At 72.9% G+C, this 55,404-nt stretch carries 52 protein-coding genes (1 of these 52 cut by a window edge); 27 read left to right on the top strand and 25 right to left on the bottom strand.

Features of this window, described 5'->3' with window-relative positions; genetic code table 11:
* The 5 genes from ACPPVO_RS38210 to ACPPVO_RS38190 all read right to left on the bottom strand — a co-directional run.
* Window positions 1–757 carry the 5' portion of a ribokinase gene (locus ACPPVO_RS38210; protein WP_426503436.1) on the bottom strand. The gene continues 68 nt to the left of window position 1, outside the view, so 757 of the gene's 825 nt are visible here — the first part of the coding sequence; it begins with the start codon at window positions 755–757; its stop codon lies off the left edge, out of view.
* The gene (locus tag ACPPVO_RS38205) at window positions 754–1,500 is read right to left on the bottom strand and encodes an inositol monophosphatase family protein (RefSeq protein WP_426503435.1); all 747 of its coding nucleotides are present in this window, start codon (window positions 1,498–1,500) and stop codon (window positions 754–756) included. The genes ACPPVO_RS38210 and ACPPVO_RS38205 overlap by 4 nt, the downstream gene beginning before the upstream one ends.
* Complete coding sequence (locus ACPPVO_RS38200) at window positions 1,484–1,660, bottom strand: hypothetical protein (protein ID WP_426503434.1); 177 nt, start codon at window positions 1,658–1,660, stop codon at window positions 1,484–1,486. The genes ACPPVO_RS38205 and ACPPVO_RS38200 overlap by 17 nt, the downstream gene beginning before the upstream one ends.
* Window positions 1,657–2,100 (bottom strand): VOC family protein, encoded by a 444-nt coding sequence (locus ACPPVO_RS38195; RefSeq protein ID WP_426503433.1) that lies wholly within the window; start codon window positions 2,098–2,100, stop codon window positions 1,657–1,659. Before ACPPVO_RS38195 ends, ACPPVO_RS38200 begins: the two co-directional genes overlap by 4 nt.
* 64 nt (window positions 2,101–2,164) lie before the next feature.
* A complete protein-coding gene (locus ACPPVO_RS38190) occupies window positions 2,165–2,485 on the bottom strand; it encodes a hypothetical protein (RefSeq protein WP_426503432.1) in 321 nt (106 codons plus the stop codon).
* 37 nt (window positions 2,486–2,522) lie between these two features.
* Between ACPPVO_RS38190 and ACPPVO_RS38185 the strand changes: the two genes are divergently transcribed.
* On the top strand, window positions 2,523–2,894 hold the full coding sequence (locus ACPPVO_RS38185; protein WP_426503431.1) for a VOC family protein: 372 nt from the start codon (window positions 2,523–2,525) through the stop codon (window positions 2,892–2,894).
* A gap of 168 nt (window positions 2,895–3,062) precedes the next feature.
* Here the strand turns inward: ACPPVO_RS38185 and ACPPVO_RS38180 are convergent, their stop codons facing one another.
* Window positions 3,063–4,436 carry a dihydrolipoyl dehydrogenase family protein gene (locus ACPPVO_RS38180; protein ID WP_426503430.1) on the bottom strand — a complete coding sequence of 458 codons (1,374 nt, stop codon included), beginning with the start codon at window positions 4,434–4,436 and terminating at the stop codon, window positions 3,063–3,065.
* Between the two features lie 113 nt (window positions 4,437–4,549).
* Here ACPPVO_RS38180 and ACPPVO_RS38175 point away from each other — a divergent pair, with 113 nt between their 5' ends.
* Window positions 4,550–4,891, top strand: coding sequence for a GlsB/YeaQ/YmgE family stress response membrane protein (locus ACPPVO_RS38175; protein WP_360390065.1), 342 nt, complete (start codon window positions 4,550–4,552; stop codon window positions 4,889–4,891).
* Here the strand turns inward: ACPPVO_RS38175 and ACPPVO_RS38170 are convergent.
* Both ACPPVO_RS38170 and ACPPVO_RS38165 read right to left on the bottom strand, forming a co-directional pair.
* The gene (locus ACPPVO_RS38170) at window positions 4,888–5,106 is read right to left on the bottom strand and encodes a hypothetical protein (protein ID WP_426503429.1); all 219 of its coding nucleotides are present in this window, start codon (window positions 5,104–5,106) and stop codon (window positions 4,888–4,890) included. The two genes, ACPPVO_RS38175 and ACPPVO_RS38170, sit on opposite strands and share 4 nt — an antisense overlap.
* A complete protein-coding gene (locus tag ACPPVO_RS38165) occupies window positions 5,088–5,489 on the bottom strand; it encodes a hypothetical protein (RefSeq protein ID WP_426503428.1) in 402 nt (133 codons plus the stop codon). Before ACPPVO_RS38165 ends, ACPPVO_RS38170 begins: the two co-directional genes overlap by 19 nt.
* A 194-nt stretch (window positions 5,490–5,683) precedes the next feature.
* Here ACPPVO_RS38165 and ACPPVO_RS38160 point away from each other — a divergent pair, with 194 nt between their 5' ends.
* From ACPPVO_RS38160 to ACPPVO_RS38150, 3 genes are all read left to right on the top strand, one after another.
* A complete protein-coding gene (locus ACPPVO_RS38160) occupies window positions 5,684–6,691 on the top strand; it encodes a LacI family DNA-binding transcriptional regulator (RefSeq protein ID WP_360390073.1) in 1,008 nt (335 codons plus the stop codon).
* A 316-nt stretch (window positions 6,692–7,007) separates the two neighbouring features.
* Window positions 7,008–8,861 carry a hypothetical protein gene (locus tag ACPPVO_RS38155; protein ID WP_426503427.1) on the top strand — a complete coding sequence of 618 codons (1,854 nt, stop codon included), beginning with the start codon at window positions 7,008–7,010 and terminating at the stop codon, window positions 8,859–8,861.
* A gap of 79 nt (window positions 8,862–8,940) precedes the next feature.
* Complete coding sequence (locus ACPPVO_RS38150) at window positions 8,941–9,333, top strand: hypothetical protein (RefSeq protein ID WP_426503426.1); 393 nt, start codon at window positions 8,941–8,943, stop codon at window positions 9,331–9,333.
* Between the two features lie 282 nt (window positions 9,334–9,615).
* On the opposite strand, the gene ACPPVO_RS38145 is transcribed toward ACPPVO_RS38150, so the two are convergent.
* A complete protein-coding gene (locus ACPPVO_RS38145) occupies window positions 9,616–11,946 on the bottom strand; it encodes a putative bifunctional diguanylate cyclase/phosphodiesterase (protein WP_426503425.1) in 2,331 nt (776 codons plus the stop codon).
* A 137-nt stretch (window positions 11,947–12,083) separates the two neighbouring features.
* Here ACPPVO_RS38145 and ACPPVO_RS38140 point away from each other — a divergent pair, with 137 nt between their 5' ends.
* Window positions 12,084–12,383 (top strand): PASTA domain-containing protein, encoded by a 300-nt coding sequence (locus tag ACPPVO_RS38140; RefSeq protein ID WP_426503424.1) that lies wholly within the window; start codon window positions 12,084–12,086, stop codon window positions 12,381–12,383.
* On the opposite strand, the gene ACPPVO_RS38135 is transcribed toward ACPPVO_RS38140, so the two are convergent.
* The 5 genes from ACPPVO_RS38135 to ACPPVO_RS38115 are packed head-to-tail and all read right to left on the bottom strand — an operon-like array spanning window position 12,346 to window position 17,253.
* The gene (locus tag ACPPVO_RS38135; protein WP_426503423.1) at window positions 12,346–13,449 is read right to left on the bottom strand and encodes a VWA domain-containing protein; all 1,104 of its coding nucleotides are present in this window, start codon (window positions 13,447–13,449) and stop codon (window positions 12,346–12,348) included. The two genes, ACPPVO_RS38140 and ACPPVO_RS38135, sit on opposite strands and share 38 nt — an antisense overlap.
* Window positions 13,449–14,396, bottom strand: a complete 948-nt coding sequence (locus ACPPVO_RS38130) for a vWA domain-containing protein (RefSeq protein ID WP_426503422.1) — start codon at window positions 14,394–14,396, stop codon at window positions 13,449–13,451. The genes ACPPVO_RS38135 and ACPPVO_RS38130 overlap by 1 nt, the downstream gene beginning before the upstream one ends.
* Window positions 14,393–15,277 carry a DUF58 domain-containing protein gene (locus tag ACPPVO_RS38125; RefSeq protein WP_426503421.1) on the bottom strand — a complete coding sequence of 295 codons (885 nt, stop codon included), beginning with the start codon at window positions 15,275–15,277 and terminating at the stop codon, window positions 14,393–14,395. Before ACPPVO_RS38125 ends, ACPPVO_RS38130 begins: the two co-directional genes overlap by 4 nt.
* A gap of 46 nt (window positions 15,278–15,323) precedes the next feature.
* Window positions 15,324–16,313: an AAA family ATPase gene (locus ACPPVO_RS38120; RefSeq protein WP_426503420.1), complete on the bottom strand. Its 990-nt coding sequence runs from the start codon at window positions 16,311–16,313 to the stop codon at window positions 15,324–15,326.
* A 40-nt stretch (window positions 16,314–16,353) separates the two neighbouring features.
* Window positions 16,354–17,253, bottom strand: a complete 900-nt coding sequence (locus ACPPVO_RS38115; RefSeq protein ID WP_426503419.1) for a S1C family serine protease — start codon at window positions 17,251–17,253, stop codon at window positions 16,354–16,356.
* 61 nt (window positions 17,254–17,314) lie between these two features.
* Here ACPPVO_RS38115 and ACPPVO_RS38110 point away from each other — a divergent pair, with 61 nt between their 5' ends.
* From ACPPVO_RS38110 to ACPPVO_RS38080, 7 genes are all read left to right on the top strand, one after another.
* Window positions 17,315–18,163 (top strand): hypothetical protein, encoded by an 849-nt coding sequence (locus ACPPVO_RS38110; protein WP_426503418.1) that lies wholly within the window; start codon window positions 17,315–17,317, stop codon window positions 18,161–18,163.
* Window positions 18,164–18,194: 31 nt separating this feature from the next.
* Entirely contained in the window at window positions 18,195–18,821 is a 627-nt protein-coding gene (gene lipB / locus ACPPVO_RS38105) for a lipoyl(octanoyl) transferase LipB (RefSeq protein ID WP_426514774.1), read from the top strand.
* A 219-nt stretch (window positions 18,822–19,040) separates the two neighbouring features.
* Window positions 19,041–20,348 carry an extracellular solute-binding protein gene (locus ACPPVO_RS38100; protein WP_426503417.1) on the top strand — a complete coding sequence of 436 codons (1,308 nt, stop codon included), beginning with the start codon at window positions 19,041–19,043 and terminating at the stop codon, window positions 20,346–20,348.
* Window positions 20,348–21,220: a carbohydrate ABC transporter permease gene (locus tag ACPPVO_RS38095; protein ID WP_360390108.1), complete on the top strand. Its 873-nt coding sequence runs from the start codon at window positions 20,348–20,350 to the stop codon at window positions 21,218–21,220. The genes ACPPVO_RS38100 and ACPPVO_RS38095 overlap by 1 nt, the downstream gene beginning before the upstream one ends.
* Window positions 21,217–22,029: a carbohydrate ABC transporter permease gene (locus ACPPVO_RS38090; protein WP_360390111.1), complete on the top strand. Its 813-nt coding sequence runs from the start codon at window positions 21,217–21,219 to the stop codon at window positions 22,027–22,029. The genes ACPPVO_RS38095 and ACPPVO_RS38090 overlap by 4 nt, the downstream gene beginning before the upstream one ends.
* Before the next feature lie 19 nt (window positions 22,030–22,048).
* Window positions 22,049–24,379 carry an alpha-xylosidase gene (gene yicI / locus ACPPVO_RS38085; protein ID WP_426503416.1) on the top strand — a complete coding sequence of 777 codons (2,331 nt, stop codon included), beginning with the start codon at window positions 22,049–22,051 and terminating at the stop codon, window positions 24,377–24,379.
* 14 nt (window positions 24,380–24,393) lie between these two features.
* Window positions 24,394–27,312, top strand: a complete 2,919-nt coding sequence (locus ACPPVO_RS38080; protein ID WP_426503415.1) for a glycoside hydrolase family 3 C-terminal domain-containing protein — start codon at window positions 24,394–24,396, stop codon at window positions 27,310–27,312.
* Between the two features lie 183 nt (window positions 27,313–27,495).
* Here the strand turns inward: ACPPVO_RS38080 and ACPPVO_RS38075 are convergent, their stop codons facing one another.
* On the bottom strand, window positions 27,496–27,948 hold the full coding sequence (locus tag ACPPVO_RS38075) for an RrF2 family transcriptional regulator (RefSeq protein WP_426514773.1): 453 nt from the start codon (window positions 27,946–27,948) through the stop codon (window positions 27,496–27,498).
* A gap of 95 nt (window positions 27,949–28,043) precedes the next feature.
* Here ACPPVO_RS38075 and ACPPVO_RS38070 point away from each other — a divergent pair, with 95 nt between their 5' ends.
* From ACPPVO_RS38070 to tnpB, 3 genes are all read left to right on the top strand, one after another.
* On the top strand, window positions 28,044–28,781 hold the full coding sequence (locus ACPPVO_RS38070) for an SDR family oxidoreductase (RefSeq protein ID WP_426503414.1): 738 nt from the start codon (window positions 28,044–28,046) through the stop codon (window positions 28,779–28,781).
* A gap of 364 nt (window positions 28,782–29,145) precedes the next feature.
* Window positions 29,146–29,724: an IS607 family transposase gene (locus tag ACPPVO_RS38065; protein WP_426502595.1), complete on the top strand. Its 579-nt coding sequence runs from the start codon at window positions 29,146–29,148 to the stop codon at window positions 29,722–29,724.
* A complete protein-coding gene (gene tnpB / locus ACPPVO_RS38060) occupies window positions 29,721–31,100 on the top strand; it encodes an IS607 family element RNA-guided endonuclease TnpB (RefSeq protein WP_426502596.1) in 1,380 nt (459 codons plus the stop codon). The genes ACPPVO_RS38065 and tnpB overlap by 4 nt, the downstream gene beginning before the upstream one ends.
* A 197-nt stretch (window positions 31,101–31,297) precedes the next feature.
* Here the strand turns inward: tnpB and ACPPVO_RS38055 are convergent, their stop codons facing one another.
* Complete coding sequence (locus ACPPVO_RS38055; protein WP_426503413.1) at window positions 31,298–32,707, bottom strand: IS1380 family transposase; 1,410 nt, start codon at window positions 32,705–32,707, stop codon at window positions 31,298–31,300.
* Between the two features lie 910 nt (window positions 32,708–33,617).
* Between ACPPVO_RS38055 and ACPPVO_RS38050 the strand changes: the two genes are divergently transcribed.
* Both ACPPVO_RS38050 and ACPPVO_RS38045 read left to right on the top strand, forming a co-directional pair.
* Window positions 33,618–34,115, top strand: a complete 498-nt coding sequence (locus ACPPVO_RS38050; protein ID WP_426503412.1) for a protein-tyrosine phosphatase family protein — start codon at window positions 33,618–33,620, stop codon at window positions 34,113–34,115.
* 32 nt (window positions 34,116–34,147) lie between these two features.
* Window positions 34,148–34,381: a PHP domain-containing protein gene (locus ACPPVO_RS38045; RefSeq protein ID WP_426503411.1), complete on the top strand. Its 234-nt coding sequence runs from the start codon at window positions 34,148–34,150 to the stop codon at window positions 34,379–34,381.
* Window positions 34,382–34,571: 190 nt separating this feature from the next.
* On the opposite strand, the gene ACPPVO_RS38040 is transcribed toward ACPPVO_RS38045, so the two are convergent.
* Together ACPPVO_RS38040 and ACPPVO_RS38035 are read right to left on the bottom strand one after the other, a co-directional pair.
* Window positions 34,572–35,633 (bottom strand): hypothetical protein, encoded by a 1,062-nt coding sequence (locus ACPPVO_RS38040; protein WP_426503410.1) that lies wholly within the window; start codon window positions 35,631–35,633, stop codon window positions 34,572–34,574.
* A gap of 11 nt (window positions 35,634–35,644) precedes the next feature.
* Window positions 35,645–37,129, bottom strand: a complete 1,485-nt coding sequence (locus ACPPVO_RS38035) for a hypothetical protein (RefSeq protein ID WP_426503409.1) — start codon at window positions 37,127–37,129, stop codon at window positions 35,645–35,647.
* Between the two features lie 67 nt (window positions 37,130–37,196).
* On the opposite strand from ACPPVO_RS38035, the gene ACPPVO_RS38030 reads away from it, so the two are divergent.
* On the top strand, window positions 37,197–39,068 hold the full coding sequence (locus tag ACPPVO_RS38030) for a glycoside hydrolase family 5 protein (RefSeq protein WP_426503408.1): 1,872 nt from the start codon (window positions 37,197–37,199) through the stop codon (window positions 39,066–39,068).
* A 3-nt stretch (window positions 39,069–39,071) separates the two neighbouring features.
* Here ACPPVO_RS38030 and ACPPVO_RS38025 read toward each other — a convergent pair whose 3' ends face one another.
* The gene (locus ACPPVO_RS38025) at window positions 39,072–40,310 is read right to left on the bottom strand and encodes a hypothetical protein (RefSeq protein ID WP_426503407.1); all 1,239 of its coding nucleotides are present in this window, start codon (window positions 40,308–40,310) and stop codon (window positions 39,072–39,074) included.
* Window positions 40,311–40,405: 95 nt separating this feature from the next.
* On the opposite strand from ACPPVO_RS38025, the gene ACPPVO_RS38020 reads away from it, so the two are divergent.
* The gene (locus ACPPVO_RS38020; RefSeq protein WP_426503406.1) at window positions 40,406–41,284 is read left to right on the top strand and encodes a GNAT family N-acetyltransferase; all 879 of its coding nucleotides are present in this window, start codon (window positions 40,406–40,408) and stop codon (window positions 41,282–41,284) included.
* Here ACPPVO_RS38020 and ACPPVO_RS38015 read toward each other — a convergent pair.
* Together ACPPVO_RS38015 and ACPPVO_RS38010 are read right to left on the bottom strand one after the other, a co-directional pair.
* Window positions 41,277–41,624, bottom strand: a complete 348-nt coding sequence (locus ACPPVO_RS38015; protein WP_426503405.1) for a multicopper oxidase domain-containing protein — start codon at window positions 41,622–41,624, stop codon at window positions 41,277–41,279. The two genes, ACPPVO_RS38020 and ACPPVO_RS38015, sit on opposite strands and share 8 nt — an antisense overlap.
* An 11-nt stretch (window positions 41,625–41,635) precedes the next feature.
* Window positions 41,636–42,814 (bottom strand): multicopper oxidase family protein, encoded by a 1,179-nt coding sequence (locus tag ACPPVO_RS38010; RefSeq protein ID WP_426503404.1) that lies wholly within the window; start codon window positions 42,812–42,814, stop codon window positions 41,636–41,638.
* Window positions 42,815–42,969: 155 nt separating this feature from the next.
* Here ACPPVO_RS38010 and ACPPVO_RS38005 point away from each other — a divergent pair, with 155 nt between their 5' ends.
* The 3 genes from ACPPVO_RS38005 to ACPPVO_RS37995 are packed head-to-tail and all read left to right on the top strand — an operon-like array spanning window position 42,970 to window position 44,878.
* Window positions 42,970–43,305, top strand: coding sequence for a hypothetical protein (locus ACPPVO_RS38005; RefSeq protein ID WP_426503403.1), 336 nt, complete (start codon window positions 42,970–42,972; stop codon window positions 43,303–43,305).
* Window positions 43,302–44,195, top strand: a complete 894-nt coding sequence (locus tag ACPPVO_RS38000; RefSeq protein ID WP_426503402.1) for a sensor histidine kinase — start codon at window positions 43,302–43,304, stop codon at window positions 44,193–44,195. Before ACPPVO_RS38005 ends, ACPPVO_RS38000 begins: the two co-directional genes overlap by 4 nt.
* On the top strand, window positions 44,192–44,878 hold the full coding sequence (locus ACPPVO_RS37995; protein WP_426503401.1) for a response regulator: 687 nt from the start codon (window positions 44,192–44,194) through the stop codon (window positions 44,876–44,878). Before ACPPVO_RS38000 ends, ACPPVO_RS37995 begins: the two co-directional genes overlap by 4 nt.
* 283 nt (window positions 44,879–45,161) lie before the next feature.
* On the opposite strand, the gene ACPPVO_RS37990 is transcribed toward ACPPVO_RS37995, so the two are convergent.
* The 3 genes from ACPPVO_RS37990 to ACPPVO_RS37980 form a co-directional block, all read right to left on the bottom strand.
* The gene (locus tag ACPPVO_RS37990) at window positions 45,162–45,902 is read right to left on the bottom strand and encodes a hypothetical protein (RefSeq protein ID WP_426503400.1); all 741 of its coding nucleotides are present in this window, start codon (window positions 45,900–45,902) and stop codon (window positions 45,162–45,164) included.
* Window positions 45,903–46,824: 922 nt separating this feature from the next.
* On the bottom strand, window positions 46,825–47,916 hold the full coding sequence (locus tag ACPPVO_RS37985) for a sensor histidine kinase (RefSeq protein WP_426503399.1): 1,092 nt from the start codon (window positions 47,914–47,916) through the stop codon (window positions 46,825–46,827).
* On the bottom strand, window positions 47,913–48,575 hold the full coding sequence (locus ACPPVO_RS37980) for a response regulator transcription factor (protein WP_426503398.1): 663 nt from the start codon (window positions 48,573–48,575) through the stop codon (window positions 47,913–47,915). Before ACPPVO_RS37980 ends, ACPPVO_RS37985 begins: the two co-directional genes overlap by 4 nt.
* Before the next feature lie 87 nt (window positions 48,576–48,662).
* On the opposite strand from ACPPVO_RS37980, the gene ACPPVO_RS37975 reads away from it, so the two are divergent.
* The 4 genes from ACPPVO_RS37975 to ACPPVO_RS37960 all read left to right on the top strand — a co-directional run bounded on the left by ACPPVO_RS37975 (window position 48,663) and on the right by ACPPVO_RS37960 (window position 54,561).
* On the top strand, window positions 48,663–49,583 hold the full coding sequence (locus tag ACPPVO_RS37975; RefSeq protein ID WP_426503397.1) for an ABC transporter ATP-binding protein: 921 nt from the start codon (window positions 48,663–48,665) through the stop codon (window positions 49,581–49,583).
* A complete protein-coding gene (locus tag ACPPVO_RS37970; protein ID WP_426503395.1) occupies window positions 49,580–51,001 on the top strand; it encodes an ABC transporter permease subunit in 1,422 nt (473 codons plus the stop codon). Before ACPPVO_RS37975 ends, ACPPVO_RS37970 begins: the two co-directional genes overlap by 4 nt.
* A gap of 652 nt (window positions 51,002–51,653) precedes the next feature.
* Window positions 51,654–52,265 (top strand): ABC transporter permease, encoded by a 612-nt coding sequence (locus tag ACPPVO_RS37965; protein ID WP_426503394.1) that lies wholly within the window; start codon window positions 51,654–51,656, stop codon window positions 52,263–52,265.
* Window positions 52,266–52,389: 124 nt separating this feature from the next.
* Complete coding sequence (locus tag ACPPVO_RS37960) at window positions 52,390–54,561, top strand: DEAD/DEAH box helicase (RefSeq protein ID WP_426503393.1); 2,172 nt, start codon at window positions 52,390–52,392, stop codon at window positions 54,559–54,561.
* A gap of 71 nt (window positions 54,562–54,632) precedes the next feature.
* On the opposite strand, the gene ACPPVO_RS37955 is transcribed toward ACPPVO_RS37960, so the two are convergent.
* Complete coding sequence (locus tag ACPPVO_RS37955; protein ID WP_426503392.1) at window positions 54,633–55,400, bottom strand: class I SAM-dependent methyltransferase; 768 nt, start codon at window positions 55,398–55,400, stop codon at window positions 54,633–54,635.
* Between the last annotated feature and the right edge of the window lie 4 nt (window positions 55,401–55,404).

Genomic DNA, 55,404 nt, shown 5'->3' with positions numbered 1-55,404 from the left:
GCGCGCCCGCGGCGCAGGCCAGGCGTGCGGCCTCGTCCAGGTCGCGGCCGGTGTCCAGGGCCCACGCCAGCGTCGCGCAGAAGGCGTCGCCCGCGCCCGTGGTGTCCACCGTGGCCACGCGGTGGCCCGGGACGTCGACGGTTCCGGACGCGCGGTGGATGCGGCAGCCCGCGGCGCCCAGGGTCACCACCACGGCGCCGGCGCCCGCGGCCAGGAGGTCGGCCGGGGCGCCCAGCACGGCCAGCTCGTGCTCGTTCGGCACCAGAACGTCCACCCGGGACAGCAGTTCCGGCGGCAGCGGTACCGCCGGAGCCGGGTTGAGCACGAAACGCCAGCCGGACCGGGCGGCCGCCAGCACGGCGTCGAGCGGCACTTCCAGGCTCGCCAGCAGCACGCCCGAGCCGGTCAGGGCCGGGATGTCGGCGGGGGAGAGGCGGGCGTTCGCGCCCGGTACCACCGTGATGGCGTTCTCGCCGGCCTCGTCGACCAGCACCACGGCCAGGCCCGTCGGGGCGCTGTCCCGGGCCAGGCCCGACAGGTCCACAGAGGACAGTGAGGCCGGGTCGAAGTCGGGGCCCACGCGGGCGATGAGGGTGCACGCGCCGCCCAGGCGGGCGACCGCGGCGGCCTGGTTGCCGCCCTTGCCGCCCGGGCCGGTCGAGGAGGCGGTCGCGACGACTGTCGAGCCGGGCGCGGCGATGCGGGGCACGCGCACGACCAGGTCGTTGTTGACCGCTCCCACGACCACCACGCTCATGGCACCGGATGGTACGTGAGCGCGAGCAGCGCCGCGTGCGTCCGCGCGTCCGCGGCCGCGATCAGGCCGTTCGCGCCCGACTCGACCGGGGCGCCGCGCAGGTCGGTCACCACGCAGCCGGCGGCCTCGCACAGGGCGATCCCGGCCGCGAAGTGCACGCTGGCGCGTACGTCGCCGTCGGTGAGGTACGCCGCGCGCTGGCCGGTCGCGACCCACGCCAGGGCGAGCGTGGTGGACAGGACCCGCGGGCGGAACCGGGCCTCGAACGCCGGGTTCGTGAGCAGGCGCGCGATCCGCTGGTTCGGGAACGGCGGGTCCAGGTTCAGGTCCACGAGGGCCGTGTGCGCGGACGGGGCCAGGGGGCCCTGCGTGGAGTACACCCGATGGGAGAACGGATCGGCGACCGCCGCGGCGACGGTGCGGCCCGCCGCGCGCAGGGCCACGTTGACCGCCACGTTCATCGCGCCCGAGGCGAAGTTCAGCGTGCCGCAGAGGGGGTCGACGAGCCAGGCGCGCGCCGCGTCCGCGGGGCCGGTGCGGCCGCTCTCCTCGCCGGTGACCGCGTCGCCGGGGCGGGCCGCGCGCAGCACACCGAGGATCGCCGCCTCGGCCTCCAGATCGGCGGCGGTCGCGAAGTCGCCGGCGCCCTTGTCGAACCGGGCGAGCTCGGCGCCGAAGCGGGCCCGCACCACGGCGGCGCCCGCCTCGGCGGCGGTCACGGCGAGTTCATGATCGTTCGGCATCCGGTGAGTGTACGGTCACGGGATCGCGCAGCATGAAGGCCGCGTACCAGTCCGGCCACCCCTCGTCGTAGTGCCCGAGCTCCTGCTCGTGCACGCCGTGCGCCTCGGCCGCGCGGCGCAGGGCCGCGGCGAGGTCCTCGGCGGTGTCGAAGCGGATCACCGGCCCGGCGCCCGGACCTTGATCTCCTGCAGCACCCAGCCGTTGCCGTCCGGGTCGCGGAAGGACGCGAACGAGCCGTAGTCGCCGCGGTCCGGGTCCGGGCCCGGCACCCGCGCCTCGTCGCCGGCGTGGTGGAAGACCCCGCCGGCGTCGTGGAACGGCTCGCTGATGTCGACCCCGCGCTCGGCGAGTTCGGCCCGGGCCTTCTCGATGTCCTTGACCACGAGGTGCAGCCCCTGCACGGAGCCGGGCGCGGCGGTGGTGAGCCGGTCGCCGAAGATGACCGAGCACTCGGATCCGGGCGGCGTCAGCTGTACCACGCGCAGCCCGTCGGATCCCGGGAAGTCCGCGTCCAGGCGCCAGCCCAGCCCGGCGTAGAAGTTCTTGGCCCGGTCGACGTCGGCGACGGGGATCACCACTACCTCGAGTTTGAAGTCCACCCCGCAACGATCCCGCGCCCGGCCGGCCGGGGCCCCCGGATCACCCCGGATCCGGCCCCGCGGCTCACTCGGCGTAGCCGTAGCCGAAGTCGACCGGCGGCTCCGGCGGCCGCAGGTGGGCGATGTCGACCGTGACGCCCTGGACGACCGGCCGGGTCCGGCGCCCGAGGCCGGCCCGTTCGACCTTGTCGAGGGCGAGGTACAGGCAGCGCCAGGTGCGGTCCCGCCACTCCTCGCCGCAGCGGTCCAGGCGCACGGCCCTCACCCCGGGGCCGGCCCACACCGGCCGGTACGCCACGAGCGCCGGCCCCTCGCCGTCGCGCAGGACGAGGGCGTCGTCGGGGGTGATGCGGTGCTCGCCGTCGCCGAGCGGGCGCAGGAACATGGCCCCGATCCTATCGACGGCTGGCTACAGTGGCCCGATGGCGAGCATCCAGCCGGAGCTGTGGGTCGACGGCGCGGCCACGGCGGTCGAGTTCTACGCCGCCGCGTTCGGTGCGCGGGTACTGCACCGCGTCGGCGATGGCGAGGACGTCGTCGCCCAGCTCGATGTCGGCGGCGCGGTCTTCTGGGTGGTGCAGGCCGACGCGGGCCGGCGCCGGCTCAGCCCGCCCGCGGCCGGCGGCACCACCGGGCGCGTCCTGCTCGTCGTCGACGACCCCGAGGCCGTGCACGCGCGCGCCGTGGCCGCGGGCGCGACCGCCACGTCGGCGGTCGCGCCCGAGCACGGCTGGCTGGTCGGGCGGATCGTGGACCCGTTCGGCCACGAGTGGGAGATCGGCCGGCCCGGGTAGGGGCTGTATCGAAGTGGATGGCCGGGCTGCGGCGGTCTCAGACGCCGCCGGGAACCGTAGCGGTCACACCCCGATACAACCCCGGTATCGGGGCGCGCCCGGCGCGGCCCCAGCCGACGCCTGAGCCTCGCCTCGCTCCGACCCCCACTTCGATACAGCCCCTAAAGCCTAGAGACCGAGGGCGTTGAAGAGGTACAGCCAGATCTCGCTGCGGGTCGGGAACGCCGGGATCGCGTGCCGCAGGCGGCTCAGCGGCACCTCGCCCACCACCGCGATCGTCGCCGCGTGCAGGAAGTCGGCGACCTCCGAGCCGGTGATCGTCGCCCCGACGATGACCTGGCGCTCCTCGTCGATGACGAACCGGCTCGTGCCGCGGGCGCCGTTGCCGTAGTACGAGCCGCCGGCGTTGCCCGAGGTCGGCAGGTCCACGACGCGCACGCTGATGCCCGCCGCCCGGGCCGACTCGGCGGTGTGCCCGACCGCGGCGACCTGCGGGTCGGTGAAGATGACGCGCGGGGCGCCGGGGCCGTCGCCGAGGTGGGTCGCGGCCATCGGCCGGCCCAGGATGTGCCCGGTGGCGAGCGCGGCCTGGTACTTGGCCATGTGCGTGAACAGGGCCCGGCCGTTGAGGTCGCCGATGACGTACAGCCAGTCCTTGTCCGGCACCCTGGTGTCCTCGTCGACCGTCACGTACCTGCCCGTCGTGAGCCCCACCGACTCCAGCCCGAGCCCCGCCGTCTCCGGCACCCGCCCGGTCGCCACGAGCAGCTCGTCGCCGGTCGCGGTGCCGCCGTCGCCGAGGTTCACGACGACCGTGTCGCCGTCCCGGCGTACCGACGTCGCCTTCTGCGCGGTGCGGATGTCGACCCCCTGCTCGGTCAGCGACGCCGTCACCTGCTCACACGCGAACTCCTCCTCGCGGGGCAGCAGCCGCCGCTCGCCCTCGATCAGCGTCACCTTCGTGCCCAGGGAGGCGTAGGCCTGGCTGAGCTCCGTCCCGACCACCCCGCCGCCGAGCACCACCAGCCGCCCCGGCAGCGTCTTCGCCGTCGTCGCCTCCCGGTTGGTCCACGGCCGCGCCTCGGCCAGCCCCTCGATCGGCGGCATGGACGGCGCGGTCCCGCCCGCGAGGATGACCGCCTTGCGCGCGACAAGCGCGGTGTCGCCGACGACCACCCGCTTCTCCCCGTCGAGGCGACCACGCCCGCGGAAGAGGGTGATGCCGCGCTCCTCCAGCCACGGCAGCTGCCCGGCGTCGTCGAGGTTGCCGATCAGCTCGTCACGGCGGCGCAGCACCTCGGCGGCGTCGAGCGGCCCGGTGACCGCCTCGCGCACCCCCGGCACCCGGCGCACCTCGGCGAGCAGCTCGCCCGGGCGCAGCAGGGCCTTGGACGGGATACAGGCCCAGTACGAGCACTCCCCGCCGACCTTGCGGTCCTCCACGATCGCCACGTCGAGCCCGGCCTCGGCGAGCCGCCCGGCCGCGACCTCCCCGCCCGGCCCGGCCCCGACGATCACGACGTCGAAGCTGCGTTCCTGCATCACACGGACTCCCCTTCGTTCGGGCATGTACCTACGACCGTACGCGGGAGGGGCGGGGTTGCGCCGGGGCGGAACAATGCGGGGGTCAGCTCCTCTAGGGTGGGAGGCACCCGGTGCACTTTCAGGACTACCTGGCCGCCATCGTCTTCGGCGCCGTCATCGGCATCGTGGCGCGTATCATCCTGCCCGGCCGCCAGTCGATCGGCATCATCCTGACCACCGTCATCGGCATGGCCGCCGCGGTGGCCGGCACCTGGGCCGCGGACCGCTGGAACCTGCACAGCGACAAGCACTTCACGGTCGCCGGCCACGGGTACGACTGGCTGGTCATCGGCGTGCAGGTCGGCATCGCCGTCGTCGGGGTCGGGCTCGCGGCCGCGCTGACCAGCGCCTTCCGCTCGGACGACCACGACCGGCGCCACCACCATCACGACCGGTACGACTACGACCGCTAACGCTCGTTGAGCAGCCGGGCCAGGTGGGCCTGGTCCTCCAGGATCGCGGTGATGGGGGACTGGACCGTGTCCATCTGGCCGATGGTGTCGCTCGTGGTGTGGATGCCCGACGAGACCGAGCGGGCGCTGTCCTGAATCCCGGCGATCTGCTCCGCGACCATCTGGGTCGCCGACGCGGTCTCGCGGGCCAGGTCCTTCACCTCGCTCGCGACCACCGCGAAGCCGCCGCCGCGACCATCCCGGCCCGCCCGGCCTCGGCCGCGCGCGGGCAGTCCCGCACCTCGGCCAGGTCGCCGTGGTAGATCGGCTGCCGGGTCTGCTGCGCCCGCGCGACGAGCCCCGTCGGCGCCGCCCGCAGCCGGTCGGCGATCGGGCCGGTCTCGTGGGCGACCTCGAGCACGCCCCCGGGCCCGGTGGGCAGCCAGACGGCGCCGTAGTGGTAGTCGTAGGAGCGCACCAGCGACTCCACGGTGATCCGCCAGGTGCTCGCCTCGTCCGACGCGCCGCTCAGCGCGGTGACGAGTTCCTCGAGCGCCTCGACGTCCCGCGGCACCGGCTCCGGCCGGGCGACGGGTTGAGAACGCGACAACAGGCCCACGCCTGGCCATCGTCATCGCGGTGCGCTTCTGTAGTGATTTGGTTCCCAGGTGGAAGGTGCATGAAAACGGACATGGCTCGCCGATTCCCCTGAACCGCCAAAAACCCTGCGGGGGCGAGCGGGCGGCCGGACGGTGATCGACCGGGTGCCTGCCGTGCGGGACGCGTGGTGCGCGACCGGCTACCGTGTGCGCCATGGCAACGATCGGCGACGTGGCGAAGCAGGCGGGAGTCTCCCCGAGCACCGTCTCGTATGTCCTGAGCGGCAAGCGGACCATCTCGGAGGAGACCCGGACCCGCGTCCTGGCCGCCATCGAGGTGCTCGGCTACCACCCGCACGCGGGCGCCCGCGCCCTGGCGAGCAACCGCTCCAACGTCATCGCCCTCATCATGCCGCTGTACACCGGACTGTACGTGCCGATCCTCATGCAGTTCGTGATTTCGGTGGTGACCGCGGCGCGCCGCTACGACCACGACGTGCTGCTGCTCACCCAGGACGAGGGGGAGAAGGGCCTGGAGCGGGTCGCCGCGAGCTCCCTCGCCGACGGGCTCATCGTCATGGACATCGAGGAGCACGACCCGCGCCTGCCCCGGCTGCGCACCCTCGGCCGCCCGTCCGTGCTCATCGGCTTCCCGGCCGACGGCACCGGCCTGACCTGTATCGACCTCGACTTCGCGGCGGCCGGCGCGGCCTGCGTGGACCATCTCGCCGACCTCGGGCACCGGTGCGTGGCCCTGATCGGTTCGCCGCCGGAGGTGTACGAGCGCGGGCTCGGCTTCGCCCGCCGTACCGCGGACGGCTTCCACGAGGCGCTGCGCCGCCGGGGCCTGACCGGCTCGACGGTGCCGTGCGAGCCGTCGCCGGACGCCGTGCAGGCCGTGGCGGAGTCGCTGCTGGCCCGGCACCCGGACCTCTCGGCGGTCGTGGTGCACAACGAGCCGGCGGTACCGCTGCTGCTGGACGCCTTCGCCGCGCTCGGCCGCTCGGTCCCGCACGACGTGTCAGTGGTGGCCATCGGGCCGGACGACCTCGCCGAGCGCTCCAAGCCCCGCCTCACGTCGGTCGGCATCCCCGCCGAGGAGATCGGGCGGCGGGCGGTGGAGCTGGTGGCGGCGAAGCTCGGCGGGCGCGCGGTCCCCGACGCGACCCTGGTGTCGCCGGTGCTGATCCCGCGCGACAGCGCGGGGCCGGTGGGGGCCTAGGGGCTGTGTCGAAGTGGGGGTCGGAGCGAGGCGAGGCTCAGGCGTCGGCTGGGGCCGCGCCGGGCGCGCCCCGATACCGGGGTTGTATCGGGGTGTGACCGGCGTGGTTCCAGACGGCGTCTGAGTCCGCCGCAGCCCGGCCATCCACTTCGACACAGCCCCTAGGTTTCCCGGAGCGGGGTTGTCCGTGGCCCGCGCGTAGTCCGCAGCTCGCGGGGTTGTCGGCAGCGACCTTCATCACTGCGGGCGCCGGTTCGTCCGCGGCCCGCACGAACCCGGGTTGGCACAGTGCGCCGCGGGAGTGCAACATGTCGTCGTGTCCGCGTCAGCTGCCCTCCCGCAAGCCCGTCACGACGCCCAGGCGCTCGCCGACTCCGGCGACGTCGCGGGTGCGCGGGCGGTGCTCGAACGCGCTGTAGCCGCCGGCCGCCCGGGCCTGGCCGACGGCGACCCCGAACTGCTGGCCACCATGCGCCAGCTCGCCGCCCTGCACACGCGTGCGGGCGACCCCATGATGGCGCGGCGCGTGCTGGAGGAGGCGGTGGAGTCCGCCGGCCAGCGCGGCGACACCGACCCGCTGGCCGTGCTGCTCTCCCACGACCTCGCGGTCGTCGCGACCGAGCTGAACAACCGGTACGTGGCGAAAACCCACTTCGCGCGGGTCGCCCGCTTCGGCCCGGCCGCGCTCGGCCCCGGCCACCCGGCGGTCGTGCACGCGCGCCAGATCACGGCCCAGGACCCCGGCGCGGCGGCGCTGGAGGACGACGCGCCGACGGTGCGCCTGGAGCCGGGCGGCCCCATGTACCCCGTGCCGGTGGTACCGGGCCCGCCGCTGACCGGGCCGCCGCCCATGCCGGCCCCGATGCCGCCGGGCCAGCCGCCGGTGCCGGGTCAGCCGATCCCGGGTCATCCGGTTTCGGGCCCGCCCGTGTTCGGTCAGCCGCCGGTGCCGGGCCAGCCGATCCCGGGTCATCCGGTTTCGGGTCCTCCGTCGGTGCCGGGCCCGCCGGTTTCGGGTCCGCCCGGGCCGCGTCCGCCGGTGTCCGGTCCCCCCGTGTTCGGTCAGCCGCCCGTGCCGGGCCAGCCGCCGACGGGGCCGGGCCAGCCCCCATACCAGGGTCAGCCGCCGGGACCGGGCCAGCCCCAGTTCCCGGGCCAGCCCCCCGTGTCCGGGCCGCCGCAGTTCCCGCCGATGCCGCAGCTGCCCCTGCCCCCCGTGTCCGCGCCGCCAATGCCACCCCCGCCCCCCGCCGGTTCCCCGTTCGCGGGCCCGCCGGTCTCGGGCCCGCCCCTGCCCCCGTCACCGTTCGCGACGCCTCCGGTGTCGGCCCCGCCCGTGTCGGGCCCCCCGGTGTCCGGCCCGCCGGGCCTGCCGCCGAACCCGTTCGCGCTCCCCCCGGTGTCCGGCCCCCCGGTGTCGGGCGTGCCGGTCTCGGGCCACCCGGTGTCCGGGTATCCGGTGTCGGGGTACCCGGTGTCGGGCGTACCCGCCTCGGCGCCGCCGGCCCCGCACCAGCCGCCGGCCCCGCACCAGCCGCCGGCCCCGCACCACACCGAGGTGCCGCCGGTCGTCCCGCCGCTGGGCGACGTCAACGCCAAGCGCCGCCGCTGGCCCCTGGTCGTCGCCGTGGTCGGCATCGTGGCGGTCCTGGCCGCCGCCGGCGCCGCGTTCTACGTGCTGCGCCCCAAGAGCACGCCGTCCGTCGTGTCGGACCCGCCCTCCGCGAGCGCGTCCCCGTCGCCGTCGGCCTCGCCGTCGCCGACCGGGCCGCCGCCGGTCACCGCGATCGTCTCGCCGCTGGACGGCAGCGCGGTCCCGTGGCCGGTCGACGCGCAGTTCACGATCGCGCCGGAGGACGCCGGGGCGACCGACACGGTGCTGGTGCTGTCCGTCTGCGTGGGCGGCCGCTGCTACCTCGACAACAAGCTCGACCTGCGCAAGGGCATGTCGAAGCAGACGTACACCGTCCGCCTCGGCTCCACCGCCGCCGAGGGCATCAACTCGACGTGGACGGTGCGCCTCGACCGGCTGACGAACGCGGTGTTCGACCAGGCGAAGGCCGAGAAGAGCGCCGAGGTCGCCAACAACACGTGGGGCAACAAGGGCACCTCGATCAGCCTGCTGAACCCGACCCCGGTCGGGCAGGTCACGCTGACGAAGCAGCACTGATCCGGGGCCACGGGGTGGCGCACGATCGGGTACCGTGTGCGCCGCCCCCGTCCGCGAGCCCAACGGAGCTGAACGCGTCATGTCCGAATTGTCCTGCCGGATCTGCCATCGGATGCCCGCCGCCGACGTGCGGTTCCACGGGCACCGGGGCATGGTCGTGTTGATGCGGTTCTCGCGGGTCGACGGGCCGTTCTGCCGGGACTGCGGGCTGGCCGCCTACCGCGACATGAGCGCCGACACGCTGCTGCGCGGCTGGTGGGGGCTGCTTTCGGTGTTCGCCGCCGCGGGCGTGCTCGTGCTCAACACGGCGCGCCGCGGGCGGGTCGCGGGGCTGCCGGAGCCCTCGGCCGCGCGCAACGAGCACACGCTCGACCCCGGCAAGCCGCTGCTCGACCGCACCGCCGCCTACGGGCTGCTGGTGCCCGCCCTGCTGCTCGTGTTCATCGGGTGGTCTGCGGTGAACGGCGGCTGATGTCCGGATTTTGATCCGGTTTTCACGCCCGGCCCGCGTAGGTCGCGGCAGGTCGCCGCGGGTCCGGAGACTTATCAATCAATTCCGGTCAACGCCGGACATCCCCCCGGTTTTGCGGCCTCGCCGGTGCCGCGGTGGCCGCGATCCCCGCCAGCGCCACAGTGGCGAGCACGGCCGCCCGATTGCGTTGCGCATCAGTTCCCGCTGTCCCGGCGGCCGGGTGGCCGCCCAAGGTCATTGCTACCGGCCCGGCCGGCGTGGTGGGAGCGGCGCGGCCGCCGATCAATCAATTCCGGACAGGGCCCGGGCCGGAGTTGATTGATCGCCGGCCGCCGGCTGCTGGCGGGCGAGCAGGCGCGACATGCCGTCGGCGGTGAGCGGCTCGGCCAGGTGGTAGCCCTGCCCGAGGGTGTAGCCCAGCTCGCGCAGGGCTACCACCTGCTCGGCGCTCTCCACGCCCTCGGCGACGGTGTCGAGGCCGAGGGCGCGGGCCAGCTGGATCACCGCGCGGGCCACGGCCTGGCGGGCGTCGGCGGCCGCGGGCTGCCCGTCGTCGATCTCGATGCCGTCCACGAACGACTTGTCGAGCTTGACGATCGCGGCCGGGAAGGCGCGCAGCAGGCTCAGCGACGACTCGCCGGTGCCGAAGTCGTCGAGGGCGAGCCGGACGCCGAGGCGGTCGAGCTCGTGCAGCGTGCGCGAGACCTGCTGGCCGCGCAGTACCGCCGACTCGGTCACCTCCAGCACCAGGTGCTCGCACGGCAGGCCGGTGTCGGCCAGGGCGGCGGTCACGTCGGCGACGAAGTCGGGGTCGTGCAGCTGGCGCGCGGAGACGTTGAGGCCGGCATCGAGCAGGGCGCCGGGGCCGAACTCGGCGCGCCAGCGGGCGGCCTGCCGGCAGGTCTCGCGCAGCACGAACCGGCCCAGCGGCACGATGAGTCCGGTGCGCTCGGCGGCCGGGATGAACTCGGCCGGCCCGATCGTGCCGCGGGTCGGGTGCTGCCAGCGCACGAGGGCCTCCACGCCGACGACGCGGCGGTCCTCGAGGCGCAGGATCGGCTGGTACACCACGCGGAACTCGTCGTGGTCCAGCGCCCGGCGCAGCTCGCCGCCCAGCTGCATGTGGGCCAGCACCGGCTCGCCCATGCCGTCGACGTACCGCACGAACCCGGCCTTGCCCCGCTGCTTGGCCGTGTACATGGCGACGTCGGCGTCGCGCAGCACCGAGTCGACGGTCGCGCCGGGCCCGGCGGCCGCGATGCCGATGCTGGCCTGCACGAGCAGGCGGTGCCCGCTGAGCGGCTGGTCGAGCGCGGCGAGCAGGCGGGCGGCGAGGGCCTCGGGCTCGGCCCCGGTGAGCAGCACCGCGAACTCGTCGCCGCCGACGCGCACCGGCAGCCCGTGCGGGCCGGCCTCGGCGCGCAGCAGCCGGGCGACGGAGACGAGCAGCTCGTCGCCGACGCCGTGGCCGAGCAGGTCGTTGACCGTCTTGAAGTCGTCGAGGTCGACCAGCAGCACGTGGGCGGGCTCGGCCGCGGCCAGGGCGGCGGCGAGCCGGTCGCGGAACAGCGCGCGGTTGGCCAGGCCGGTGAGCCCGTCGTGGCTGACCTCGTACTGCAGCCGCTCCTCCTGCACCCGCGTGCTGTGCAGCAGCCGGACGTTCTCCCGGAACGCGAGGTACTGCCGCAGCGTGACGAGCACCGTGACCAGCACCGCGGCGAGCAGGACCACGCGGCTGGGCCAGCTCAGCGGCGCACCGAGCGCCACGGCGACGAGCGGCACGTCGGCCGCGGCGACGGCGAGATAGGGCAGCACCACGCCGCCGCGGCCCGGGGCGCGGCGCAGCCCGAGGTCGGCGCGCACCTGGGCCAGGACGGCGAGGGTGGCCAGCAGCGGGGTCAGCGGCATCACGATGGCCTGGGCGGGCACGCTGCCGGCCGGGCCGAGCCGCACCGCGATCACGGTGACGATCGCGGCGGTGACGCCGCCGGCGGCCGCCATGAGCCGGATCGCGTCGCGGTCGACGGGCCCGCCGGCGACGTAGGACACCTTCGTGGCCGCGCCGACCGCGACGAGCAGCCCGAGGCCGGTGAGCACCATGGCCTGCGGGCTCCACGGGTCGGCCGCGTCGATCATGGGGGCCAGCCCGGCGTACCACAGCACGACCGCGCAGCCGAGGAAGCCGATGGCGCGGTCCAGCAGCATCCGCCACCACTCGACGCCCTGGGCGGGGACGACGGGCACGCGGATCATGGCCCAGATGGCGATGAGGAACCCGATCGCGGCGCAGGCGGCGGCCGCCAGGGGCATGGAACGGGTGCTGGCCTCGCGGTAGTGCACCAGGATGTCGGCGGCGAACCAGGCGTACCCGAACGAGATGAGCACGACCGCGGCGAGCATGGTGCGCCAGAACCGGCGCGCGACCGGCGGCAGGCCCCCGGCGCCCAGGAGGCGGTGGACGGCCGCGGTGGCGAACACGCCGCCGAGGGGCGCGAAGGCGTACGCGATCGCCTCGGTGCCGGCGCCGACGGTCAGGTACGCCACGCACCACACGGTGCCGAGGGCGGCCACCACGGCGGCGGCGAGCACATAGCGCCGGGCCTCCCGCGTCACGCTGGGAAGAATATCGTGCCGGTTGCGTACCGGATCTCACCCGAACGTTCCGTTCAGACCCGGCGCATCAGCCCCGCGTCAAGGCGGCACTCGTCGATGTCAGCGCGGCCTCAGGGCCGGTCCCCAGACTCACCGGCATGAAGAAACTGATCGCGGCGGCCTTCGGGGCCGCCCTCGTGTTCGTGGCCACTCCCGCCCTGGCGGCGCCGGCCCCGCCCGACCTGCGGGTCAAGGTCCCCGACGTGGTCGGCCTGAACGACCGGGACGCGGTGAAGACCCTCAAGACGGCGGGCCTCGGCGTCGCTGCCGACACCGCCGTGGACTGCGCGAACATCGACGTCGTGCTGGCCCAGGACCCCGCGGGCGGCCGGATCGTCCCGCTGGGCACCCGGGTCCTGATCACGATCGGCGCGGCTCCGGAGAAGGGCTGCCCGTAGCCGGTCGCGGCCGCGCCCACCACTGGGCCAGGGCCACGGCGGCGAGCACGAGCAGCGCGCCCGCGAGGGCGAACCACACGCTGATCTCGGTCTTCTTGTGCTGCAGGGTCACCTGGCTGGGCAGGTCGCGCAGGACGTCGCCGAGGGCCTTGGCGTTGTCGGCCTTGAAGTACTTGGCCCCGGTCATCTCCGCGACCTTGGTCAGCGTCTCCTCGTCCATGTCCTGGAACCGGCCGCGCCCGCCGAAGCCGAAGCCCCCGCCGCCCGGACCGCCCCGGAAGCTCTGGTCCCCGGCGATCTGGTTGCTGGAGCACACCATCGGCGAGGGCTGGTCGGTGCCGAAGCCGATGGTGTAGACGCGCAGGCGGCGGGCCGCGGCCTGCTCGGCGGCGGTGATGGGGTCCACGCCGTCGGTGTTGCGCCCGTCGGTGAGCACGACGATCGTGTCGGGCTCGTAGTCGCCGCTGTCCGCGCCTTTGGCGCCGCCGTTGTCGGGCACTTCCACGCCGGTCGGGGGGACGTCGGGGTTGATCTCGGCGATGGCGTCGATCGAGGCGAGGATGGCCAGGCCGATGGCGGTACCGCGGGAGGTGCGCAGGCCGTCGATCGCCTTGGTGAGCTTGTCCTTCTCGGTGGTCGGCGGCACCAGCAGGCCCGCGGTGCCGGAGAAGGCGACCAGGCCGATCTTCGCCCCGCCCTCGTGGCCGGCGATGAACTCCTTGGCCGCCTTCTGCGCCGCGCTCAGCCGGTTGGGGTCGACGTCGGTGGAGCACATCGACCCGGAGACGTCGACGGCCAGCAGGATCGTCGCGGCCTCGTCGGGCACGACCACCGACGCCTGGGGGCGGGCGGCGGCGGTACCGGCGAAAAGGATGCCGGCGGCCAGCAGGGCGAGGGGGATGCGCCGGCGCCACGAGGAGCGGCCGGGCAGCGCGGCACGCACGAGCGCCACGCTGGACAGGGTCACGGCCGCCTTGCGGCGCCGGCGGCGGCTCCACCACCGGTAGGCCAGCAGCAGCGGGAACGCCAGCAGGATGCACAGGGCCCACGGCCAGGTCAGCGACATCAGAGGATCCGTCCGAACCAGGTGGTCATCAGTATGCCCCCGAGGGTGAGCAGCAGCACGGCGATCGCCGCGGCCGCCCCGGTCAGCTCGACCGGCTTGCGCTCGGTCGTCAGCCGCAGGTCCAGCGACTGGTACACGTCGTGCAGGGCCTGCGCGTTCTCCGCCCGGTGGTAGTTGCCGGCCGTCGTCTGCGCGATCTGGGTGAGCAGGTCCTCGTTGAGCGACGTCGCCACCTGGTAGCCGTCGACCTCGACGGTCGCGCCCTCGACGGTGCCGACGCCGACGGTCTCCACGCGCACCCCGGCCTTCGCGGCCAGGCTCGCCGCGGCGAGGGCGTCGGGCCCGCCGGTGTCCTCGCCGTCGGACAGCACCACGATCGTGGCGTTGCCGAAGTACCCGATGTCGGGCGCCGCCCCGCCGGCGTCCTCGCCCGGCAGGCTCACGGGCTTGCCGACCACCACGGTGAGCGAGGCGAGGATCGCCTGGCCCAGCGAGGTGCCCCCGTTGGCCTGCAGGCGCTTGATCGCGGCGGCGGTGGCGTCGTGGTCCGCGGAGGGCTGCTGGGTGGTGAGCGCGCCCTGGTCGAAGGCGACGATGCCGATGTTCACGCTGTCCGGCTGGGCCTTGACGAACTCGGTCGCTGCCGACTTCGCGGCGTCGAGGCGGCTCGGCGCCACGTCCTGGGCCTTCATGCTGTTGGAGACGTCGAAGGCGAGGATGACGGTGCCGGCGGCACGGGCGACCGGCAGCGTGGCCGCCGGGCGCGCGACGGCGAGCAGCAGCAGGGCCGCCGCGGTCAGGAACAGCACCTGGGGCAGGTGCCGGCGCAGCGCCGACCCGGTCCGGAGGGCGGCGGGGCGGCGGCGGTGCGCGCGGAAGTACACGAAGAACAGCGCGGCGGCGGCGACCACCGCGACCGCCACCAGTATCGGATGTTGGAACGTCATCGGCGCCTGCGCTTCGCGTCGCGGACCATGGCGACGAGCGCCTCCAGCGGGTCCTCGTCGGTGGTGACCACGTGCGCGCGCACGCCCGAGCGGCGCATCGCCGCGGCCACGCCCGCCTCGCGCGCGTCGACCTCGGCGCGCAGCCGCAGCCGGAACTGCGGGTCGCCGGTGTCGACGAGGATCTGCTCGCCGGTCTCGGCGTCCTCGACCACGACCAGCCCCAGGTCGGGCAGGTCGAGCTCGACCGGGTCGACGACCCGGATCGCGACCACCTCGTGGCGGAACGTCAGCCGGGTCAGCTCCGGCTCCCAGCCCTCGCCGATGAAGTCGGACACGACGAAGACCAGACCGCGCCGGCGGGCGGTGGAGGCGGCGAGCCGCAGCATGGCGCCGAGGTCGGTTGCGCCCTTTTCGGGGGTACCCCCGGAGGCCTTGCCGATCTCGTGGGCGATACGCAGCACATGGGGCCGGCCCGCGCGGGGCGGCAGCACGAGCTGTTTCGCGTTGTCGTAGAGGATCGCCCCGACCCGGTTGCCGCCGTAGGTGAGCAGCCGCGCCAGGCTGACCGCGAGCTCGGCCAGCGTCCCGTCCTTGGAGGACTCGGCGCCGGCCACCCGCATGGAGGCCGAAAGGTCCAGCACGAGCCAGGCGGTGAGCTCGCGGTCCTCGGTGTACTGGCGCACGAACGGCTCGTCGAGGCGGGCCGTCACGTTCCAGTCGATGTGCCGGACGTCGTCCTCGGGCGTGTACTCGCGCACGTCGGCGAAGTCGATCCCGGTGCCGCGGAACACCGTGCGGTACGACCCCTGCAGCTGCCCGTCGAGTCGGCGCAGGACCTGCCACTCCAGGCGGCGCAGCAGGCGGTCGGCGGCCGTCGTCACGGGCTGAGCCTCTGATGAGCGGCCACTCCGCTTCGCTCCGTACCGCTCATGAGCGGCCGACGCTCCGGGACGGCGTGGGGGCCGGCACGTTGACCGCCGCCAGCACCTGGGCCACGACCATGTCCGCGGTGACGTCGTCGGAGAGCGCCTCGTAGGACAGCACCAGGCGGTGGCGCAGCACGTCGGGGGCGAGCTCGTGCAGGTCCTCGGGCACCACGTAGTCGCGGCCGCGGATGAACGCGAGCGCCCGTGCGGCCAGCACCAGGTTGATCGAGGCGCGGGGGCTGGCGCCGAAGGTGACGTACCGGGTCAGGTCGCCGAGCCCGACGTCGGCCGGGTTGCGGGTGGCGTTGGTGAGCCGCACCGAGTACTCGATGAGCGACGGGTCCACGTACACCTCGTCGACCTGGCGCTGCATCTCGATGAGCCGCTCGGGGTCCACGACGGCCTGGGTGACCGCCTCCGGCAGGATGGCCCGCTCGACGATCACGAACTCCTCGGTCGGGCTCGGGTACCCCACCAGGACCTTCATCATGAACCGGTCGACCTGGGCCTCGGGCAGCGCGTAGGTGCCCTCGGACTCGATCGGGTTCTGGGTCGCCATGACCAGGAACGGCTTCGGGATGGGGTGCGTCTCGCGGCCGATGGTGACCTGCCGCTCCTGCATGGTCTCGAGCAGGGCGCTCTGCACCTTCGCCGGGGCCCGGTTGATCTCGTCGGCGAGCAGCAGGTTGGTGAACACGGGGCCGAGGCTGACCTGGAACTCGCCGGAGGGCTGGTGGTACACCCGCGTCCCGACGATGTCGGCCGGCACCAGGTCGGGGGTGAACTGCACCCGGTGGAACTGCCCGCCGACGGCCGCCGCGAGGGCCTTGACCGCGAGGGTCTTGGCCAGGCCGGGGACGCCCTCGACGAGGATGTGGCCGCGGCTGAGCAGGGCGACCATGAGCCGCTCCAGCAGCCCGTCCTGCCCGACGATGGTCTTGCGGACCTCGTAGAGCACCTGCTCGACGGCGGTCGCGTTCGGTACGTCCATGCTCTTCCTTACCTCGGTTGGTCCGGTCCCGGTTCAGCCGTTACTGCTCGGGGCCCGGCTCGCCCGGCCCGGTCGAGCCCAGGGCCGCGCCGATCGGCACCGCGAAGCCCACGCCGACGAAGGTGCCCGCGGAGGTGGGGTTGGCCAGGGCGACCACGATCCCGATGACCTCGCCCTTGGCGTTGACCAGCGGCCCGCCCGAGCTGCCCGGGTTGACGGCCGCGTCGAACTGGATCAGGCCGGCCAGCTTCGTGCCGTCGGGGTTGGCCGCGGTGCGGTTGAGCCCGGAGATGACCCCGGTGGTGGTGCTGCCGGTCAGCCCGAGCTGGTTGCCGATGGCCACGACGTCGTTGCCGACCGCGATCCGCCCGGAGTTGCCCATGACCGCCGGGACGAGCACGTCGGGCAGGCCGGCCGGGGTCAGCGTCGCGATGTCCAGCTCCGGGTTGGACCCGGAGACCTCGGCCGCCGACTCGGTGCCGTCGGCGTAGCGGACCTTGATCGCGGTGCCGCCCTTGACCACGTGGAACGCCGTCAGGATGGTGCCCTGGGCATTGGCGATCACGCCGGTGCCGGTGGCGCCGCCATCGCCCAGCGTCGTCTCGATCGTCACCACCGACGGGGCCACCGCCCGGTAGATCTGCGCCGTCGTCGGCGGGCCGGACGCGCTCGGCGAGGCCGCCGCGGACGGGCGGGTGGCGGCGGGGGCCGCGCCGGAGCCGCCGGCCCGGAACGCGAGCACGCCGGTCGCCGCGATCGCCAGGACCACCACGCCGACGCCGATGGCGAGGTCACGCCGGGTCAGCGCCACGGGGGCCCGGCCCGGCCGCCCGGCGGCGTCCTCGGGCTTCCCGGCGGGCTCTGGGCTCTTCGGGCCGGGTTCCGGGATGAAGCTCACCTCGGGGCCGGCCCACTGCACGGGCTTCCCGGCTGGGCGCATGGGCCAAAGATAGCCCCGGTAACTCGGAGAACGGTAAGAGCGCGCTCTACAGTGCCAGGGTATGGAGGAGCGTAACTGGTGGGTGGCGCCCGGTCTCGGCATCGGCCCGCTGCGGTTCGGCACCCCGCGCGGGGAGCTGCGCGCCGCCCTCGGATCGTGCCGGCCCTTCCGGCGCGGGCCCGACGCGGTGGACCTCACCGACGACTACCCCGACGGCGTGCAGCTGACCTGCTCGCCGGACGAGGGCCTGTACTGCATCGAGATCCACGAACCCGTCGGCGTGCACCACCTGGGGGTGCCGCTGCACGGCCGCGCCCGCGACGTGCTCGCCGCCCTCCGCGCGGCCGGCGTCCCGGTCGCGCGCGACGACTCCGGCTGGTCCGTGGCCGGGGGCGCCGCGCTGCTCTCGGTCGAGTCCGGCGCGGTCGACATCGTGACCGCGTACGCGCCGCGCCGCGCGGGCACCCGCATCGAGGAGTTCGACGCCGGCCCCGCGGCCGCGCCGCCGCTGACCTCCTACACCGTGCGGCCGGGCGAGGGCCTCACCGCGCTGGCCCTGGGCACCCACCGCGACGAGGTGCGCGCGACGCGCAACGGCGGGGTGGCCCTGGTCGGGTACCCGGCCGGGGACTCGTTCTTCGACGAGGGCCTCACGGTGGGCTACGACTTCGCCGGGCTCGCCGAGCGCATCACGGTGACCCGGGCCGGGGCGGTCCTGCTCGACGGCGTCAACCTGCTGCCGTCGCGGCCCCGGACCGTGGCCGACGTGCGCCAGGCGCTGGTCGCGGCCGGCCACGAGGTCGCGGAGGAGGAGGCCGCGCTGCTGCTGCCGGGCACGGGCGTCGCGGTGTGGACGCCCCGCCCGGGCCCCTCGCGCCAGGTGTGTGCGGTGTCTCTGACCCGCCCCTGAGCGGGCGCGGAACAATGGACCCGTGGCGGAGATGGTGCGGGTGGACCTCGGCGAGGTCGAGTACGCCGAGGCGGCCGAGGCGATGCGGGGCTGGGTCGCCGAGCGGCAGGCCGGCACGGCGCCCGACCGGCTGTTCCTGCTCACGCACCCGGCCGTCGTCACCTACGGGCGGCACACCGCGCTGTCCGACCTGCCGCAGGACGGCTCGCTGCCGGTCGTCGAGGTCGACCGCGGCGGGCACGCGACCTACCACGGGCCGGGGCAGCTCGTCGGGTACCTGGTGATGAACCTGCGCGAGGGCGGCCCCGGCGACGTCGTGCGCTGGCTCGAGCTGGCGCTCATCGAGGCGCTCGGCGACCTCGGGTTCGCGGCGGTGCGGCGGGACACGCCCAAGGGGGCCGACAGCCTCGTCGGGGTGTGGACGCCGGAGCACCACAAGCTCGTGTCGATCGGGATGCGCATCCGGGGCGGCGTCACCAGCCACGGGTTCGCCCTCAACGTCGACTCGGACCTCGGCGTGTACGAGCGGTTCGTGGCCTGCCGGCTCGACGGGGTCACGATGACGTCGCTGCGCCGGATCGCCGCGGACACCGGGCAGCCGGTCCCGGACCTGGCCGGGGTGCGCGACGCGGTCGCCCGGCGGCTCGGCGCGCGGTAGCTGGAAGTTTCCTGATCGCACCCCGGCGCACCTGGGGCCGCGTTTTCCACTGTTGACAAGCCGCGCGGGAGTTCGTAGTTTGCGTGTCGAAGCGCTTCGACAGGATTTCGAACAAACCCCATCGGAAGCCGCGAAGCGCCCCCGGACGACCATCGGACCGACTGCGCACCCGCACACGGCGCCACCCCCGCCGTGCCCCACTCCACATCAGGAGCAGACGTGTTCACGCGTATCCGCAGCGCCGCTGTAGCCGCAGCGGCCATACTCGCGCTGACCGGCTCGCTCGCCGCCTGTGGCGGCGGCGACGACCAGGCCCAGGGCGACGGCAAGACCCTGAAACTCTGGCACTACGAGGGCGCGACGAGCGCCATGGGCATCGCCTGGAACGAGGCGATCAAGCAGTTCGAGGCCTCCCACCCCGGCGTCAAGGTCACGTTCGAGGAGAAGAGCTTCGAGCAGATCCGGCAGAGCGCCAGCATGATCCTCAACTCCAACGACGCGCCGGACGTCATGGAGTACAACAAGGGCAACGCGAGCGCCGGCCTGCTGTCCAAGCAGGGTCTGCTCACCGACGTCTCGGCCGAGGCCGACAAGCGCGGCTGGAGCAAGGCGCTCACGCCGGGCCTCGCGACCACCGCCCGGTACGACACCCGCGGCGTGATGGGCAGCGGCAAGTGGTTCGGCGTGCCCAACTACGCCGAGTACGTGATGGTGTACTACAACAAGGACCTCTTCGCGAAGTACAACGTCCAGGTCCCGACGACGCTCGAGCAGCTCGAGACCGCGATGCAGACGTTCAGGACCAACAGCGTCACCCCGATCAGCATGGGCGGGGCCGAATACCCGGCCCAGCAGATCCTGTACTCGCTGGCGCTGTCGAAGGCCGACCGCTCCTGGGTCGAGGACTACCAGCTGTACAAGAACAAGGTGGACTTCCACGGTCCGCAGTGGACCTACGCGGCCAACACCTTCGCCGACTGGGTCGCGAAGGGCTACATCGACAAGAACTCGGCCGGCATCAAGGCCGAGGACATGGGCCAGGCCTGGGAGCAGCAGAAGTCCCCGATCATGATCTCCGGCAGCTGGTGGTACGGCCGGCTGGTCAAGGAGGCCACCACGTTCCAGTGGGGCACCTTCCTGTTCCCCGGCAGCAAGCTGTACCCGGGCTCCAGCGGCAACCTCTGGGTCGTGCCGGCCAAGGCGAAGAACAAGCAGCTGGCGTACGACTTCATCGACATCACGATGAAGCCCGAGATCCAGAACCTGCTCGGCAACTCCGGTGGCATCCCGGTCGCGGCCCAGACCGACAAGATCACCGATGCCAGGAGCAAGGAGCTGATCGCCAACTACGAGGCCATCTCGAAGCAGGACGGCCTCGCCTTCTACCCGGACTGGCCGGCCCCCGGCTACTACGACGTGCTCGTGGCCGGCGGCCAGAAGCTCATCAACGGTTCGGCCAAGCCGGACGCGGTCCTCGACGAGATCGCCAAGCCCTACAACGACAACTTGGCGAACGTCGGCAAGTGATGACCCAACGCAAGGGCTACTGGCCGTTCCTGGTCCCGGGTTTCCTCCTGGTTGCGCTCGTCGTGGCGGTACCGCTGCTCATGACGGTGGGCACGAGCTTCACGGAGTGGTCCGGCGTGGGCACCCCACGCTGGACCGGCCTGGCCAACTACGACCGGCTGCTGCACGACGACAGGTTCTGGAAGTCCTTCGAGAACATCGCGTTCATGATCATCGCGATGGCGGTGGTGCCGACCCTGCTCGGCCTGTTCCTGGCCGCCCTGTTGTTCGACTACGTCGCGCCGCGCCTGGGTGCTCGCACCGCCCGGGCGCTGCGCTCCGGCTTCTACCTGCCCCAGGTGCTGCCGCTGGCCGTCACCGGCATCGTGTGGGGCTGGATCCTGCACCCGAACTACGGCGTGCTGAACTCCATCCTCGACAAGGTGGGGCTGGGCTCGCTGGCGCGCAACTGGCTCGGCGACGAGCACTACGCGCTGTACACCGTCATGGCCGTCATGATCTGGGTGCAGATCGGCTACCCGGTCGTCATGTTCATGGCGGGCCTGCAGCGGGTCGACCCCGAGCTCTACGAGGCCGCCGCGCTCGACGGGGCCGGCTGGTGGCAGCGCTTCAGCCGCATCGCACTGTTCCAGATCCGGCCCGAGATCGGCGTCGTGCTCATCACCACCACGATCGCCGCGCTGAAGGTGTTCGCCCAGATCTTCGTGCTCACCGGCGGGGGCCCGGGCAACGCGACGATGGTGCCGTCGTACTTCGCGTGGCAGAACTACTTCCAGAACGCCAACGTCGGCTACGCCTCGGCCATCTCCACGGTCCTGGCGGTGCTCATCGTCGCGCTGACGTTCGCCTTCATCCGGGTGCAGTCGCGATGAGGAAGTACGCCGTCCTCGCCGCCCTGCTCGTCGTCATCCTGCTCGTCCTGGCGCCGTTCGCGCTGATCCTGATCAACGCGGTCAAGACGCCGCAGGACTACGCCGCCGTCGGCCCGCTGGCCCTGCCCACCCACGTGTCGTTCGCGGGCATCAAGGCCTTCTGGATCCGCGCCGACTTCGGCCAGACGCTGCTCAACAGCGCCGTCATCTCCGGCTCCGTGGCCGTGCTGGGCGTCGGCTTCTCGCTGCTGAACGCCTACGCGCTGGGCATCGGCCGGGTGCGCGGCCGCCGCTGGTTCCTGGCCGCCTTCCTGGTCGCGAACCTGCTGCCGCAGGAGAGCCTCATCTACCCGCTGTACCACATCGCCACCCAGGTCGACCTGTACGACTCCCAGCTCGCGGTGATCATCATCTTCACCGCGATCCAGAGCGCGTTCGGCACCTTCCTGCTCTCCTCAGTCCTGGCCGAGTTCCCGCCGGAGCTGCTGGACGCGGCCGCGATGGACGGCGCCGGCCGGCTGCGCACCCTCGTGCGCATCGTCGCCCCGGTCAGCCGCCCGACCCTCGCGGTGCTGTTCACGTTCTTCTTCATCTGGACGTGGAACGAGCTGTTCATCCCGCTCGTCTTCCTCGTCTCCAACAGCAACCAGACCGTGCCCCTGGCGCTCGCCCTGCTGCAGGGCGAGCACGACCTCGACGCCACCGCGACGAGCGCGTCCGCGCTGCTGGGCATCCTGCCCGCCGTGCTGTTCTTCCTCGTCTTCCAGCGCACCCTGACCCGGGGCGTCACGGCGGGCGCGGTCAAATGAGTACAACGATGGAGCGCACATGAAGTTCACCGACGGGTACTGGCAGCTGCGCCCCGGCGTCGAACCGCAATACCCCGTGCACGTCCGCGACGTCGAGGTCCGCGCCGACCGGCTCACGGTCTACGCGCCGGCCAAGCACATCGTGGAGCGCGGGGACACGCTCAACATGCCGTTGCTGACCGTGCGGTGCACGGCCCCGGCCCCGGACGTGATCGCAGTACGCATCACCCGGTACGCCGGCGGGGTCGACCGCGGCCCGCACTTCCGCGTCGAGGCCGACCCGGCCGCCTCGCCGAAGGTGACCCGCGACGAGGAGCACGCCACCTTCACCTCCGGCGAGCTGTCGGCCCGCTTCGCCCTCGGCGACGAGTGGCGGCTGGAGTTCACGGCCGGCGGCCGGGTCCTCACCACCAGCCCGCGCAAGGCGATGGCCGCGCTGACCACCGGCGACGGCCACTTCCTGCGCGAGCAGCTCGAGCTCGGCGTCGGCGAGACCGTCTACGGCCTCGGCGAGCGCTTCGGCCCGCTGGTGAAGAACGGCCAGACCGTCGACGTGTGGAACGCCGACGGCGGCACCAGCAGCGAGCAGGCGTACAAGAACGTGCCGTTCTACGTCACCAGCGGCGGCTACGGCGTGTTCGTCAACGACCCCGGCCCGGTCTCGTTCGAGGTCGGCTCCGAGGCGGTGTCGCGGGTCCAGTTCAGCACGCCGGGGCAGGTGCTGGAGTACCTGGTGGTGTACGGGCCGACGCCGAAGGACGTGCTGCGCAAGTACACCGCGCTCACCGGCCGCCCGGCGCTGCCGCCCGCGTGGTCGTTCGGGCTGTGGCTGTCCACGTCGTTCACCACGAACTACGACGAGGCCACCGTGACGTCCATCGTGGACGGCATGCACGAGCGCGGCCTGCCGCTGTCGGTGTTCCACTTCGACACGTTCTGGATGCGCGAGTTCCACTGGTGCGACTTCGAGTGGGACCCGGAGACGTTCCCGGACCCGGCCGGGATGCTGGCCCGGCTCAAGGCCAAGGGCCTGCACATCTGCGTGTGGATCAACCCGTACATCGCGCAGCGCTCCGCCCTCTTCGCCGAGGGCGCCGCGGCCGGGTACCTGGTCACCTACGCCAACGGCGACGTCTGGCAGTGGGACCGCTGGCAGGCCGGCATGGGCCTGGTCGACTTCACCAACCCCGAGGCCCGGGCCTGGTTCCAGGGCAAGCTCCGGGCCCTGCTCGACCTCGGCGTCGACGCGTTCAAGTCCGACTTCGGCGAGCGCATCCCCACCGACGTCGCCTGGCACGACGGCTCCGACCCGGTACGCATGCACAACTACTACACGCACCTGTACAACGAGGCCGTCTTCGAGGTGCTGCGCGAGCACCGCGGCGAGGGCGAAGCGGTGCTCTTCGCCCGCTCCGCGACCGCCGGCGGCCAGCAGTTCCCGGTCCACTGGGGCGGCGACTGCTCCTCCACCTTCCCGTCGATGGCCGAGAGCCTGCGCGGCGGGCTGTCCCTGGCGATGTCCGGGTTCGGCTTCTGGAGCCACGACATCGGCGGCTTCGAGGGCACCCCCGACCCGGCGGTGTTCATCCGCTGGATCCCGTTCGGGCTGCTGTCCTCGCACAGCCGGCTGCACGGCAACGAGTCCTACCGGGTGCCGTGGCTCTTCGGCGACGACGCCGTGGCGGTGCTGGGGGAGTTCACCCGGCTCAAGGCGCGGCTCATGCCGTACCTGTTCTCCGCCGCCGTCACCGCCCACCGCGAAGGGGTCCCGGTCCTGCGGCCGATGGCGCTGGAGTTCCCGGACGACCCGGCGTGCTCGCACCTCGACCGCCAGTACATGCTCGGCGACTCCATCCTCGTCGCCCCGGTGTTCAGCGCCGACGGCGACATCACGTTCTACCTGCCGGAGGGCCGCTGGACGGACCTGCGCGGCGGAGAGGTGCTGACCGGGCCGGGCTGGGTCCGGCGCCGGTACGGGATCGGCGACCTGCCGGTGCTCGTCCGGCCCGGCTCGGTCGTCGCACTGGGGGCGCACGACGACCGCCCCGACTACGAGTACGCCGACGGGGTGACGCTGCGCGTCTACGAGCTCGCCGACGGGGCGAGCACGACCGTCGAGGTCCCGACCCCACAGGGCCGGCCCGCCGCCACGTTCACCGTGCGCCGGACCGGATCCGTCGTCGAGGTGCGCCGCGGCGGGAGCGCGGCGCCCTGGCGGGTGCAGCTGGCCGGCGTCGCCACGGTGGCGACCGTCGACGCCGGCCGGCTGGCTCCCGCCGGCCCAGAGTCCACCGGCGTCCTCATCGAGGCGGACGCCGGCACGGAACAGGTGATCGTGCACCTCCATTAGCTGGGAGGCACCGCATGCACAGGCGACTGACTGTCGCGACCCTCGCCGTCCTACTCGCCCCCGCCCTGGCGCCCACCGGCGCCGGGGCGGCACCCCCACCGGAGGCCTTCCGCAACCCCCGCCTGCCGATGGCGGTCCGGGTCGACGACCTCGTCGCCCGGCTCACCCTCGACGAGAAGATCTCGCTGCTGCACCAGTACCAGCCCGCCATCCCGCGGCTGGGCATCGGGCTGTTCAAGGCCGGGACCGAGGCCCTGCACGGCGTGGCCTGGTCCAACGACTACCACGACAACGGCAACGTCGTCACCGCCCCGGCGACGCAGTACCCGCAGGCGATCGGCCTGGCCAGCACGTGGGACCCGGCGCTGCTCGACCGCGTCGGCTCCGCGGTCGGCGACGAGGCCCGCGGCCTGCACGCGAGCAACCCCGACGTGTTCGGGCTCAACCTGTGGGCGCCCGTCGTCAACCCGCTGCGGGACCCGCGCTGGGGCCGCAACGAGGAGGGCTACAGCGAGGACCCGTGGCTCACGGGACAGCTCGCCGTCGCGTACGCGGGCGGCCTGTCCGGCCACGACCCGCTGTACCTCAAGACCGCCCCGACCCTCAAGCACTACCTCGCGTACAACAACGAGGCCCACCGCGACACCGCGTCGGCGTCGGTGCCGCCCCGCGTGCTGCACGAGTACGACGAGACCGCCTTCCGTATCCCGCTGCAGGCCGGCGCGGCCACGGGCGTGATGCCCTCCTACAACCTCGTCAACGGCCGCCCCAACACGGTCAGCCCCGACCTCGACGCGATCCGCGACTGGAGCCGGTACCCGCTGTTCAACCCCAGCGACGCCGGCGCGCCCGGCAACCTCACCGGCTCCGAGCACTACTTCGCCACCCAGGCCGAGGCCGACGCCGCCGCCGTCAAGGCCGGCCTCAACAGCTTCACCCAGGACAACACCAACCCGGACGCGACCGTCGCCGCGATCCGCACCGCGCTGGACCAGGGGCTGCTCACCGTCGCCGACATCGACGACGCCGTGAAGCAGAACCTGTGGCTGCGCTTCCGCCTCGGCGAGTTCGACCCCGGCGGCGGACCCTTCGGCCGGGTCACCCCGTCCGTGGCCGACAACCAGCGGCTGGCCCGCCAGAGCGTGGCGGAGTCGGCGGTACTGCTGAAGAACTCCGGCGTCCTCCCGCTGCGCCCGGGCGGCAAGGTCGCCGTCGTCGGCCCGCTCGCCGACACTGTCTACAGCGACTGGTACGGCGGCGCCGCCCCCTACGCGGTGACCCCCCGGGAGGGCATCGCCGAGCGCTCGCAGGTCGCGTTCAGCGAGGGCGTCGACCGCATCGCGCTCAGGCAGGCCGGCACCGGCCGGTACGTCGTCGGCGACAGCGGCCTGCTCGCGGCCACCGGGGCGAGCGCGACCGCCGGCGCGCAGTACGACGTGTTCGACTGGGGCGCCGGGATCGTCACCCTGCGCAACGCGGCCAACGGCAAGACCGTCGGCTACAACTGGTCCGGCTTCGCCGCCGACCAGGCCCAGCCCAACGGCTGGTTCGTCCAGCAGCAGTTCAAGCTGGAGCCCCGGCCCGACGGCAACGTCGTGCTGCGCTACGCCGGCTACGAGTCGGCGTTCGACTGGGCGCCGTCGTACCGCAACCCGTACGTCGTCGTCCAGCCCGACGGCACCCTGAACCTCGGGGCCGCCACCGCCGACACAGCGACCGAGTTCACCCGCGAGGTGATCAGCTCCGGCGTCGACGCGGCCGCCGCCGCGGCCAAGGGTGCCGACGCGGCAGTGGTCGTGGTCGGCTCCATGCCGTTCATCAACGGCCGCGAGGACCACGACCGCACCGACCTCGAGCTCGCCGCCGGGCAGGAGGCGATCGTGCGCGCGGTCAAGGCCGCGAACCCGAACACCGTCGTGGTCGTCGAGAACAGCTACCCGACCGCGCTGAACTGGGAGCAGGCCAACGCCCCGGCCCTGCTGTGGACCAGCCACGCCGGGCAGGAGACCGGGCACGGGCTCGCCGACGTGCTCTACGGCGACCGCAACCCGGCCGGCCGGCTGACCCAGACGTGGTACCGCACCGCCGACGGGCTGCCGTCCATCATGGACTACGACATCATCGGCTCCGGGCGGACCTACCAGTACTCCACCGTGGACCCGCTCTACCCGATGGGCTACGGCCTGTCGTACACCACGTTCCACTATGGACGCGTCCAGCTCAGCGCGCCCGCGATGGACGACCGCGGCACGGTGCAGGTCACGCTCGACGTCACCAACACCGGGACCCGGGCCGGCGACGAGGTCGTGCAGCTCTACACGCACCAGCAGCAGTCCCGGGTGCCCCAGCCCGTCAAGGCGTTGCGGGGCTTTCAGCGGGTACACCTGGAGGCCGGTCAGACGAAACGGGTGACCTTCAGTCTGGCCGCGACGGATCTGCGGTTCTGGGACGTGACCCGGGACCGCTGGGTCGTCGAGGACGCGACGCACGACATCCTCGTGGGCGCCTCCTCGGCCGACATCCGGGCCACCGCGCAGCTGCGCGTGCGCGGCGACACGATCCCGCCGCGGGATCTGCGCTCGGTGCGGGCCGCGAACTTCGACGCGTACTCGGGCACGACGCTCGTGGACGAGTCGAAGACGTCCGGTACCGCGGTCGCGGCGACCGGGGCCGGGCAGTGGCTGCGCTACGCCGGCGCCGACGTGCGGGGCGGCACGTTCACGGCCCGCACCGCGGGCCCGGGGACGACGCTGCAGGTGCGGCTGGACGATCCCGTGCACGGCCGGCTGCTGGCGACGGTGAACCTTCCGGCCACCGCGGACGTGTACACCTATGCCGACGTCAGTGCACGGCTGCCCCGGGTGTCGGGGCGGCACGACGTGTACCTGGTGTTCGGCGGCTCCGCGCGGTTGTCGACCTTCTCGCTGCGCTGATGTGAACCGGGGCCGGCGTCGCGTGTGGGGTGGCGCCGGCCCTATCTCTCGCTACTTCTGCCAGCTTCGTATGCCGTTCTCTCGCTACTTCTGCCAGCTTCGTGTGCCGTTCTCTCGCTACTTCTGCCAGCTTCGTATGCCGTTCTCTCGCTACTTCTGCCAGCCTCGTGTGCCGTTCTCTCGCTACTTCAGCCAGCTTCGTATGCCGTCGAACGCGCCCGCCCCGACGTCGCTGGCCAGGTCCGCGATGGTGACGTCGCGCAGGGCCGCGCGCCAGGCGTCGTCGGCGGCCATCATCGCGCGGTGCACCGGGCACGGCGCCGTGCACGCCTCGGCGGGGGTGGCCAGCGGGCCGCGCTGGCGGATCTCGGTACACACGAAGGCCGGCCGCGCCCCGTCGACCGCCGTGACGACGTCCAGCACGGTGATATTCGCCGGATCCCGGGTAAGCGCATACCCGCCGGAGTGGCCCTGCACCGAGTGGATCAGCCCGGCGCGGGCGAGGGCCTGCAGCTGCTTGGCCAGGTAGCTGCCCGAGACGTCGTGCAGCTCGGCCAGGCGCGCCGCGGGCACGGGCTCCGGCGCCGCGGTCAGCACCACGCAGCAGTGCAGCGCCCACTCGACGCCGCCCGACATCTTCACCCGCCCATCGTACTTGACTCGGATAGGTGGTGTCCGAGTACAGTTGTTCTCGGATAAAAGTTGTCCGAGTTACTCGGGAGGTCACAGTCATGAAGGTTGTCGTCTTCGGCGGCACGGGGCTCATCGGCCGCAAGCTGATCGCCCTGCTGGAGCAGGCCGGCCACGAGGCGGTGTCAGCGTCACCGAGCTCGGGCGTGGACACCATCGCGGGCGTAGGCCTGGACGAGGTCCTGGCGGGCGCGGAGGTGAGCGTGGACGTCACCAACTCGCCGTCGTTCGCCCCCGACGACGTGCTCGCGTTCTTCACGACGTCGACCACGAACCTGCTGGCCGCGGCGGCCCGGGCGGGCGTGGGGCACTACGTGGCCCTGTCGATCGTGGGCGCGGACCGCGAGCCGGACAGCGGGTACCTGCGGGCGAAGGTCGCGCAGGAGGGGCTCATCGCGGCGGCCCCGGTGCCGTACACCATCCTGCGGGCCACGCAGTTCTTCGAGTTCGCCGCGGGCATCGCCGCGTCGTCGGCCGGCCCGGACGGCACGCTGCACCTGACCCCGGCCAAACTGCAGCCGGTGGCAGCGGACGACGTGGCGGCAACACTGGCCGACGTCGTGCAGAGCGAGCCGGCGAAGGGGATCGTAGAGTTGGGCGGCCCGGAGAAGATCGGCCTGGACGACTTCGTACGCCGCGCCGTCACGTCAACCCAGACGGTGGTGACGGACCCGACAGCCCCGTACTTCGGCGCGGTGATCACCGACGACTCCCTGGTAACAGCCCCGGGCGCCCACATCGGCGAAATCACGTACAACGAATGGCTGGCGTCGCGCTGACCCAGCGTCCCTGCGGTTGTCACCCTCCGCGTTTTCGTCAAGATCGGACTTTTCCGGGACCGGTACCGTCTTGGGTAACGGAACGGCACGGCGGGCGTGGGGGTCTCGGGCGGCTTTCCGCTCTCGCGGCGTTGGTCCGGCTGGGCGGGGTTGGGGTCGACTTCGCGGCTCGTACGCGCGGGTAACCGCGAGACGGTTCGTGATCTTGCCCCTGACCTGGGGCGGCTCGGGGGCTCGGCCGGTTTGCTCGCCCTGACGTCGGCGGTTGGGCGGTTCGGCCGGAGCGGTGGTTCGGGGTCCGGGGGCTTGCGCTGCTTGCGTGTCAGTCGCCAGTAGTGCTCAGTAGTCGACTATAGTTGTCGGTGTGAACTTGAAGGAATGGGCAGCGGCCACGGGTATCTCGTACGCGACAGCACGTCGGCGTTACGAGTCCGGAACGCTGCCCGTTCCCGCGTACCGTCTTGGCAGGCTGATCATGGTGGGCGAGCCGCTGACCGGCGCGACCACCGGTATCGGACAGACCGTGGTGTATGCCCGAGTGTCCTCGGCAGACCAGAAGCCGGACCTGGACCGGCAGGTCGCCCGGGTGACCGTCTGGGTCACGGGCCAGAAACTCGCCGTGGATCGGGTGGTGACCGAGGTCGGGTCAGCGCTCAACGGGCACCGCAAGAAGTTCCTCGCCCTGCTGCGCGACCCGGCGGTGTCGACCATCGTGGTCGAGCACCGTGACCGGTTCGCCCGCTTCGGCGCTGAGTACGTCGAAGCCGCCTTGGCGGCGCAGGGCCGTCGCCTGCTCGTGGTCGATCCGGCCGAGGTCGATGACGACCTGGTCCGCGACGTGACCGAGATCCTGACGTCGTTGTGCGCCCGGCTCTACGGCCGCCGGGCCGCAGCCAGCCGGGCACGCCGGGCCGTCGAAGCGTCAGCCGAGGACCCGACGTGAAGACGATCCAGGCGTACCGATTCGCGCTCGACCTCACCCCGAGCCAGGAACGCGACTTGCTGGCGCATACCGGAGCTGCCCGGGTTGCCCACAACTGGGCACTCGCGAAGGTCAAGGCGGTGATGGAGCAGCGCACGGCCGAACGCTCGTACGGTGTGCCGGACGAACTGTTGACACCGTCGCTGTCGTGGTCGCTTGCCGGGCTGCGTAAGGCGTGGAACGCCGCGAAGTCCGATGCTGCGCCGTGGTGGACCGAGGTGTCCAAAGAAGCGTTCAACACCGGCCTGGACGCCCTCGCGCGCGGCTTGAAGAACTGGGCCGACTCCCGCAGCGGCAAGCGCGCCGGACGGCCGGTCGGTTTTCCCCGGTTCAAGTCCCGTCGGCGCACCACACCCAGCGTGCGGTTCACGACCGGCGCGATCCGGGTCGAGCCGGACCGGACGCATGTGGTCCTGCCCCGGCTGGGTCGGCTGAAGCTGCACGAGTCCGCCCGCAAACTCGCCCGTCGCCTCGACAATGGCACCGCCCGGATCATGTCCGCCACGGCGCGGCGTGACGGCGGACGCTGGCACGTGTCGTTCACCGTCGAGGTCGAACACGCCGAACGCCGCCCGGCCCCGCAGGATTCCGTGGTCGGCGTGGACGTCGGAATCAAACACCTTGCGGTGTTGTCGACGGGCGAACTCGTCGATAATCCCCGACACCTCGTGACCGCGCAGCAGCAGATGCGGGCACTCGGCCGGGCGCTGTCCCGCAAGACCGGGCCGGACCGACGCATCGGGCGGCGGCCGTCGAAACGGTGGGAACGCGCAGCGGCCCGGCTCGGCCGCGCCCATGCCCGGGTGGCGAACCTGCGCCGCGACGGCCTGCACAAGCTCACCACCCGGCTGGCACGCGAGCACGGCACGGTCGTGGTCGAAGACCTCAACGTCACAGGCATGCTCGCCAACCGCAAGCTGGCTCGGCACATCACCGACGCCGGCTTCGCCGAGATCCGCCGCCAACTGGCGTACAAAACCGACTGGAACGGTGGGCGTCTTCTGATCGCCGACCGTTGGTACCCGTCGTCGAAAACCTGCTCTGGTTGCGGCACAGTGAAATCCAAGCTGTCCCTGGCGGAGCGTGAATTTTGCTGTGAGGCGTGCGGTCTGGTCATCGACCGGGACCGCAACGCCGCCCTGAACCTAGCCGCGCTCGCGGCTGAATTCGACACCGCCGGGAGTGGCCCGGCGGCTGGACGTGGAGCCGACCAGAAGACCCGCGTACGCGGGCAGGTGGCTGCGAAACGTCAACCCGGCACGGCATCAGCCGGTCAGACCGGGACCGTCCCGCCGCAAGGCAGGACTACTGATCGTGTGCTTGCTAAAGCACACTGAAAGGTAACGGTTTGGGGTTTGCTGGCCCTGAACCCCTGAAGGTTCGGGGTTTGCTAGCCCGCCTCTTTCACGATGGGTTGATCATGTTGAGGTGACGGCCGGCTGGGTCGGGCTGGTGACCTGGGCAGCTTGGGGTGCCCGATGCTGGGATCGGGGTCCTCCGCGGCCCTTTCGGTTGGTGGGATTGACTTCCTGGTTCAGGTGATCGGCCGTGGGAGTGCGGCGATCCGGGTGAAGGCGTCGGCCAGATCTGTTGTCCAGGGCCAGTTTTCGGCGATGCGGAGCCGGGTCCGGCGGCCGCTGCGGGTGACCCGTGCGGCGACGTGCAGGAGCCGGTAGCGCAGCTTCTTCGGTTCGGCGGCGGCCAGTTCGTGGTGCAGCAGCAGGGTTTTGGTCCAGGCGAGGAGGTCGATGGCGGTCAGGGCGAGTTCGAGCCAGGCGGCGTTGATGGCGAAGTCGCGGGAGGGGAAGCGGCCCAGACCGGTCTGTTTGCCGCAGCGGATGCGGTCTTCGACCCGGGCGTGGGCGCGGTGACGGGCTTCGCGGTATTGGATCGGGCCGTGCCCGTAGGGGGTGTCGGTGATGACGAGTTGGTGGCGCCAGCCGACGATGTGGTCGAACAGCGACAGTTGGGCGCCGGGGTGCGGCAGTTCGCGGCGGACGATGACGCGGGTGCCGTCGGGGTGGGCGGTGGTGTCGATGAGGTCGGTAATCTCGCAGATCTCGGCGTGGTCGCGCAGGTCGGCGTCCTGGTCGAGGGCCGGGATCCACAGGTCCGGCTCGTCGATGATGCGGGCGAGGACGGCGCGGACGGGTTCGGTGATGGCGAGGCCGACGGAGAAGCGGATGTCCAGGCCCTGAGTCCGTAGCGCGCGGATGTGGGCCAGGACCTGGCTGCTGGAGCCGGCGGTGTCGGCGCGGACCAGGATCGGCTGGCCGTGGCGGTGCGGGTCGGGGATCTGGGCCAGGCAGGCGTCGAGGACGGCGATGTGGTCGGCGGTGGTGTTGCTGCCGGCGTTGCCGGGCCGCAGGATGCCGGCGAGGGCCTCGTTGGTGTTGTCCAGGAACCCGAAGATCGGGTGGTAGCCGAACGTGTGCTTGAACGTCGGCGCGGCCTGCTCTTTCTCGGAGTGGCAGAGCACCACGCTGGCGTCGATGTCGATGACCAGACCGGGGATGTCGCGGCCGGCGGCCCGTGCGGCCGGGATCACCCGGCCGGTCTCGGTGGCCTGCGCCCAGGCCAGTTCCCGGGCTTGGGCCCGGGCGGCGCGTAGTGCGGCCAGTTGCGCCTCGCCGGTGCCGGCCAGGACCCGCCACGCGGTCGGGGTCGAGGCGACCGGCCCGAACACGGCCGGCTGCTGACGCAGCACGGCCAGATCGCTGATGCTCTGCCCGCCGTCGGCGAGCATCACCGCCACGTCGACAGCGACGCGACCCGGGTCGTGGCCGGTGTCCCGCCGCCGCAACCCTGTCAGGGCGTCGCTGAACGCCTGGGTCAGACCTGTGGCGTCAGCGAGGTCGGCCAGGAGCCGGGTCCCGGCGTGGGAGACCACGCCGGCGCCGTCTGCAGTGACGGTGAGTTTCGGTCGGGTCCGGGTAACCTGCATCCAGAAAGTGCCTTCCGTACGGGCGTGATGAGACCTTCGACAAGCCTCATTGTCCCAGTTCAGAAGGCACTTTCGCGTTTCACGTCCATCTCGTGAATCACCGATCCTGAAACGCCCGGGCTAGCCCTGAAGGTTCGGGGTTTGCTAGCCCTGACGTCGTCGGCTTCCTTGCCTCTGGCCTCGCCATCGCGGCTGTCGCTTGGCGATGCCGGGTTGGCATTTTCGGTCGGCGACTGCGGGGCTGGCTTGGGCGGGCGCTGGGCGGCGTGTGCCGGGCTGGCTTGGGCGGCGTCTGCCGGGCGCGTGCTGGGCAGGTGTGCGCCGGGCAGGTGTGCGCCCGGCTGGCCCGGGTGGGCGCTGGCAGGTGTGCGCCCGGCTGGCCCGGGTGGGCGCTGGCAGGTGCGTGCCGGGTTGGCCTGGGCGGGTGCTGGGCAAATACACGCTGGCCCGAGCGCCCAAGCGCCCGAGCGCCCGCGCGCCGGCGTGGGCTGGCGTCGTCCGCGCGGGCCGGCGTCGTCGGGGACGGCACCCGGCCGGTGTTGTCAGGGAGGGCACCCGCGAGGGGGGTGAATCGGCAGTCCGTCGGCGCCCCGGTGAGAGTTGAATCCGGGCGGGATTTTGCACACAGCGCACACGCGTCTTCGTCGGTGACCTCGGAGTTCTGGCGCCAAACTCCGTAATTGATCTTGCTGGTCATGCGCCTCGGTGGAGGGCTCGCCGGCTTCGGACGTCGTCCTTGTGCTCCGGCCATCGCGTGATTGATCCAGCGGTCGGGGCGTGCATCCGCCAGCGATGTCGCTTCGGCGTCGTTGCGGCAGGCGCCCAGTTCGGGTCTACGACGGCTGAGAATCCCCAAACGCCGCCGGCAACGGATACTGGTCGACAACGACTCACCGACGACGGAAAGCAGATGCGCCCTACCCTGTTCACCATCGACCAGCCCGGGCCCGGACGGCTCAGCACCATGGCCAAACCCCGCGGCGGCGACTGGCTCACCGACGAACTGACCGCACTACGCGCGGCCGGCGTCGATATTCTCGTGTGCGCGCTCACCGCCGCCGAAATCCACGAAGTGGACCTCGCCGACGAGTCCGACGCCGCCAGGGACGCCGGTCTGGAGTTCGTGTCCATCCCGATCCCCGACCGTGACGTTCCCGATCCGGCCGCCGTTCTGCCCGAGCTGAGACGGCTCGCCGGGCGGCTTCGCGCCGGGGACCACGTCGTCACCCACTGCCGGTTCGGTATCGGCCGCGCATCGCTGCTCGCCGCCGGGATCCTCGTCCTCGGCGGTGTCACGGCAGAAGCAGCGTGGCAGCGGCTCGAACGAGCCCGTGGCCACGCCGTTCCCGACACCCCCGCACAGCGCGCATGGCCGATCAAGCTCCTCACCCCGCCAGCGCGGAGCTGACGGCCGGCCGCAGCGCTGGGCAAGATTGGGTGGTGCTGCCCGCCGACAGTCATGTGCACAGCGAATGGTCCTGGGACGCTCCGCTGGCCTCGATGGAACGAACCTGCGCGGAGGCGACACGACTCGGGCTTGCGGCTATCGCCTTCACCGAACACCTCGACCACACGGTCTGGCCCGTCGCCGTCGACGGACCGTACGTGAACGAGCACCTCACCGCGCTGTCTGCGGCGGACGGGCCCGCCTTCCGCTGTACCCGGCCATCCTGACCTGGTGGCACGAGGAGGGCGGGGACGCGGTGACCTTCGGCAGCGACGCCCATCTGCCCGCGGCCGTCGGGCACGGGTTCAAGGCGGCGGTCCGGATGGCGCAAGCCCATGGATTCCGGCCCGGCCGCCGGCCGCACGACTTCTGGCCCCGGGTGGATTGACGCTGAGCAGGAGCGAACGCAGAGCGCGGTCAGAGGTACGCGGTGCGGTCGTACGCCAGGCCCGCCTCGCGGAAGACCAGGCCGGCGCTGCCGTTCCTGGGATCCCAGAGGTCCTCGTTGGCCGCGAGCGCGCGCAGGTACACGCAACGTTGCTCCGGTGGCAGGGCCTTCAGCAGGACGCCCCAGTCGCTGCGGGCCGTGTGGATCGACGCGATCGGGGCCAGCGCCAGCGCGGCCTCCAGCAGCCGTGAGGGGTCCGGCACGCGCGCCACGGCGGCGGCGATCAAGGGGATGCGCATGCGCTGCGGGAACTGGGGCGGTTTGACGGTGAACCAGGTGTCGATCGCGGCCGGGTTCGCCAGGGCGGTCAGGATCTCCTCCGTCGCGGCCTCGTCGTCGGCCAGGGCCGGGGCCAGCGCCGCGCAGGCTCGCACGCCCGGGTGGGGGTCCGACAGGAAGGCGCGCGGGGACAGGCCCAGGTCGCCCAGGGCCAGAACCAGCGCCGCCCGTTCGTCGGCGTCGGCGGCGTCCGCGGCCCGGGCCGCGAGTGCCTCGGCCGGGCTCGCGGTGCCGGGCGGCAGGGCCGTGGCGCAGGCCGCGACGGTGGCGGCCGCCGCAGCGCGTACCGTCGCGTCGGCATCGGCCAAGGCGGCCCGCGCCGTGGTGAGCAGCGCCGGGACGACCGAGCGGCAGCCGGCGATCGCGCGGGTGTAGACCGTGTCACCGAGCTCGCCGTAGATCGTCTCGTCGTCGTCGGCCTCGAGGGCGGCGGCCAGGCGCGCGTCGGCGTCCGGCGGCTCCACGAAACCGGTCAGGTCCAGGCTCGGCTGGGCCGCATGCGCGACCGCGGTCAGGAAGTTGAGCAGGTTGGCGCGTACGGCCGGGTCGGGCACGCCGCCGAGCAGGGCCGCGACCGCCAGGGCCGCCGGCGGGGTCGCGGTCCACGGGGTGCCCTGGTGGATGATCGCGCCCCACAGGTGCTGCTGCGCGGCGTGCAGGGCGTCGGGGTCCGTGCCGGTCAGGGCGGTCAGGTGGGCCGGAGTGTCGAGGGCGCGGCCGTACGCGTGCAGCAGCATCCCGTAGTCGGTCACGTGCGCCGCCTTCAGCCGGTGAGGGAGTTGACGACCTCGCGGTAGCGGGCCGCGGCGGCGGGGTTCGGGGTGGTCGGGTACACGTTGCACTGGCAGTAGGTGTCCGGCTCGTTGAACAGCGACACGAAGGCGATCGAGCCCGGCCGCGCCTTCTGCTTGGCCGACAGCCAGTGGTAGACCTTCGTGAAGTACGCCGGGTCGTCGCCGCCCGCGCCCGGGTCGCCCGTCGCCACGCTGAACTCGCCCAGGGCGAACGGCAGGCCCTTGGACTGGGCGAAGTCGTACCACCAGTTCCAGCCGTACCGCTTGGTGAAGTGCACATCCGACGTGCTGTACGCCGGGTACCAGTCGTAGGCGTCGATTGCCACGACGTCGACCAGGCCGTCCACGAACAGCGTCGAGGCGTCCGCGACCAGGTTCGGCTCGCTCGCGCCCTCGTTCGGGTTGAACACGATGCGCAGGCTCGGCGCGGCCGCCTTGAGCAGGCCCGCCGCCCGGGCGAACTGGGCCCGCCACGCGGCCGCGTCGGTGGCCAGGGACTTGCAGCAGTTCATCTCCCAGCCGAGGCGCACGTAGGCGTCGCCGTCCACGGCGGCGATCCCGGCCGCGAGGGTGCGCCAGTCCGCGTCGGTCCCCGCGTTGCCGTCGTCGGTCCACAGGGGTACCGCCACAATGAAGTCGTCCCGGGTCGCGCGGAACGAGGCCGGAACCGTGTCGGCCCACCACTCGTCCAGCAGCAGCGGCCAGGTCTCGCGGGCGGGGAACGCCACGATGTTGTCCACCGGGCGCCCGCGCCAGGCGGCGAAGGCGTCGGCCTGGGCCGGGTCGTGCAGGAAGTACCCGCCGTCGGACCACGGCAGCCCCGACGCGCGGCCGGAGCGCGGGAACGGCGCCGACTTGGTGGCCGCGGGCAAGGACGGCGGGGGCGCCGCCCTGGACTTCGCGGGCGGGGACGGGGCCGGGGGCGTCGCCGAGCCGCCGAGGACGTCGGCGCGGTCGAACGTGAACGACCGGCCGCCGGCCGAGGCCGGGTGCTTGCGGTTCGTCATGCGCAGCACCAGGGTGTGCGGGCCGTCGGCCAGGGACGGGGAGACCCAGACCTTGACCGCGGTGGCCGTGGCCGTGGCCGCGTACTCGTCGACGTCCGCCGGCACGCCGCCGTCGATGGTGGCCGTCGCGATGTACGAGAAGGGCTCCTTCACCCCGAAGAGGCTGATCTGCCGGCCGGTGAACCGGATCGTGGCGGTAGCGCCCGTGACCTCGCTCCACACGTAGCTGCGGTCGCTGGCCTTGCCGCAGGTACCGCTGCAGAAGTGCCAGCCCGCCGAGAACTGCACCTGGCCGGTGCCCGTGCCCCGCGCGGTGTCCTGGATCGAGGTCTCGGCGGCCGCCGCCGACCAGGGCAGCGTCACGACCGCGGCCGCGCCGAGCGCGATCGCCCCGGCGACCGCCGGCCACCAGCGCCGGGCCCCCCGGAACCATCCGCGCACGATCACCCCCCGAGTCTTACCAGCGATCCGGCGCAATCACCAATCCGGCCCCGGTTCAGCTACGCTCATCGATATGAAGGCGGCCCTGCTCGTCGCAACCCTGGTGGCGGGCCTGCTGACGCCGATCGGTCCACCGGCGAGCGCCGCCGCGGAGCCGTCGGGGACGCCCTCGTGGACGCCGCCGCTGAGCACCCGCGGCCGGTACATCGTGGACGCCGCCGGCCGCCGGTTCAAGCTCAAGGCCGGCAACTGGCACGGCGCGAGCGGCACCTGGACCGGCTCCGGGGACCCGGAGGCCGACGCGAACCAGCACGCGGGGGAGAACTCGGGGCGGGTACCGCTCGGCCTCGACCGGGTGCCGCTGCCCGCCCTGGTCGCCGAGTTCGCTGCGACCGGGATCAACAGCGTCCGGCTGCCGTTCTCCAACGAGATGGTGCACGACCAGCGCCCGGTCGCCGACGCGGCGGTCGCGGCCAACCCGGAGCTCACCGGGCTGACCCCGCTGCAGGTCTACGACGCGGTCGTCGCCGCCCTCACCGGGGCCGGGCTCGCGGTGATCCTCAACAACCACACGAACACGACCCGCTGGTGCTGCGGGGTCGACGGCAACGAGCGGTGGAACGCGAGCCAGTCCGACGAGGCCTGGCAGTCCGACTGGCTCTTCATGGTCCGCCGGTACCGTGACAATGCCCGCGTCGTCGGCGCCGACCTCTACAACGAGGTCCGCCGCTCGGTGTGGGACGACCCGAACTGGGGCTCGGGCGACGGCCACGACTGGTTCGCCGCGGCCCAGGGCCTGGGCGACCGCATCCTCGCCGAGGCGAACCCCGACCTGCTCATCGTCGTCGAGGGCATCAACTGGACCGGCATCCCCGTCGACGGGTTCGCGCACGGCCGGCCCACCCTGGAGCCGGTGCGCACCCTCTCGCCGGCGCTCGTGCGCTCCGGCAAGCTCGTGCTCTCCGCGCACTTCTACGACTACACCGGCCCGCACCACAGCGGCGCGACCGGCGTCGGCGAGACCAGCGACCCCCGCTACCGCGACCTGAGCCGCGACGAGCTGTTCGCGACGCTGGAGCAGCAGGCCTTCTTCGTGGCCGACGAGGCCGCCCGGCACTACACGGCGCCGCTGTGGGTCAGCGAGTTCGGCATCGGCCGGTTCGGTACCGACGCCAAGGGCCGCGCCTGGTTCGCGAACTTCGTCGACTTCCTCGTCGCCCACGACACCGACTTCGCGTACTGGCCGCTGACCGGCTGGCAGGACAACGGCACCGGCAACGGCTGGGCGCTGCTGAGCTGGGACCGGGCCGGGCACCTGCTCGGCATCGACGACGGCGGGGACTGGCGGGCCGCGGACTGGCACCGGCTCGTCGCCGCGCCCGGCCGCACCGGCGTCGTCGATCCCGTGCCGCGCTGGTCGATGCTGAGCCCCGACCACGGCGACTTCGTGCAGTCGCTGCGGATGCGGGCGCGGCCGGACTGGGACCCGGGCGCGCGCAAGGCCGCCTGCCCCGACGGGCAGCGCCTGGCCGGGCTCGCCCGCGACGGCAACCGGGGCCTGTGCACCGACGCCGGGCCGGCGCCGTCGTGGCCGGCCGGGGCGGCACCCGTGGTCGTCACCGACGAGCGCTTCGTGACCGCGGACTGGGCGGGCGGCTACACCAAGCTGCAGTGCCCGGACGGGTCGTTCCTGGTGGGGTACGCCGTGCGCGGCGCCGCCGTGTCCAGCGCCCTGTGCGCCCCGGCGCCGCTGCCGGGGTCCGGGGGCCGGACTGTCTGGTTCGACCGGGGCGACAACCGGCCGGCGGGCGCGTCCGGCGGGGACTTCGCCTCCGGGCACTACAAGGGGCAGTGCGGCGACGGCGAGTACGCGGCGGGCATCGCCTTCACCCGCCGGGTCGGCTCGAACGGCGCCCCCGCGGCCCTGTACTGCCGCCCGCTGTAACTTTCACTGCGCGGCGGCGGCCCGGACCGAGGCCGCGGCGTCCCTGGCCACCGTGGACCAGGTCGCGCCGAGCGCCGACGTCGCCGCGGCGTCAAGGGTGGCGCCCCGGCGCACCACCTGGGCGAAGAACGCGAGCATCTTCGCCTCGCCGAACTGCCGGGCCAGGTACGTCACCGCGAGCAGCGCGATGCCGTACCGCGCGACCGTGTCGTCCAGGGTGGCGCCGTCGGCGGGCGGGCCGAGCGCGACGGTACCGTCCCAGCGCTCCGCCTTCAGATATTTCTGGACCGACGGCAGGTCGTCGCGCAGCGCCGTGCCGTCGCCGTTGGCGACGTACTCGGCGATGCCCTCGACCAGCCACCAGGCCCCGAACGGCGGGCGCGTGCCGCCGAGGGTGACCACGTGCGCGAACTCGTGGGTCATCAGCGTGCGGTTCCACGCCTCGCCCCGGATCGAGCGGCGGTCCACGACCACGTCGGAGGTGCCCGGCTGCAACGGGATCGTGTAGGCGGCCGCGTTCTCCGTGTCGCTGTCGTACCAGCTCGCCCACTCCTCGTCACCGGCGACGAACACGAGGTACCGGCGCGGCGGCCCGCCGAACGAGGACGCGACGCGATCGTCGACCGGCGCGGCGGCCTCGGCGGCGCGCAGCAGCGTGTCGAACAGGTCCGGGTCGACGGACTCGGCCGCGGCGACGGTGACCCGCTCACCGCGGCGGACCGTCAGCCGGGCGGTGTCCCAGGGCCGGTTCGTCTGCTCCCAGCCGGCCAGCCGCACCCGCCCGTGCGCGACCGTCCAGTCGGTGTCGACGAGCAGCGGCACGGGGGTGCAGTCGGGGACGTCGAAGCAGTACCCGATCGAGACCGGCACCCGCCAGAGCCCGTTGAACTGCCCCGGCACCCCGTTCGTGGCCAGGTCCCAGCGCCGCACGCCGAGCGCGGCCAGCGAGTCGAACCGCCGCCCCGCCCGTTCGCGCAGCTGCGTCTCGGTGGCGGGGAACGCGGCCAGGTAGGCGTCGCGGTCGCCCTGCACCATCGCCTCCGACTGTCCCTTGAGGACGGCCTGGATGGCGTACAGCGGGTTCTCGCCCGGCCCCACGACAGGCCCGGCGCGCTCGAACGCGGCCGCGGCGTACGCGGTCGGCGGGGCGCCGAAGCTGATCAGCTGCGCGGCGAGGACGGCCGCGGCCGCCACCACGGCGGCCGACAGCGCCACCACGGTACCGGTGCGGGCTCGCATCATGCCCCGGACCGTAAACTGCTCCCGGGCCGAGTCCCGGCCGCCCGCAGCGATCCTGGCACTATTCCGGGAACAACCGTGCCCCTTTTTGGAGTGCCATGACGGACCTGCACGCACGGCCGTGCCGCCTCGACGACGCCCCCGCGGTCGCCGAACTCGTCAACACGGCCATCGCGGCCGGCGGCGGCCGGGGCGAGTTCGCGGTCTCGGAGTTCGAGGACGAGCTGCGCCGCTGCGACCACACCCGGGCCCTGTTCGACCCCGACGGGAACATGGTCGCGGTCGGCCTCGTGCCCCGCCCGCCCGCCGGGGGCGACCACGTCGAACTGATCGGCGGCGTACACCCGGCGTGGCGCGGCCGCGGCCTGGGCCGGGACCTGCTGGCCTGGCAACTGGAACGGTCCGCCCCCTGGTCCGCCCAGGTCTTCGCGACGGTGGGCGACGAGCCGGCGGTCGCCCTCTACGAGCGGCTCGGCTTCACCCCCATGCGGTACTTCCTGGAGATGTCGGCCCCGACCGGCGGCGGCCCCGTTCCGCCGGGCGCGGCCTTCGATCCGGCGCGGGCGGAGGAGTTGTACCGCGTGCACTGCGACGCGTTCCGGGGCCTGTGGGGCTACCAGGAGCGCACCTTCGACGAATGGGCCGACGCGACCGTGCGGGCGGCCTCGTTCCGGCCCGACCTGGCCCGGCTGGCCCTGGACGGGGACGCCATCACCGCGTACGTGCTGCCGTACGACCGCGGCTCCCTCTACATCGGCCAGGTCGGCACCGCGGCGCAGTACCGCCGCCGCGGCATCGCGACCGCCCTGCTGACCGAGGTCCTGTCGGCCGCCGCGGGGGCGGGCTTCGAACGAGCCACCCTGGACGCCGACGCCGCCAACCCGACGGGCGCGCCGTCGGTCTACGCGAACGCCGGTTTCGTCGTCGACCAGCACGTCGTCGTGTACCGGCACGAGGCCCCGGCCGTGCTCACGTGATGCGGAAGGTGGCCATCATGCCCATGTCTTCGTGTTCGAGATTGTGGCAATGGAAGACGTAGCGGCCTTTGTAGTTGCTGAAGCGGATGGCGAGATGGGCTCGTTCGCCTTTGTTGACGAAAACGGTGTCTTTCCAGCCCTGGTCGTAGGGTCCGGGAGCGTTGCCGTCGCGGGAGATGACCTGGATGGTGGCGTTGTGGATGTGGAACGGGTGGTGGAAGTCCGAGACGACGGTCCACAGTTCGGTGCTGCCCGCGGGTACGTCGGCGTGTGAGTATGCCGGGTCGAACATGCGCCCGTTGATCAGCCATGCGCCGTCGCTGCCTCGGTGGAACTTCATGGTCCGCCGGGTCATGGCGGAGGTCGGGGTGATCGTGCCGGTCTGAACCGGTAACGGGCGGTGTCCACTTCCATCCGGGGCCACGGTGCGCCGTTGACGAGGATCACGTCGCCCATGACGCCGTTGGTCGAGGTTTGGTCGACACCGGGGGTGGTGTGCATCGTGGGGTCGAGCGCGGGGTAGCGGAACGAGCCGTCGGCGGCGAAGGCCCGGTCGGTGATCATCAGTGGTACGTCGCGGGCTCCTTGGGGCAGCGGCAGGGAAGCTTCCTCGGTGTCGTGCGCGATGTGGAAGCCGGCCAGACCGTGGTAGACGCTGGCGCCGGTGAAGTCCATGCGATGGTCGTGGTACCACAGCGTCCCGGCGCGTGGCTGCGGCGGATACGTGTAGTCGCGCTGCAGCTTGCTGACGATGGCTCCGGGGTCGTCCATGGCCGGCATCCCCGGCATGGCCGGCATGGCGGCGAAGGTGCCGTAGGCCGCGGCGGGCAGCACGAAGTCGGTGGGGTAACCGTCGCTCTCGTAGGGGGTCGTCCCGCCGTGGAGATGGACGACGGTGGGCACCGCGAGTGCGTTCTTGTGGGTGACGACCACGCGGCGGCCCGCGTTCTGCACGATGGTCGGACCGGGGAAGGTGCCGTTGTAGCCCATGATCGGCGTCCGCAGGCCGGGGACGATCTCCGCGGTCGCCGGAGACTGCACGATCTCGTAGTAGTCGGTGTCGGAGGTGCTCCGGGCCGGCGGCAGCCGGGCCGGGATCGGCAGCGCTGCCCGGAACTGCGCGGGCATCGCGATCTCGCTGCTCAGCGTCTGGAGGTCGGCGTTCGGGTCGTCGCGGCCGGACGAGGCTGACCGTCCATCGCCGTGGGTGTCGTTGTACTGGCCGCTTCGGCCGTTGTCGTGCGTGTGCTGCCCCGCGGAGGGCTTGGTGCCGCTTCCGTCTGATGGTGTGCAGCCGGCGATGACGGCGAGTCCCCCGGCCGCGCCGACCGTCCGCATCAGGGCGCGGCGGCTCATGGTGACGGCCGGCCCGCTCTGGTGGGGCTGCGGACGCCGTTCACCGGTCGCCGGCCCTGCCTCGCCGGTCCGGCGTGACGGGGCCGTCGTCGACGACTGCGTCCTTCCGGGCAGGAGCAGCCGGGCGAGTCGGCGTGCCGACGCGGGCACCGCGGGGCGCAGGACGATCTTCATGTCACCAGGGTCGCGACGTTCCTGGTCGGCGCGCGTCGCCTGGCGGGAGGCTTCCGCTGCTCCCGGAGATGTGTCTGGCGTACACCGACGGGAGTACGACGCGGCCTTCCTGCAACCGATGCCGTTTACCCGGCCGCTCGATCTAGCCTTGCATCGTGACTACCGCACAGGTTGCCGACGGTGCTCGACGAGTCGCGGACCGCGTCAGGTGGCGGGTCCCGCCGCTCGGCGTCGACGTCGGCCTGGCTCTTGCGGTGACCGGGGTCACGGTATGGGGTTGCCACAGCGAGTCGAATCCCTCGGCCGAGGCCGCGCGGATCTTGGGTGGACAGGTCGTCACTCCGGCCCCGACCTGGGCGTACTCGCTGGTGGTGGCGGCCGGGCTGGCGCTCGTCTGGCGGCGGCGCCGTCCGCGGGTGGTCCTGGGCGTCTCGCTCGCCGGCGTGCTGGCCTTCGCGGCCTGGGGTATATCGGCTACGCGGCTCTGGTGATCCCGCCAATTGCGCTGTACACCGTGGCGTTGACGGTTTCCACCCTGCAAGCGGTTGGCCTCGCATTCGCGACGCTCGTCGCGCTGGGAGGGGTGGTCGTTGCCGGTCCCGACCGGATCAGCAGCGGCGACATCGCGCTGGCCGGCCTGGTCGCCGTCGCGGTGCTCGCCGGGATCGCCGGCGCCAACCGGCGTCGCTATATCGAAGCGGTCCGGGCGCGCTCAGAGTTGATCGAACGGACCCAGGAAGAAACGACACGCCGCAGCGTTGACGCCGAACGGCTGCGTATCGCCCGCGAATTGCATGACGTTGTCGCCCACACAATGTCGACCATCAACGTCCAGGCAGGCGTCGCCTCCTACGTCAGCAGCGACCTTCCGCGGCCCGCCGCCGAGGCACTACGGGCCATCAGGATCGCCAGCAAGGACGGCCTGCGTGAGCTGCGCGCGATCCTGGCCGTTCTCCGCCAAGCCGACGACCCGGACTCCAGGCAACCCCAGCCGGGGCTGGATCGCCTCGACGCCCTGGTAGCCGGTGTCACCGCGGCCGGCCTGCCGACCACCGTGGTCACCACCGGCCGCCCGCCCCGGATTCTGCCGCCCACCGTCGACCTGGCCGCCTACCGCATCGCCCAGGAGTCGCTGACCAACGCCATCCGCCATGCCGGGCCGGCGACCGCCACCGTGCACCTGACCTACGGCCACCATGAGGTATGTGTGCGCATCACCGACACCGGGTCGGGACCGCCCCCTGCCCCCACGGCGGCCGGACACGGCCTCATCGGCATGCGGGAACGGGCCACCGCCGCGGGCGGCAGGCTCGACGCCGGGCGAGCACCGGGCGGCGGATTCGAGGTCACCGCGCACCTTCCGCTCGAGACGGCATCATGATCCGCGTCCTGCTCGCCGACGATCAAGCCCTCATCCGCGCCGGCTTCCGCGCACTGATCGAGCACACCGACGACATCGTCGTCGTCGGGGAGGCCACCGACGGAGAACAGGCCGTGAGCCTCGCCACGACCACACGCCCTGACATCGTCCTCATGGACATCCGCATGCCAGGAGTCGACGGACTCGAAGCCACCCGACGCATCGCGGACAGCCAGCACCTCGCCGGCGTCCGCGTGCTGATCCTGACCACCTTCGAGTCCGACGACTACATCTACGAGGCACTGCGATCCGGCGCGTCAGGCTTCGTCGTCAAAGACACCGAACCCGCAGAACTCGTCCAAGCCGTACGGATCGTCGCCGCCGGCGACGCACTCCTGTCACCCAGCGTCACCCGCCGCCTCATCGCCGACATCGCCGCCAAAGGCCGCCCCAACACGGCCGCAACCGCATACCGCATCGATCGGCTCACCGGCCGGGAACGCCAAGTGCTCGCCCTGGTCGGCCGCGGTCACTCGAACGACGAGATCGCCGGCAACCTCTTCCTGAGCCCGCTTACGGCCAAGACCCACGTCAGCCGCATCATGACCAAGCTCGCCGTGCGGGACCGCGCCCAACTCGTCGTCATCGCCTACGAAACCGGACTCGTAACGGTCGGATCCGCACACCATCCACCCAACCCCTGAGGAACACCACTGTTCCTGCCCTTGCGGGTGCGAGGTCGCCATTGCTTCTCGTTGGCTTTGATCGGCTGTCGTCCGCGAACCTGGCGGCCTGGATCGCCGTCGTCGGCCCGTTCGTATGGTCGCCCACGGCAGGTCCACTGATGTATCGGCTATGACGAGTTCCGCTCGTCGTGGGCCGGGCTCCACCCCCGACGGCCGAACCCGTGCCGGCCGGCCGCGACGACCGACCGGCCGGCCGCCCGGTCGCGCGGCCGGCCGGAATCGTCGTGCCCGGACCCCTCGGCTACCAGGCGGCCGGCAGATAGGCGACCGACCAGCCGCGGTACATGCCGTGGTCGGTGTAGCCGGCGACGCCGACCTGGCCGGAGACCGAGGTGCTGACGACCTTGCCCTCGCCCAGGCTGATGGCGACGTGGCCCTGGCCGGTAGAGTTGTGGTACCACGTCAGAGCGCCCCGCGGCGGGATGCCGGTGGTGTGCAGGTAGCCGTGGCTGGACTCCCAGTCGCCGCCGATCTCGGCCGTGTTCCAGCCGGAGCCGCCCCAGCCGTACGCCTGGGCGACGAAGGACAGGCACATGTTCTCGTACGCCGACGAGCCGTAGCGCTGGAACGCCCAGTTGATGGCCCCGTTGGCCGCGCGCGGGTTCTTCTTCGACGCCGGCTCGTCACCGACGTACGTACAGTTGTTCACGACCTGGCCGTCCGAGCCCGTGTAAATGTAGGCGTCGGAGACCATGCCACCGTTGGACAGCAGATCCCACAGCTTCGTGGTGCCGTACGTGCCGGTGACCGATTCGCCACTGGTCTGGCACAGGAGCGTGACGCCCGCCCCGTCGGCGACGGTACGCCAGCTGTCATAGCTGGTACCGGGCCCCGAGCGAACGGTGAGCGGAGACCCGGCGGTGTTCACCGTGCCGGGAGCGGAAGCAGCAGCCGCCGACGCGGTGCCGGGCACCACCGCAACAACGAGCCCCACAACGGCGGCGACGGTCGCGGTGGTCCGCACATTGAAATATTTCCACATATCGAGCGATGGTAGCGGAGCTAGTTTACGGAATCCAGGCCCGGAATTTGCCGGCTGGCGAAGCTGCTGGCGGTGCGCCCCGCCCGGTTTGGACCGGCTCGCTGGCGTTGGGTGGGATTGGTCCCGGGGCGCCCGACCGGGTGCGGGTGGCGCGCTGCTGAGCGTGTTCTCCAGCGCTGGGTGAGGCTGATCCTGGCGGTGCCGGGCTCATGCGCTGCTACGCGTGTTCGTAGGCGCTGGGTGAGGCTGGTCCTGGCGGTGCCCGGCTCATGCGGGTGTCGGCGCCGCGTCGGGTCTGGCGGCGCCGTGCTGCTACGCGTGTTCGTTGGCGTTCGGTGGAGCTGGTCCTGGCGATGCCCGGCGGGTGTCGGCGCCGCGCTGTTGCGCCTGCCCGCCGCCTACGGCGCGGCTCGCGCGCGGCGCGGCGCCCGGCCGCGTATGGCGTCGAAGGGCCGCCGCGTGGGCAAGAGCAGCGGCCGTCATCCCGTCGAGGCCGACGCCGGCCGAGGGTGGGCGCATGAGGTGTTGGCGAGGGTGCGCCCGCCGCCGACGCTGACCCAAGGCTGAGGCGGACTCGAGGCGGGCTCAAGGCGAGGCGGACTGGAGGCTGGGGCGGGCTCAGGGCGAGGCGGACTGGAGGCTGGGGCGGGCTCAGGGCGAGGCGGACTGGAGGCTGAGGCGGGCTCAGGGCGAGGCGGACTGGAGGCTGAGGCGGGCTCACGCTCAGGGCGAGGCGGACTGGAGGCTGGGGCGGCCTCAGGGCGAGGCGGACTGGAGGCTGAGGCGGGCTCAAGGCGAGGCGGACTGGAGGCTGAGGTGGACTCGAGGCTGAGGCGGACTCAAGGCGAGGGGGACTCAAGGCTGAGGCCGGCTCAAGGCCGACGCTGGCGCCGGCGAGGCGGCCGGTGGGTGCGCTGGTCGGCTAGGTGCTGGCCGGTTCGTCGTCTGCCATCGCCTCCCCGTGTGCCGGCGGGAAGTCGACGGTGATCTGTAAACCGCCGTGCGGGCCCGGGTGGGCGGTGAGCGGGGCGCGGTGGGCGTGGGCGATCGCGGCGACGATGGCGAGGCCGAGGCCGTGACCGTCGGTCTGGTCGGTGCGGTCGGCGCCGAGGCGCTGGAACGGCTGGAACAGGCGGCCGATCTCGCCCGGCGGCACCGGGCGGCCGGTGTTGCGCACCGCGAGGCGGCCCGAGGCGGTCGTGGCGATTTCGACGGTGCCGCCGGCGACGTTGTGCCGCACCGCGTTGTCCACCAGGTTCGTGACGAGGCTCGCGGCCAGCGTCGGGTCGCCGGCCACGGCGGCCGGCTCCAGCTCGGTGCTCACCCGGATGCCGCGCTCCTCGGCCGCGGCCCGCTGGTCCAGCGCGGCCTTGCGCGCGAGGCCGGCCAGGTCGAACCGTTCCCAGCGCTCGACCGGCCGGTAGCCGCCGGCCAGGGTGAGCAGCGCGTCGAGCAGGTGCTCCTGCTGCCGGCCGAGGTCCAGCAGCTCGTGGCAGGCCCCGCGGAGCGTCTCGGCGGTGGCGGCGGGGTCGGCGACGGCAAGCTGGAGCAGGGTCCGCTGCACGGTCAGCGGCGTGCGCAGCTCGTGGGAGGCGTTGGCGACGAACAGCCGCTGCGCGGTCAGCGCGCCGTGCAGCCGGTACAACAGGCCGTCGAGGGTGCCGGCGAGCTCGTCGAACTCCCGGTAGACGGCCGGCACGCGCGGGGCGGCGGTCAGGTTGTCCGCGGACATGTTGCGGGCGGAAGCGGTGAGGACGGCCAGGGGGCGCAGGGCGCGTCCGGCGATGAGCCAGCCGACGACGCCCGACAGGCCGGCGATCGCGACCAGGGCGACGGCGTCGTAGCGCAGCACCTCGCCGAGGTTGCTCGTGCTCCGGTCTCCGCCGGGTCCGGTCGTGTGACCCGCGGCCAGCAGCGGGACGTCGAGGAAGGCCAGCAGGAGCACGCCGCCGGCGAAGGCGACGCCGCCGTGCAGGAACGCGAGCCGGGTGCGCAGCCGGCGCCTCGGCCTCATGGCTCCCCGATCCGGTAGCCGCCCTCGCGGACGGTGTGGATGGCGGGCGGGCGGCCCAGCTTGAGCCGCAGCCGCCCGATGGTCGTCTTCACCGTGGTGGTGAACGGGTCGGCGGCGTCGTCCCAGACCCGCTCGAGCAGTTCCTCGGCGGAGACCACGCGGCCGCCCGCGGCGAGCAGGTGCTCGAGGACCGCGAACTCCTTCGGGCTCAGGTCGAGCCGCCGCCCGGCGCGTGAGGCGACCCGGAGGTTGGGGTCGACGGTCAGGTCGCCGTTGTCCAGCACCGGTGGCAGGGCGGGGGTGCTGCGCCGGCCCAGCGCCCGGATGCGCGCCACCAGCTCGGCGAAGTCGAACGGCTTGGGCAGGTAGTCGTCGGCGCCGAGGCCCAGGCCCTCGACGCGGTCGCGCACGGCGCCGGCTGCGGTGAGCATCAGCACGCGCGTGCCCGTCCCGCCCGCGACGATCCGCCGGCACACCTCGTCGCCGTGAACCCCGGGCAGGTCACGGTCCAGGACCACGACGTCGTAGCGGGTCGCGGCCACCTGATCGAGCGCGGCGTGACCGTCGAGGGCCGCGTCCACGGCCATCGCCTCGCGGCGCAGCCCGGCCGTGATGAGCGCGTTCAGCGCCCGATGATCCTCCACCACCAGCACCCTCATGCCATCAATCTGCCAGGCGGAAGGTGACAACCGGGTGACAGTCGTGCACACCTGGCTGTCACCGGCCGCGGCGTAGAACTGCCAACCATGAGTGACGCCACGATCGAGGTCGCCGGACTGCGGAAGCGGTACGGGGCCACCACCGCGCTGGACGGGATGACGTTCACCGCCGGGCCCGGGCGGGTGACCGGGTTCGTCGGCCCCAACGGCGCCGGCAAGTCCACCACGATGCGGATCGTCCTGGGGCTGCACGCCGCCGACGCGGGGCGGGCCCTGGTCGGCGGCCGGCCCTACCGGTCGCTGCGCCACCCGCTGCGCCACCTGGGCGCGCTGCTGGACGCCGCCGCACTGCACCCGGCCCGCACCGGGCGCAACCACCTGCTGTGGCTGGCCCGGTCGCAGGGCCTGGACCGCCGCCGCGTCGACGAGGTCATCGAGCAGGTCGGACTGGGCCCGGCGAGCCGCCGCGCCGCCGGCGGCTACTCGCTGGGCATGCGCCAGCGGCTCGGCCTCGCCGGCGCACTGCTCGGCGACCCGCCCGCGATCATGCTCGACGAGCCGTTCAACGGCATGGACCCCGAAGGCATCGTGTGGCTGCGCGGCTTCCTGCGCGCCCTGGCCGGGCAGCAGCGGGCGGTGCTCGTGTCCAGCCACCTGATGAGCGAGCTGCAGGGCATGGCCGACCACGTGGTGGTGGTCGGCCGCGGCCGGGTCATCGCCGACAGCGGCGTCGCCGAGCTGATCGCGGCCGCCTCCGGGGACCGGGTCCGGGTGCGCACCGGTGCACCGGAGCCGGCCGCCGCGGCCCTGTCCGCCGCGGGCGCCGAGGTGCGGGCCGCCACCGGCGGCGAACTCAGCGTCCGGGGCCTGCCCGCCGAGCGGGTGGCGGCCGTGCTCACCGCCGGCGGGGTGGCGTTCTCCGAGCTCACGCCGCACCGGGCGACGCTCGAGGAGGCGTACTTCGAGCTGACCCGGGAGTCGGTCGAGTACCGGGCGGGGGAGTCGTGAGCGCGCTGCGGGCGGAGTGGACCAAGTTCCGATCGGTACCCGGCTGGGTGCGCGGTGCCGTGATCGCGGCGCTGATGATCCTGGTGTTCCCGGTGACCGGCCTCGGCGGCGGGCCGCCCGAGCAGACCCGGCCGGTGCCGATCGGGCCGGACGGCGGGCCGGTCGTCGACGGGTACTACTTCGTGCACCGCCCGTTGACCGGCGACGGCCGGATCACCGTCGCCGTCGGGTTCGCGGGCGCGGCCACGCCGTGGGCGAAGGCCGGGCTGATCGTGAGCGCGGGGCCGGCGCTCGGCGCACGGTACGCCGCGATCATGGTCACGGGCGGCCACGGCGCGCGGATGCAGCACGACTACGTCCACGACCGGGCCGTGCCGGTCGAGGCGCCGCGCTGGCTGCGGCTGACCCGGGCCGGCGACACGATCACCGGCGAGGCCTCGGCCGACGGCACGCACTGGACAGCCACCGAAACCGTGCGGATTCCGGGGCTGCCGGCCACCGTCGACGCCGGCCTGTTCGTGGCCTGCCCGTCACAGGTGGAGGGGCTCGGCACCAGCCTCGCCGCCGCCACCGCGGACTTCGGCGCGCCGGAGCTCACGGGCGGCTGGCCGGAGGCCGACTGGAGCGGCGGCCAGGTGGGCGCGGGCAGTGCGACCTTCGGCGGGTACCCCCGGGAAATGCCCGGCGGGTTCGAACCCACCGCCGACGGGTTCACCGTGACCGGAGCCGGCGACCTCGCCCCGGCCACCCGCAACGACATCGCCGTCGGCGCCTCCGCCGCCGACCTGCTCTTCGGCACCTTCCCGGCCCTGATCGTGATCGTCGTCGTGGCCACCCTGATGATCACGACCGAGTACCGGTACGGCCTGATCCGCACCACGCTCGGCGCCGCCCCGCGCCGGGGCCGGGTGCTCGCCGCCAAGGCCGCCGTCCTTGCCGGCGTCACCTTCACGACCAGCCTGGCCGCCGCCGTGATCGGGGTGCCGCTCTGGCTGCGGGTGGTACGCGGCCTGGGCATCTACGTGTTCCCGGCCTCGCCGGGCGCCCTGCTGCGCGCCGAGGCCGGCACCGCCGCGGTGCTCGCCGTCACCGCCGTGCTCGCCCTGGCGGTCGGCACCATCCTGCGCCGCAGCGCGACCGCGGTCACCGCCGTCGTCGTCGCCACCGTGCTGCCCCACCTGCTCGCCCGAACGCCGTTCCTGCCGTCGGCCATGGCGAACTGGCTGACAACGTTCACCCCGGCGGCCGCTTTGGCCGTGCAACAGACGCTGATTCGGTACCCGCAGGTCGACACCGTGTACACCCCGGCCTACGGCTACTTTCCCCTGTCACCGTGGGCCGGTCTCGCCGTGTTGTGCGCCTACACCGCCGCCGCCCTCGGGCTGGCCGCATTCCTCCTGCGCCGGAGGGACGCATGAACGCCGGCGCCGCACTCGCCGCCGCGCCGGCCGCAGTTGGGCCGCGCCGGGGGAGGCGTGGACGGCTTCATCGCGCTGCCGCGTTCCCGTTGTGCCGGCGGGATGCCGTTACCGCGACGGCTTCGCCTGCGCAGGCGGTGTTGCCGCCGCTTCGGAGGAACGCATGGATGCCTGCACCGTGCTTGTCGTTGCGATGGCCGTGATGCTGCCGCGCTGGAGGGATGCATGAGTGCCCGTGCCGTGCTTGTCGTTGCGATGGCCGCGCTGCTGCCGCGCTGGAGGGATGCATGAATGCCCGCGCCGTGGTTGTCGTTGCGATGGCCGTGATGCTGCCGCGCTGGAGGGATGCATGAATGCCCGTGCCGTGCTTGTCGTTGCGATGGCCGTGATGCTGCTGCGCTGGAGGGATGCATGAATGCCCGTGCCGTGCTTGTCGTTGCGATGGCCGTGATGCTGCTGCGATGGAGGGACGCGTGAACGCCCACGCCGTGCTCGCGCGCGCTGCGGTTGTCCTTGCGCTCGCCGTGTTTCTGTTGCTGCGGGGGTACGGGTGAACGCCGTTCGGGCCGAGTGGACCAAGCTGCGTACGACGCCCGGTCCGGCGTGGCTGCTCCTGGCCACCGCGGCGCTCACCGTTGCGCTCGGTGCGGCCGTGTCCGCCGCCGCCGGACCCGGTGTTGATGCCGCCCGTGTTGCGCTGAGCGGTGTGTACCTGGGGCAGGCTCCGGTCGCGGTGCTGGCCGTGCTCACGGTCAGTGGTGAGTACAGCACCTCGCTGATCCGTACCACGGTGACCGCGATCCCGAACCGTCCGGCGATGCTGTCGGCGAAGGCGCTGGTGCTTGCCGTCGCGGTGGCCGGTGCCGCGGGGCCGGCCGTGGGGGTCTCGCTCCTCGCGGCTCCGCGCCTGTCGCTTGCGGGCGGGTCGGTGCTGCGGGCCGGGGTGGGCACCGTTGCCTATCTGGTGCTGGTCGCGCTGTTCGGGCTGGGCGCGGCCGCGGCGGTGCGTGACTCCGGGGGTGCGGTCGGTGTCGTGCTGGGGTTGTTGTACCTGCCGCCGCTGCTCGCGTCGATGGTGGCCGAGCCGCGCCTGCATCGGCTGCTGGAGCGGGCCTCGCCGATGAGCGCCGGGCTGGCCGTTCAGGCCACCACCGATCTGGACCGGATGCCGATCGGTCCCTGGGCGGGTCTGGGGGTGCTGGCCGTGTGGTCGGCCGCGGCGTTGGTGGGAGGTGCGCTGCTGCTGCGATATCGCGACATCTGACGAGGTGGTGATCACGGCGCCGGACCCGACGGCCGGTTCGCAAGGGGCGTGGCGGCCGTGGTCACCTCGGACCCGAAGCTGCTGGCGCTGAAGATCCCGTTCCAGTACCTGTAGGTTCATGGGCATGTCTGACGTGGCCGGGCCGAGCCGCCGGGAGACCCGCGCGCTGCTCGCCCGGGCCGCCCGGACGCAGGCCGACGCCGAGGCGGTCGCCGAGATCGTCGGCGCGGCCCGGGCCGAGGTCGTCGCGGCGTACGCGGTCGCCAGCGAGCCCCAGGTGTGGGCCGCGATCGAGAAGATGTCGATCGAGACCGTCAAGGACACGGTCGACGGGCGGGCGCGGCTCGACGACCTGCCGGCGCACGGCATCCGTTCCGTGGCCGACGTGCTGCGCGCCGGCCCGCAGCGGCTCACGCGCGTGCCGGGCATCGGCGACGGTACCGCCAGAAAGACCATCCACGCCGCCGAGCAGCTCAAGCGCGCGGCGCGGGACTCGCTGCAGTTCCGGATCGAGTACGACCCGAAGAACCCGGACATGACGCGTCTGGTCCGGGCGCTGAACACGTTCGGCGCGGTGTGGCGCGCGGCCGGGACGCAGGAGAAGGACGCCGGGCGGCTCGCCGCGGAGCTGGCCCGGCAGCGGCCGGTCGCCGGGCCGGCCGAGGCGGGGCGGCTGCGCCGGCTGTTCATGCGGGCCGGGGACAAGGCGGTCGCCGACGACGCCGCGCGGGAGGTCCGGGCCCTGGTCGACGCGGCCGAGGCCGCCGGGCTGCCGGCCGCCGCGAAGGAGGCCCGGGCGGTGCGCACGCCGGGCGACCGGCAGGTCTGGCGCGACTTCGAGCGGCGCTCGACGGACTACTACGACCTGCTCAGCCTCGTCGTCGGGCTCGGCGGCGACGTCGCCGCGAGCGAGGGCTTCCTGCCCGCCGACATCGTCGAACGTGTCGGCGCGCAGCAGCTGGACAGCTCCCGGCTCAGCGACAACCTGCGGCTGCGCGGGTACCAGTCATTCGGCGCCCGCTTCGCGCTCGTGCAACGGCGGGTCGTGCTCGGCGACGAGATGGGGCTGGGCAAGACCGTCCAGGCCATCGCGGCGATGGCGCACCTGGCCGCCCGCGGGGCCACCCACTTCCTCGTCGTCTGCCCGGCCAGCGTCCTGATCAACTGGTCCCGCGAGATCGCCCGGCACTCCACGATCCCGGTCGTCAGCCTGCACGGCGGGGGCCGGGCCCGGGCGGTGGCCCGCTGGCGGGCCGAGGGCGGCGCCGGCGTGGTCACGTTCGGCTCGCTCGGCGCGCTCGCGCTCCCGCCGCCCCGGCCCGCGCTGCTCGTCGTCGACGAGGCGCACTACGTGAAGAACCCGGGCGCGAAGCGGTCCCAGGCGGTCAACCGGGTCGCGGCGGAGTCCGAGCGGGTGCTGTTCCTGACCGGCACGCCGATGGAGAACCGCATCGACGAGTTCCGGGCGCTCATCGAGCACCTGCGGCCCGAGATCGCCGCCGGGATGGGCCCCGAGCACGCGGCGATCAGCGTCGAGGCGTTCCGGCGCGCGGCGGCCCCGGTGTACCTGCGCCGCAACCAGTCCGACGTGCTCACCGAGCTGCCCGAGCTCGTCCAGGTCGACGAGTGGGAGGAGTTCGGCGGCGAGGACGGGTCGGCGTACCGGGACGCCGTGCGCGACGGCAACTTCATGGCCATGCGCCGGGCCGCGTTCGCCGTGCGCCGCCCGCGCGACTCGGCGAAGCTGACCCGCCTGCTGGAGCTGGCCCGGGAGGCGATGGCCAACGGCCGCAAGGTCGTGGTCTTCTCGTACTTCCGCGACGTCCTCGCAGTCGTGGCGGCCGCGCTCGGCCCCGACGCCCGCGGCCCGATCACCGGCTCGACCCCGGTCGCCGAGCGCCAGCGCCTGGTGGACCGGTTCACCGCCGAACGGAAGCCGGCGGTACTCGTCTGCCAGATCGAGGCCGCCGGCGTCGGCGTGAACATCCAGGCCGCGTCGGTCGTGATCCTGTGCGAGCCGCAGGTCAAGCCGTCGATCGAGGCGCAGGCGATCGCCCGCGCGCACCGCATGGGCCAGGTGCGCACCGTGCAGGTACACCGGCTGCTGATCGCCGACTCGGTCGACGAGCGCATGATCGAGCTGCTCGGCTCGAAGGCGCAGCTCTTCGACGCGTACGTCCGGCACAGCACGATCGCCCAGGCGACTCCGGGTGCGGTGGACATGTCGGAGGTACAACTGGCTCGAATGATCGTTGCCCAGGAGCAGCAGCGGCTGTCGGGCGTGCCCGTCAGCTAGGGGCTGTATCGAAGTGGGAGTCGGAGCGAGGCGACGCCTGAGTCCGCCGCAGCCCGGCCATCCACTTCGATTCAGCCCCTAGGACGACCGACCACGAGCAGGTCGCTGTCGATCGTGATCGGGCCCGGGTGGTCGCCGGCCGCCACGGACCGGTCGAGGGCCGCGAACCCGTCCCGGGTCTCCTCCTCCGTGAGGTGCTCGAAGGTCGAGATGGCCCGCAGCCGGAGCCGTTCGGCGTAGGCGGCGAGGTCGGGGGCCGTGGTCTCGCGTATCCGGTCGAGGCCGAGCACGGTCAGGCCGGCGTCCTCGAAGAGCCGGATCGTGTCGGTGAGGGTCGGGAACACCTCCTGCTCGATGCGGCGGGCGCCGGGGAAGTACCGGTGCCACAGCAGGTCGGGCATGCGGTCGGTGAACGTGCTGCGGATCAGGACCCGTCCGCCGGGGCGCAGCACGCGGCGGATCTCCGCGACGGCGCGGGGACGGTCGGGGATGTGGTGGTACACCAGAAACATCAGCACGAACCCGCAGACCTCGTCGGGCAGCGGGATGGCGTCGGCGCTGCCCGCGAGGTAGCGGACGTCCGGATGGCCGGCGGCCTGCTCGGCCTGCCGCCGCATCCGCTCCGACGGTTCGACGCCGTAGACCGGGCCGCCTAGGGTCTCGGCCAGGATCGGCGTGAACCGGCCGGTGCCCGAGCCCAGGTCCAATGTGGTCGACGGCCGCGGCCCGGCCCAGCCGGCGAAGACGCGGGACCAGAGCCGCGCGGTGTCCGGGGACAGCGCCCGCCCGGCCGAGTACACCGTGTGCTGCCGTTCGTCGTAGTCGACCCGCTCCACCATGGCG

Origin of the sequence: Dactylosporangium sp. McL0621 (assembly GCF_049995355.1) — a bacterium.
GTDB lineage: Bacteria > Actinomycetota > Actinomycetes > Mycobacteriales > Micromonosporaceae > Dactylosporangium.
Note: the sequence above shows the minus strand (reverse complement) of the source record. Positions and strands in the feature narration are given on the sequence as shown.

Bases quoted from the DNA above. Each gene is read 5' to 3' on its own strand.
- ACPPVO_RS38205 (WP_426503435.1), bottom strand. From the start codon at position 1,500: ATGCCGAACGATCATGAACTCGCCGTGACCGCCGCCGAGGCGGGCGCC.
- ACPPVO_RS38190 (WP_426503432.1), bottom strand. From the start codon at position 2,485: ATGTTCCTGCGCCCGCTCGGCGACGGCGAGCACCGCATCACCCCCGAC.
- ACPPVO_RS38185 (WP_426503431.1), top strand. From the start codon at position 2,523: ATGGCGAGCATCCAGCCGGAGCTGTGGGTCGACGGCGCGGCCACGGCG.
- ACPPVO_RS38180 (WP_426503430.1), bottom strand. From the start codon at position 4,436: ATGCAGGAACGCAGCTTCGACGTCGTGATCGTCGGGGCCGGGCCGGGC.
- ACPPVO_RS38160 (WP_360390073.1), top strand. From the start codon at position 5,684: ATGGCAACGATCGGCGACGTGGCGAAGCAGGCGGGAGTCTCCCCGAGC.
- ACPPVO_RS38150 (WP_426503426.1), top strand. From the start codon at position 8,941: ATGTCCGAATTGTCCTGCCGGATCTGCCATCGGATGCCCGCCGCCGAC.
- ACPPVO_RS38140 (WP_426503424.1), top strand. From the start codon at position 12,084: ATGAAGAAACTGATCGCGGCGGCCTTCGGGGCCGCCCTCGTGTTCGTG.
- ACPPVO_RS38135 (WP_426503423.1), bottom strand. From the start codon at position 13,449: ATGTCGCTGACCTGGCCGTGGGCCCTGTGCATCCTGCTGGCGTTCCCG.
- ACPPVO_RS38130 (WP_426503422.1), bottom strand. From the start codon at position 14,396: ATGACGTTCCAACATCCGATACTGGTGGCGGTCGCGGTGGTCGCCGCC.
- ACPPVO_RS38120 (WP_426503420.1), bottom strand. From the start codon at position 16,313: ATGGACGTACCGAACGCGACCGCCGTCGAGCAGGTGCTCTACGAGGTC.
- ACPPVO_RS38115 (WP_426503419.1), bottom strand. From the start codon at position 17,253: ATGCGCCCAGCCGGGAAGCCCGTGCAGTGGGCCGGCCCCGAGGTGAGC.
- ACPPVO_RS38110 (WP_426503418.1), top strand. From the start codon at position 17,315: ATGGAGGAGCGTAACTGGTGGGTGGCGCCCGGTCTCGGCATCGGCCCG.
- lipB (WP_426514774.1), top strand. From the start codon at position 18,195: ATGGTGCGGGTGGACCTCGGCGAGGTCGAGTACGCCGAGGCGGCCGAG.
- ACPPVO_RS38095 (WP_360390108.1), top strand. From the start codon at position 20,348: ATGACCCAACGCAAGGGCTACTGGCCGTTCCTGGTCCCGGGTTTCCTC.
- ACPPVO_RS38090 (WP_360390111.1), top strand. From the start codon at position 21,217: ATGAGGAAGTACGCCGTCCTCGCCGCCCTGCTCGTCGTCATCCTGCTC.
- yicI (WP_426503416.1), top strand. From the start codon at position 22,049: ATGAAGTTCACCGACGGGTACTGGCAGCTGCGCCCCGGCGTCGAACCG.
- ACPPVO_RS38080 (WP_426503415.1), top strand. From the start codon at position 24,394: ATGCACAGGCGACTGACTGTCGCGACCCTCGCCGTCCTACTCGCCCCC.
- ACPPVO_RS38075 (WP_426514773.1), bottom strand. From the start codon at position 27,948: ATGTCGGGCGGCGTCGAGTGGGCGCTGCACTGCTGCGTGGTGCTGACC.
- ACPPVO_RS38070 (WP_426503414.1), top strand. From the start codon at position 28,044: ATGAAGGTTGTCGTCTTCGGCGGCACGGGGCTCATCGGCCGCAAGCTG.
- ACPPVO_RS38055 (WP_426503413.1), bottom strand. From the start codon at position 32,707: ATGCAGGTTACCCGGACCCGACCGAAACTCACCGTCACTGCAGACGGC.
- ACPPVO_RS38050 (WP_426503412.1), top strand. From the start codon at position 33,618: ATGCGCCCTACCCTGTTCACCATCGACCAGCCCGGGCCCGGACGGCTC.
- ACPPVO_RS38030 (WP_426503408.1), top strand. From the start codon at position 37,197: ATGAAGGCGGCCCTGCTCGTCGCAACCCTGGTGGCGGGCCTGCTGACG.
- ACPPVO_RS38025 (WP_426503407.1), bottom strand. From the start codon at position 40,310: ATGATGCGAGCCCGCACCGGTACCGTGGTGGCGCTGTCGGCCGCCGTG.
- ACPPVO_RS38020 (WP_426503406.1), top strand. From the start codon at position 40,406: ATGACGGACCTGCACGCACGGCCGTGCCGCCTCGACGACGCCCCCGCG.
- ACPPVO_RS38015 (WP_426503405.1), bottom strand. From the start codon at position 41,624: ATGAAGTTCCACCGAGGCAGCGACGGCGCATGGCTGATCAACGGGCGC.
- ACPPVO_RS38010 (WP_426503404.1), bottom strand. From the start codon at position 42,814: ATGAAGATCGTCCTGCGCCCCGCGGTGCCCGCGTCGGCACGCCGACTC.
- ACPPVO_RS37995 (WP_426503401.1), top strand. From the start codon at position 44,192: ATGATCCGCGTCCTGCTCGCCGACGATCAAGCCCTCATCCGCGCCGGC.
- ACPPVO_RS37990 (WP_426503400.1), bottom strand. From the start codon at position 45,902: ATGTGGAAATATTTCAATGTGCGGACCACCGCGACCGTCGCCGCCGTT.
- ACPPVO_RS37985 (WP_426503399.1), bottom strand. From the start codon at position 47,916: ATGAGGCCGAGGCGCCGGCTGCGCACCCGGCTCGCGTTCCTGCACGGC.
- ACPPVO_RS37980 (WP_426503398.1), bottom strand. From the start codon at position 48,575: ATGAGGGTGCTGGTGGTGGAGGATCATCGGGCGCTGAACGCGCTCATC.
- ACPPVO_RS37975 (WP_426503397.1), top strand. From the start codon at position 48,663: ATGAGTGACGCCACGATCGAGGTCGCCGGACTGCGGAAGCGGTACGGG.
- ACPPVO_RS37960 (WP_426503393.1), top strand. From the start codon at position 52,390: ATGTCTGACGTGGCCGGGCCGAGCCGCCGGGAGACCCGCGCGCTGCTC.
- ACPPVO_RS37955 (WP_426503392.1), bottom strand. From the start codon at position 55,400: ATGGTGGAGCGGGTCGACTACGACGAACGGCAGCACACGGTGTACTCG.